This window comes from Pseudobutyrivibrio sp. MD2005, from assembly GCF_000621865.1.
In the GTDB taxonomy this organism is placed as follows: domain Bacteria; phylum Bacillota; class Clostridia; order Lachnospirales; family Lachnospiraceae; genus Pseudobutyrivibrio.
Map to the genome: position 1 here is coordinate 1 of NZ_JHXE01000020.1, position 57,671 is coordinate 57,671.

At 39.1% G+C, this 57,671-nt stretch carries 50 protein-coding genes and 1 tRNA gene (1 of these 51 running past the window's edge); 8 read left to right on the plus strand and 43 right to left on the minus strand.

Features of this window, described 5'->3' with window-relative positions:
* Window positions 1-607: 607 nt before the first annotated feature.
* The 3 genes from T498_RS0108050 to T498_RS0108060 form a co-directional block, all read right to left on the minus strand.
* Window positions 608-680, minus strand: a tRNA-Gly gene (locus tag T498_RS0108050).
* 182 nt (window positions 681-862) lie between these two features.
* Window positions 863-1,399, minus strand: coding sequence for a hypothetical protein (locus T498_RS0108055; RefSeq protein WP_028235467.1), 537 nt, complete (start codon window positions 1,397-1,399; stop codon window positions 863-865).
* A gap of 36 nt (window positions 1,400-1,435) precedes the next feature.
* Window positions 1,436-2,665, minus strand: coding sequence for a transglutaminase domain-containing protein (locus T498_RS0108060; RefSeq protein WP_028235468.1), 1,230 nt, complete (start codon window positions 2,663-2,665; stop codon window positions 1,436-1,438).
* A 217-nt stretch (window positions 2,666-2,882) separates the two neighbouring features.
* On the opposite strand from T498_RS0108060, the gene T498_RS0108065 reads away from it, so the two are divergent.
* The 3 genes from T498_RS0108065 to T498_RS0108075 all read left to right on the plus strand — a co-directional run bounded on the left by T498_RS0108065 (window position 2,883) and on the right by T498_RS0108075 (window position 5,519).
* On the plus strand, window positions 2,883-3,749 hold the full coding sequence (locus tag T498_RS0108065; protein WP_028235469.1) for a MetQ/NlpA family ABC transporter substrate-binding protein: 867 nt from the start codon (window positions 2,883-2,885) through the stop codon (window positions 3,747-3,749).
* 98 nt (window positions 3,750-3,847) lie between these two features.
* Entirely contained in the window at window positions 3,848-4,867 is a 1,020-nt protein-coding gene (locus T498_RS0108070) for a methionine ABC transporter ATP-binding protein (RefSeq protein WP_028235470.1), read from the plus strand.
* Entirely contained in the window at window positions 4,860-5,519 is a 660-nt protein-coding gene (locus T498_RS0108075; protein ID WP_028235471.1) for a methionine ABC transporter permease, read from the plus strand. The genes T498_RS0108070 and T498_RS0108075 overlap by 8 nt, the downstream gene beginning before the upstream one ends.
* Before the next feature lie 37 nt (window positions 5,520-5,556).
* Here T498_RS0108075 and T498_RS0108080 read toward each other — a convergent pair whose 3' ends face one another.
* The 14 genes from T498_RS0108080 to T498_RS0108145 all read right to left on the minus strand — a co-directional run bounded on the left by T498_RS0108080 (window position 5,557) and on the right by T498_RS0108145 (window position 19,971).
* Complete coding sequence (locus T498_RS0108080; protein WP_028235472.1) at window positions 5,557-6,240, minus strand: hypothetical protein; 684 nt, start codon at window positions 6,238-6,240, stop codon at window positions 5,557-5,559.
* Between the two features lie 745 nt (window positions 6,241-6,985).
* Window positions 6,986-7,348: a hypothetical protein gene (locus T498_RS0108085; protein ID WP_028235473.1), complete on the minus strand. Its 363-nt coding sequence runs from the start codon at window positions 7,346-7,348 to the stop codon at window positions 6,986-6,988.
* Between the two features lie 84 nt (window positions 7,349-7,432).
* Complete coding sequence (locus tag T498_RS0108090; RefSeq protein WP_197019938.1) at window positions 7,433-8,770, minus strand: MATE family efflux transporter; 1,338 nt, start codon at window positions 8,768-8,770, stop codon at window positions 7,433-7,435.
* Window positions 8,754-9,224: a J domain-containing protein gene (locus tag T498_RS15315; RefSeq protein WP_036978164.1), complete on the minus strand. Its 471-nt coding sequence runs from the start codon at window positions 9,222-9,224 to the stop codon at window positions 8,754-8,756. The genes T498_RS0108090 and T498_RS15315 overlap by 17 nt, the downstream gene beginning before the upstream one ends.
* Window positions 9,211-10,422: a bifunctional folylpolyglutamate synthase/dihydrofolate synthase gene (locus T498_RS0108100; protein ID WP_028235475.1), complete on the minus strand. Its 1,212-nt coding sequence runs from the start codon at window positions 10,420-10,422 to the stop codon at window positions 9,211-9,213. Before T498_RS0108100 ends, T498_RS15315 begins: the two co-directional genes overlap by 14 nt.
* A 4-nt stretch (window positions 10,423-10,426) precedes the next feature.
* The gene (locus T498_RS0108105; protein ID WP_028235476.1) at window positions 10,427-11,263 is read right to left on the minus strand and encodes a DegV family protein; all 837 of its coding nucleotides are present in this window, start codon (window positions 11,261-11,263) and stop codon (window positions 10,427-10,429) included.
* Window positions 11,264-11,381: 118 nt separating this feature from the next.
* Window positions 11,382-12,590: a transglutaminase domain-containing protein gene (locus T498_RS0108110; RefSeq protein ID WP_028235477.1), complete on the minus strand. Its 1,209-nt coding sequence runs from the start codon at window positions 12,588-12,590 to the stop codon at window positions 11,382-11,384.
* A gap of 132 nt (window positions 12,591-12,722) precedes the next feature.
* A complete protein-coding gene (locus T498_RS0108115) occupies window positions 12,723-12,926 on the minus strand; it encodes a cold-shock protein (RefSeq protein WP_028235478.1) in 204 nt (67 codons plus the stop codon).
* A gap of 170 nt (window positions 12,927-13,096) precedes the next feature.
* On the minus strand, window positions 13,097-14,605 hold the full coding sequence (gene clpX, locus T498_RS0108120) for an ATP-dependent Clp protease ATP-binding subunit ClpX (protein WP_028235479.1): 1,509 nt from the start codon (window positions 14,603-14,605) through the stop codon (window positions 13,097-13,099).
* Between the two features lie 9 nt (window positions 14,606-14,614).
* Window positions 14,615-15,589: an alpha/beta fold hydrolase gene (locus tag T498_RS0108125; protein ID WP_036978166.1), complete on the minus strand. Its 975-nt coding sequence runs from the start codon at window positions 15,587-15,589 to the stop codon at window positions 14,615-14,617.
* A 1-nt stretch (window position 15,590) separates the two neighbouring features.
* Window positions 15,591-16,427, minus strand: a complete 837-nt coding sequence (locus tag T498_RS0108130; protein ID WP_081779726.1) for a glycerophosphodiester phosphodiesterase — start codon at window positions 16,425-16,427, stop codon at window positions 15,591-15,593.
* Entirely contained in the window at window positions 16,424-17,701 is a 1,278-nt protein-coding gene (locus T498_RS0108135) for an SseB family protein (protein ID WP_028235482.1), read from the minus strand. The genes T498_RS0108130 and T498_RS0108135 overlap by 4 nt, the downstream gene beginning before the upstream one ends.
* A gap of 115 nt (window positions 17,702-17,816) precedes the next feature.
* Complete coding sequence (locus T498_RS0108140; RefSeq protein ID WP_028235483.1) at window positions 17,817-19,169, minus strand: zinc ribbon domain-containing protein; 1,353 nt, start codon at window positions 19,167-19,169, stop codon at window positions 17,817-17,819.
* A gap of 25 nt (window positions 19,170-19,194) precedes the next feature.
* The gene (locus T498_RS0108145; RefSeq protein WP_028235484.1) at window positions 19,195-19,971 is read right to left on the minus strand and encodes a hypothetical protein; all 777 of its coding nucleotides are present in this window, start codon (window positions 19,969-19,971) and stop codon (window positions 19,195-19,197) included.
* A 166-nt stretch (window positions 19,972-20,137) separates the two neighbouring features.
* On the opposite strand from T498_RS0108145, the gene mscL reads away from it, so the two are divergent.
* On the plus strand, window positions 20,138-20,581 hold the full coding sequence (mscL, locus tag T498_RS0108150) for a large conductance mechanosensitive channel protein MscL (RefSeq protein ID WP_028235485.1): 444 nt from the start codon (window positions 20,138-20,140) through the stop codon (window positions 20,579-20,581).
* Between the two features lie 920 nt (window positions 20,582-21,501).
* On the opposite strand, the gene T498_RS0108155 is transcribed toward mscL, so the two are convergent.
* The 7 genes from T498_RS0108155 to T498_RS0108185 all read right to left on the minus strand — a co-directional run bounded on the left by T498_RS0108155 (window position 21,502) and on the right by T498_RS0108185 (window position 29,894).
* Window positions 21,502-22,734: an AGE family epimerase/isomerase gene (locus tag T498_RS0108155; RefSeq protein WP_155951041.1), complete on the minus strand. Its 1,233-nt coding sequence runs from the start codon at window positions 22,732-22,734 to the stop codon at window positions 21,502-21,504.
* A 19-nt stretch (window positions 22,735-22,753) separates the two neighbouring features.
* Entirely contained in the window at window positions 22,754-23,554 is an 801-nt protein-coding gene (locus tag T498_RS0108160) for a Cof-type HAD-IIB family hydrolase (protein ID WP_028235487.1), read from the minus strand.
* 5 nt (window positions 23,555-23,559) lie between these two features.
* Window positions 23,560-24,540, minus strand: a complete 981-nt coding sequence (locus tag T498_RS0108165) for a carbohydrate kinase family protein (protein WP_028235488.1) — start codon at window positions 24,538-24,540, stop codon at window positions 23,560-23,562.
* 81 nt (window positions 24,541-24,621) lie between these two features.
* Window positions 24,622-25,767, minus strand: coding sequence for a substrate-binding domain-containing protein (locus T498_RS0108170; protein ID WP_028235489.1), 1,146 nt, complete (start codon window positions 25,765-25,767; stop codon window positions 24,622-24,624).
* 85 nt (window positions 25,768-25,852) lie between these two features.
* Window positions 25,853-27,076 (minus strand): sugar ABC transporter permease, encoded by a 1,224-nt coding sequence (locus T498_RS15320; protein ID WP_036978170.1) that lies wholly within the window; start codon window positions 27,074-27,076, stop codon window positions 25,853-25,855.
* A 29-nt stretch (window positions 27,077-27,105) separates the two neighbouring features.
* Window positions 27,106-28,641 carry a multiple monosaccharide ABC transporter ATP-binding protein gene (gene mmsA / locus T498_RS0108180; RefSeq protein WP_028235490.1) on the minus strand — a complete coding sequence of 512 codons (1,536 nt, stop codon included), beginning with the start codon at window positions 28,639-28,641 and terminating at the stop codon, window positions 27,106-27,108.
* Window positions 28,642-28,676: 35 nt separating this feature from the next.
* Window positions 28,677-29,894 carry an ROK family transcriptional regulator gene (locus T498_RS0108185; RefSeq protein ID WP_028235491.1) on the minus strand — a complete coding sequence of 406 codons (1,218 nt, stop codon included), beginning with the start codon at window positions 29,892-29,894 and terminating at the stop codon, window positions 28,677-28,679.
* 438 nt (window positions 29,895-30,332) lie between these two features.
* Between T498_RS0108185 and T498_RS0108190 the strand changes: the two genes are divergently transcribed.
* Both T498_RS0108190 and T498_RS0108195 read left to right on the plus strand, forming a co-directional pair.
* Entirely contained in the window at window positions 30,333-31,469 is a 1,137-nt protein-coding gene (locus T498_RS0108190; RefSeq protein WP_036978174.1) for an IS91 family transposase, read from the plus strand.
* 47 nt (window positions 31,470-31,516) lie between these two features.
* A complete protein-coding gene (locus tag T498_RS0108195) occupies window positions 31,517-31,711 on the plus strand; it encodes a hypothetical protein (protein WP_028235493.1) in 195 nt (64 codons plus the stop codon).
* Window positions 31,712-31,880: 169 nt separating this feature from the next.
* Here the strand turns inward: T498_RS0108195 and T498_RS0108200 are convergent, their stop codons facing one another.
* The gene (locus tag T498_RS0108200; RefSeq protein WP_028235494.1) at window positions 31,881-34,271 is read right to left on the minus strand and encodes a ribonucleoside triphosphate reductase; all 2,391 of its coding nucleotides are present in this window, start codon (window positions 34,269-34,271) and stop codon (window positions 31,881-31,883) included.
* A gap of 312 nt (window positions 34,272-34,583) precedes the next feature.
* Complete coding sequence (locus T498_RS15325) at window positions 34,584-35,537, minus strand: tetratricopeptide repeat protein (RefSeq protein ID WP_036978186.1); 954 nt, start codon at window positions 35,535-35,537, stop codon at window positions 34,584-34,586.
* A gap of 97 nt (window positions 35,538-35,634) precedes the next feature.
* On the opposite strand from T498_RS15325, the gene T498_RS0108210 reads away from it, so the two are divergent.
* Window positions 35,635-36,903, plus strand: coding sequence for an HlyC/CorC family transporter (locus T498_RS0108210; protein WP_028235495.1), 1,269 nt, complete (start codon window positions 35,635-35,637; stop codon window positions 36,901-36,903).
* Here the strand turns inward: T498_RS0108210 and T498_RS0108215 are convergent.
* The 16 genes from T498_RS0108215 to thyA all read right to left on the minus strand — a co-directional run bounded on the left by T498_RS0108215 (window position 36,872) and on the right by thyA (window position 54,705).
* Window positions 36,872-37,438 (minus strand): hypothetical protein, encoded by a 567-nt coding sequence (locus T498_RS0108215; protein WP_028235496.1) that lies wholly within the window; start codon window positions 37,436-37,438, stop codon window positions 36,872-36,874. The genes T498_RS0108210 and T498_RS0108215 overlap by 32 nt on opposite strands.
* A gap of 280 nt (window positions 37,439-37,718) precedes the next feature.
* Complete coding sequence (locus T498_RS0108220) at window positions 37,719-38,240, minus strand: peptidylprolyl isomerase (RefSeq protein WP_028235497.1); 522 nt, start codon at window positions 38,238-38,240, stop codon at window positions 37,719-37,721.
* Window positions 38,241-38,366: 126 nt separating this feature from the next.
* Window positions 38,367-39,230, minus strand: coding sequence for an Mrp/NBP35 family ATP-binding protein (locus T498_RS0108225; RefSeq protein ID WP_028235498.1), 864 nt, complete (start codon window positions 39,228-39,230; stop codon window positions 38,367-38,369).
* 366 nt (window positions 39,231-39,596) lie between these two features.
* Window positions 39,597-41,351, minus strand: coding sequence for a glycoside hydrolase family 2 protein (locus tag T498_RS15330; protein ID WP_081779727.1), 1,755 nt, complete (start codon window positions 41,349-41,351; stop codon window positions 39,597-39,599).
* A gap of 42 nt (window positions 41,352-41,393) precedes the next feature.
* A complete protein-coding gene (locus T498_RS0108235) occupies window positions 41,394-42,758 on the minus strand; it encodes an MATE family efflux transporter (RefSeq protein ID WP_028235499.1) in 1,365 nt (454 codons plus the stop codon).
* A gap of 235 nt (window positions 42,759-42,993) precedes the next feature.
* A complete protein-coding gene (locus T498_RS0108240; protein WP_028235500.1) occupies window positions 42,994-44,040 on the minus strand; it encodes an electron transfer flavoprotein subunit alpha/FixB family protein in 1,047 nt (348 codons plus the stop codon).
* 18 nt (window positions 44,041-44,058) lie between these two features.
* Window positions 44,059-44,841, minus strand: a complete 783-nt coding sequence (locus T498_RS0108245; protein ID WP_015548191.1) for an electron transfer flavoprotein subunit beta/FixA family protein — start codon at window positions 44,839-44,841, stop codon at window positions 44,059-44,061.
* A gap of 37 nt (window positions 44,842-44,878) precedes the next feature.
* On the minus strand, window positions 44,879-46,048 hold the full coding sequence (locus T498_RS0108250; RefSeq protein ID WP_028235501.1) for an acyl-CoA dehydrogenase: 1,170 nt from the start codon (window positions 46,046-46,048) through the stop codon (window positions 44,879-44,881).
* Window positions 46,049-46,257: 209 nt separating this feature from the next.
* Window positions 46,258-47,130: a 3-hydroxyacyl-CoA dehydrogenase family protein gene (locus T498_RS0108255; RefSeq protein ID WP_028235502.1), complete on the minus strand. Its 873-nt coding sequence runs from the start codon at window positions 47,128-47,130 to the stop codon at window positions 46,258-46,260.
* Window positions 47,131-47,365: 235 nt separating this feature from the next.
* Window positions 47,366-48,568: an acetyl-CoA C-acetyltransferase gene (locus tag T498_RS0108260; protein WP_028235503.1), complete on the minus strand. Its 1,203-nt coding sequence runs from the start codon at window positions 48,566-48,568 to the stop codon at window positions 47,366-47,368.
* 505 nt (window positions 48,569-49,073) lie between these two features.
* Entirely contained in the window at window positions 49,074-49,790 is a 717-nt protein-coding gene (gene deoD / locus T498_RS0108265; protein WP_028235504.1) for a purine-nucleoside phosphorylase, read from the minus strand.
* Window positions 49,791-49,806: 16 nt separating this feature from the next.
* Entirely contained in the window at window positions 49,807-51,033 is a 1,227-nt protein-coding gene (locus T498_RS16215) for a cell wall hydrolase (protein ID WP_028235505.1), read from the minus strand.
* Window positions 51,034-51,041: 8 nt separating this feature from the next.
* Window positions 51,042-51,551, minus strand: a complete 510-nt coding sequence (ilvN, locus tag T498_RS0108275) for an acetolactate synthase small subunit (protein ID WP_028235506.1) — start codon at window positions 51,549-51,551, stop codon at window positions 51,042-51,044.
* A 5-nt stretch (window positions 51,552-51,556) separates the two neighbouring features.
* Window positions 51,557-53,248 (minus strand): biosynthetic-type acetolactate synthase large subunit, encoded by a 1,692-nt coding sequence (gene ilvB / locus T498_RS0108280; RefSeq protein ID WP_028235507.1) that lies wholly within the window; start codon window positions 53,246-53,248, stop codon window positions 51,557-51,559.
* A 28-nt stretch (window positions 53,249-53,276) separates the two neighbouring features.
* Entirely contained in the window at window positions 53,277-53,768 is a 492-nt protein-coding gene (locus tag T498_RS0108285) for a dihydrofolate reductase (protein WP_028235508.1), read from the minus strand.
* Window positions 53,769-53,853: 85 nt separating this feature from the next.
* Entirely contained in the window at window positions 53,854-54,705 is an 852-nt protein-coding gene (thyA, locus tag T498_RS0108290; protein WP_028235509.1) for a thymidylate synthase, read from the minus strand.
* 250 nt (window positions 54,706-54,955) lie between these two features.
* On the opposite strand from thyA, the gene T498_RS0108295 reads away from it, so the two are divergent.
* The gene (locus T498_RS0108295) at window positions 54,956-55,204 is read left to right on the plus strand and encodes a hypothetical protein (protein WP_028235510.1); all 249 of its coding nucleotides are present in this window, start codon (window positions 54,956-54,958) and stop codon (window positions 55,202-55,204) included.
* Window positions 55,205-55,241: 37 nt separating this feature from the next.
* Here T498_RS0108295 and T498_RS0108300 read toward each other — a convergent pair whose 3' ends face one another.
* A protein-coding gene (locus T498_RS0108300) for an HD domain-containing protein (RefSeq protein WP_028235511.1) crosses the window boundary here: on the minus strand, window positions 55,242-57,671 show its 3' portion. Its footprint extends 234 nt past the window's final position; the window shows 2,430 of its 2,664 coding nt (coding positions 235-2,664); the start codon falls outside the window, past its right edge — the gene reads right to left on this strand; its stop codon occupies window positions 55,242-55,244.

A 57,671-nucleotide genomic window follows, 5' to 3' on the forward strand; every position in this document is an offset into this window, starting at 1 on the left:
TTTATTCTTCTGATTAGCCACTTTTCCTCTGACTTGACTAATCTATTTCTCATTTATTATTTTGATTAGCCACTTTTCCTCTGACTTGGCTAATCTAATTCTTGTTTATTCTTCTGATTAGCCAAATTAGAAAAAAGACTATAGAAATATGGCTTTTGACGACTTGATGAAAGAATTTAATTTAGAGCTCTTTGATGCAAACTGTGCGAGACGGGGTGCGGGTGTCCAGTGGACACCTCTGCGGAGCAGAAGCACCGACCGAGCCGGCAGGCGAGACCTCGAACCTTCGAGGCCCGTATGGGCTACGCGCTCGCCGGGATTAAGGAAACATCCAAAATTAATTACACTTTAGATCCAATCTGCGCGAGACGGGGTGCGGGTGTCCGGTGGACACCTCTGCGGAGCAGAAGCACCGACCGAGCCGGCAGGCGAGACCTCGAACCTTCGAGGCCCGTATGGGCTACGCGCTCGACGGGATTAAGGAAACATCACGATTTCTCATCGCAAGCTCGATAAATCGTGATAGGTCGTCCCGTCTCGATTGAAGTGCTCTTTAATGCAAAAATGAGGCCATCCAAATGGATGACCTCATTTTTTGCATTAAAAGAGCGCGAGACGGGACTCGAACCCGCGACCTCCACCTTGGCAAGGTGGCGCTCCACCAACTGAGCCACTCGCGCAATTTGCTGGCTTTTCGAGCTCCGCGAAGAAAAAACGGCAACTCGCTTTAACAGCTATATATCAATTTCAAATCGTCATTTCCTGACGACAATGGTTATTCTATATGAACTCAGCTCATAAGTCAAGGGATTTTTTTAAGTTGTAAGACTCAAAAAAATCCCTTTAATATTCTGAAAACTTTTTAGTTCAATGAGCTGTCATATTCGATAGAAATAAGGCTTTCTCCATCAAATAAGAATACTAGAGTCATGCCGTCCTTTTCATACTTCATCGAGCTAGTGCCTTCTTCTGTAGCCTGGCCGTATGCTTCTACTATGTCTTCTCTTGAGCTAGAAAGATCGATGCCTTCGGCTGTAGCTACATTATCTGTCTTAAACAATACATAAAGTACTCTATCTACATCACCATCTGGATATGTCTGAATCTCAAAATCACTGTATGTGTAAAGCTTACCAATACCTTCGGCTGCACAGCTTGGAGACTCGAAATATTCCTGTGGTTCACCCAACTTTTCAATAACAGGTGCCACATCTGAATCAACCGCAATATCCATTCCATCATAATTGAATACATATCCTGCTCCAGCAGCCTCGCTCTCGCCACTTGCATTTGAAGTATCTGTTGATTCAATTACCTTTGTGTCGTCTGAGCTGCCACATGCAACAACTGCAAATGACATAGCCATAATCATTCCTAATGCTATAATTCTTTTTTTCATTTTTTATCCTCTCTTTTCTATATAATAACTAGCATTTTACTGAATAGGTGGATACTTGCTAGGGTCATAGTTATGGGTATTCTTGTGACTATTTGAATATGCCCACAAGTCGGCATCATGCCAATAAAAGATTCTAGTGCCATCTAGCTGTAGGTTTGGATCGTAATGATACCAGCCCTCTCCAACATCAATGAGCAACCAGTAATGACCTCTGGTATCCCTAATCTTTTCAATCTCCATATTTTTAATGCCTAGACGATTAAGCATTACTTCTGCTGTCTTCTGCTTAACTGTGCAATCACCTATGCGATTGTACATACCTTTATAGGCTGCCGAATACAAATCATCAATACCAGCACTTTCCGAATATGTAATATTATCTACCACCCAGTTGTAAACCGCCCTAGCCTGTTCCAACTGCGACATGTCGTCCTTAATGATTTCTGCAAGGATTTCATCAGCCATGGCATTGACTGTCTCTTCTGTGGCCGCGCTTATCTTGGCAGATACTATTTTGATTGTGGTGGACTTTTCTGTTACGTTACCCGCAGAATCTGTGGCTATATATTTAACAGGATATACACCTCTTTTATCTGAATTTACTTCAGATGTGTCTACCTCAAGTGTAGGATTATCATCCTGATCATCTGTCACCACAATATTCTTCTTGTAGGAAATAGCATCACCCTGAGCAAATTGCAAAGGCTCAACACCTGCGATTTCTGGAGGTGTAACATCCTCTACCACTTCACAAGGAATAGACGCCTCTGATGAATTTCCAGCTTCATCAGTGACCACTACTGTGATGTCAAAGCTTCCTTTTTTTGAAAAATCGTATTCATCCTTGAAATCTATCACACAATTTGAGACATCGTTAACTGATTCAACCAAATCTGCTGCTGTAGGAGCCTCTGCTGTGGTGTACATTTCAATAGAATCTTCTGTAAGAGAAAACTCTGGAGCCACTGTATCCTGCACATGCAACGTTGTTTTAAAAGTCTTTTCGCCGAAAACCGGAACCTTGCAAGTGATTTTAAGCGGATAATCCCCCACCTTGTTCAAATCATAGGTTGAGTCTTTTGTAAAAGAAGCAGTCTTTTCTTCCTTCTTCAAAAAATCCTGCACTGAACATTCAGCACTACCTGCCTCGATATAAACTTCCGAATATACCAAATCAGTTTTCTCATTATAATAGTATAGACCACCTGCACAGAGCCCTGAGATTAGGCCTACAGCTAATAGTAGTATTATTATCTTCCTTTTCATATTTATATCCCTTTTCTCCGTCTCTAAATTATATCCTTTTTTATAAGAAAAACAAAGCATTAGTGCATGTTAGGATTTACAGCATCGAAGTTCGTTTTTTAGTTATCAATTTTATTGATAGCGGGTAATAAAATCTAGGTATAATTAGAACCATTGAATTAGCATTATATGTGTGATAAAGTCTCAATTAATAAAGATAAAGCACAGGAGGAGACATATGAAAAAGAACAATTTAACAAAGCTTTTAAGCTTATCACTAGCTTCTATAGTAACTGCAGGTGCATTAGTTGGATGCGGTAGCTCAGCAAACTCAGATAAGGCTGATAATGGCTCAGGGGCATCAGGAGATCTTGAGGTAATCAAAGTCGCAGCATCAGCTACACCACATGCCGAGATTCTTGAGCAGGCAAAGTCAGCCCTTGCTGAACAGGGATATGATTTACAGATTCAGATTTTTGATGACTATGTACAGCCAAATGAAGTTGTAGAATCTGGCGATTTTGATGCAAATTACTTCCAGCACGTTCCTTATCTTGATAGTTTTAACGAGGAGCACGGCACCCACCTTGTAGATGCAGGCGACATCCATTATGAGCCATTCGGTATTTACCCTGGCACAAAGTCATCCCTCGATAATTTAGCTGACGGCGATGTTATCGCTATCCCAAATGACACAACAAACGAAGCAAGAGCACTTCTTCTTCTTCAGGACAATGGCCTCCTTACATTAAAGGATGGCGTTGGCTTAGAGGCTACTGTAAATGATATTACTGATAACCCTCTTAATCTTGAGTTCCAGGAGCTTGAGGCTGCACAGGTTGCAAGAGTTGTAAACGAAGTTGCATTCGTTGTATTAAATGGTAACTACGCTCTTGAAGCTGGTTATTCAGTAGCTAAGGATTCTGTTGCATATGAATCTACTGATTCTGTTGCAGCTGAGACTTACGTTAACATCATCGCTGTTAAAGAAGGAAACGAAAATGACCCTAAGATTCAGGCTCTTGTTTCTGTTCTTAAGTCAGATGAAATCAAAAAATATATCGAAGACACATATGATGGTGCTGTAGTTTTCTACGATAAATAAGTCACACACTTGACCGAGAATTAAACAAATAGTAATCTTAATGAGTGTAGCTAGCAAGGCTGCACTCATTTCATTTAAACGATTATGTGGAGTAAAATATGAACGAAATTGTTGTAAAGAATCTTTCAAAAACATTCGATCAGAGTTCTGAAAAAGTTCATGCCCTAAAGGATATCAATCTCACTATCGAGACGGGTGATATTTACGGTATCATAGGTATGTCTGGAGCAGGTAAAAGTACTCTTGTCAGATGTTTTAATTTCCTTGAAAAGCCTACCAGCGGAGAAGTTTGGATTGGCAATAAAAATCTTGGTTCCTTAAGCGAACAGGAGCTTAGAGCTGAACGTAGCGATATTGCTATGATTTTCCAGAACTTCAACCTGCTTATGCAGAAAAATGTTTTAGATAATATCTGCTTCCCATTACGCCTACAAAAGGTCTCAAAAAGCGAAGCAAGAGCACGTGCAAAAGAACTACTAGAAGTCGTTGGGCTTTCAGACAAAGCAAAAGCTTATCCAGCTCAATTATCAGGTGGTCAGCGTCAGCGTGTTGCCATCGCAAGAGCACTAGCTAGCAATCCTAGAATCCTTCTATGTGACGAAGCTACTTCTGCCTTAGACCCACAGACTACCGCTTCTATCTTAGAGCTTCTAAAAGATATCAATCAAAAATTTGGCATTACAATCGTTGTTATCACACATCAGATGTCAGTAGTATCTGAGATTTGCAACAAGGTTGCCATCATTGAAAAAGGTCAGGTAGTTGAACATGGTTTAGTTGAAGATGTGTTTAATCATCCAAAATCTTCAGCTGCTAGAGAATTAATCTTGCGCGGCGACTCTACCAATAATGGCGGTATTGTTGAAACACTCAATGGCGAACGCAAAATTCGTATTGTTTTCTCTGAGAATTCATCATATGAGCCTGTAATTGCAAATATGGTTTTAAAATTCCAGACAGCGGTCAATATTCTTCGCGCTGACACCAAAAATGTTGGCGGCGTTGCAAAGGGTGAAATGATCCTAGGTCTTCCTGAAGACACAAACTTACAAGAAAACATTATCACTTTTCTCAAGGAGCGCGGTCTAGAAATCGAGGAGGTAACAGGCGATGTTTGATGAACAAGTTATTAATATGATTTTAGAAGGTATCAGGGATACCCTTTACATGACTTTAGGCTCTACAATAGCTGCTTATATTTTCGGATTGCCTCTTGGTATATGCCTTAAAATCACTAGTTCAGACGGTTTGACACCTAACAAAATAATCTATGGTATTTTAGATGTAATCTGCAATATTGTCAGATCAATACCATTCTTAATTCTACTTATATTGTTAATACCATTTACTCGACTTGTTGTTGGCAAAAGTTACGGTTCTACCGCTACTATCGTTCCACTAGTTTTCTGTGCAGCACCATACATTGCCAGAATGGTAGAATCTTCACTTAACGAAGTTGATCCTGGTGTTATTGAAGCAGCCAAATCTATGGGAGCAAGCAACTGGGATATCGTATTTAAGGTTATGCTTGTAGAAGCCCGTACATCTCTTATTGTGGGCGCTACTATCACAACAGGTAACATTCTAGGGTACTCTGCAATGTCAGGTACTGTAGGTGGTGGTGGATTAGGTGATATTGCTGTTCGCTATGGATACTACAGATGGCAGACTGATATTATGATTGTCACAGTTATTTTGTTGATTATTTTATTCCAAATCATACAAAACATTGGTATGAAAATTGCAAACAATCTAGACAAACGTAAGTAATATAAAAGCTGTAATTGATAAGTCCTTTGCTTATCAATTACAGCTTCTTTTTTATAAGTATGATATTTGAACAGACGCTACTAATAAGTGAGCCCTTTACATATTCCAGGTATTCATCATAATCTATATAATATAGTTTTCCCCAGGATGATATTTTCACCATGGTCTTATGCACATCACTCGCATCATGAATAACAGCTATCGCATTTACGTAATGACTATTAGTGTATGTAACAGGAATGTATTCCCTAGTAACTGATTTATAGGAATATAATGTTATCTTCTTTCCCATCCGATACAAAGACCAAATGACAGGTATATCGTTATCTAACATCTCTTCCATTTTTTCCAGCATATCATCATGTCCATATCGCCCATTGTAGCAAGCCTTATAGCTCCCCTTTAGGCACTGGTTAATGTATCTGCAAATCTGCCATGGGGTTAACCCTAACGCATATTTTCCAAAGAACTGATGCATATAAAGCTTAGATAAAGGATTGCATTTCAAAAAACTCTCAATACGTTTCCCATATTCATCCTTATCAACCCTATTATTACCTGAAATATGATAACAAGCATCCAATGCAGCAATTATACCGCACCCTTGCCCTTTCACATTGCACCATGGCTTATCTGAAAACCACTCTTGATTTGATCCATTACCAATTACTCTTCCCTGCTCATTAACTATCTGTATGTACTGCCCCTTTAAACCAGCCACAATTATCGCCCCCATATATCCAACTATTCTTTTTCTATTATACTAAATTTAAGGCAATATTCATTTCCTATAAAGAAAAAATCCGTTACCATTCACAGTCTGTTTTGTAGGTACGCCCTCAACAAAGGCTGTGGCCTCCAGTATACACATGGCGCATTGCAAGAATATTGCGTTTTTCTAATGGGCCATTTATGCATCTTTATTTACATGTGTCTTTTGCAGGCCTGTACAATTTTGAAAAAGGTTTTTAGATGGCGGACACAAAACATAATATAAAGTGTACTTCTCAGACTGAGGGGAACTTGGTTGATTTTGGAGCGAGCCTAGTAACATAAAAGCAGGTTTTGCAATATATAAGCATGCGCTGCCATGGACGGCAGCGCAAGTGGTCACTTAAAACACGATGTTGAATGTGCCACGGTGATTATATATGCAAAACCTGCTTTGTCATGTTACTTAGCAAGCGGAATATGAAACCAAGTCCCCTCAGTTTGAGAAGTACATATAAAACTTAAGTGTCCGCCACCTAAAAAACATTTTTCAAAATGGTTCATTCCGCAACAAGACACATGTACAATGCATAAATTTGGCCCATAAGAAAAACAGCAATATTCGCAAAATCACGCCATATGTATACTGGAGGCCACAGCAGGGGTGAGGGCGTCATAAATGAATGTCAACTGTGAATGGTAACAAAAATCCCAGTGGCTAGACTAATTCTAACCACTGGGACAATATTTCTTAATTACGAATATAACTTCTTTACGTTTCCCTCTGCAATATCAGCTTCTTTTATCTGAAAATCGCCATTGAGGAAAGCTTCAAGCTGACCATATGTATTAATAGCCTTACCATTTACAAGAATAATAAATGGCTTTTGGCCTTCTGCATTTAATGTCATTCTATAATCAACTCTATCAAGTGCGTACTCAATTCCCATCTCATAAGATGTAAAGTAGCTATGCGCATTTCCTAATGTATGATCTGATGTAATCCAATATTCCTCGACCAAATTAATATTTGGTTCTATTAAAGTCATCTTTACGAATTTTTCTTCACTTTCTTCACGTAATAATCTGTATTCTTTATTAAGTGTTGTAAGTTCCATTTTTCACCTCTTATAATAACTGAGACCATAAAACAATGAAACTTTATCACGCTTTGCGTTATATGTCAATATATTATTAAATTATTATTCTAATTTATAACTTTTCTTCCATAACATAGGAAGTGGTATTGTTAATAATATTGCTTTTAAAACATTATCTGCAATCATGCAGCACCATACATATATGAGCCCCTGGTTGAAAACACGAATACCGATATAAGTAGCCAGAATTCTTACAAGCCACATTCCTCCAAACTCAATAACAAATGGATATTTTGTCTTTCCAAGACCATAATAGATTCCCTCTGAAATAATGTACATACCAAAGAATGGCTCAGAAAAAGCTACCATCTTTAAAACCATAGCACCTAAAGCTATAACGCTCTCATCCGAGGTAAAAAATCCCATAAGTGGTTCTGCAAAAACAAATAATAATATGCCACTAAATGTCATTGCAAGCAGTGTACACACAATACTGCTTACGCAGACAGCATGATATTTATCGTGATTCTGCTCTCCATAGGAAATACCTACCATAGTATTAGCAGCTGATTTAAAACCGTAGCCACCAATATAAAACAATTCCTCTGCCCCTACAGCTATGCTATGGGCAGCAAAAATTATAGTGCCCATGTGAGAGACCAAACTTGCAAAAACAACATATCCAGATGTAGAGGCCACATTGATAAGAAGTACAGGCAATGATAGATTCCACATCTTTTTAGTAATGCTCTTATCGGTTTTGAATATGCTATCTTTAAACCTAAGATAAGGATTGCTAAAGAATACAATAAGAGTAAGTATTCCTCCTAACGCAGCCGAGATACAAGTAGCATAGGCTGCTCCATCAACACCCATTCCAAGCATGTAGATAAAAATATAATCTAGACATAAGTTTACAGCATTGATAACAATACTAATTATCATAGGAGTTGTTGTATCTTTTGTAGCTCTTATCGCTGATGACAAAATATAATGTACACTCTTTAGGATAACCGGTACTGAAATCCAGAAGAAATATCTGGTAGCCGCAGGTCTGATTGCTTCTTCAGCACCCATCCATGTAGCTACAAACGGTGCTACCGCAAAGCATATAACCTCTATAACTGCACCTACGCCTAATGCAAACAATAAACATTGTTTAGCCACTTGCTTAATCTGGTGCTCTTCTCCTGCACCAATAGCCTGTGCAATAAGTGTCATTGCCGCCACACCAAAAGCATATGGCATGCTTCCTATAAGCCAGGTGATTGTAGTGGATGTGGATACTGCCGCTGTTGCGTCTGCCCCAAGTCTACCTACCATCGCAGTATCTACATACTGCATCAAAACAGATAGGATTTGCTCTAGCATTGTAGGCACAGCCACTGTAACCACAGTCCAAAACACGTTATTATATTTAGAATTAACTTTCATCCTCATTATTATCTTTTTCCATTCCATTTGCCCAGACCATTGATTGGATTGCTCTAGCAACTCTTATAGCATCAATAGCCTCCATAGCTCGTTTATAATCAGCTTCCTGCTTTTCATATTGAGCTGTAAATTCCTTCTGCTTTTGTTCAAAAGCTTCTTTTCTTTTCTGCTTTTGCTTTTCAGCTTTTTTCTGAAAAGCAGTATAATCTGCATTGCTTGCTGTCGTACGTTTAGTAGTCTTTCCTAATACTTTACTATGGGTAAGAACCTTTCCAGCATTGTCCTTAATCAAAAAATTATATGCTTCCACAATACGATTATAGGCAGTTGTATCCATATCACCTGTAACATCAGGGTGACATTTCTTTACCAAATCCTTATAAGCAAGCTTAATCTGTGCTTCGCTTGCTGTAATTCCTAATCCAAGTGCCATCAAGGCTTCCTGTCTAGTTCTTATCATAACTCCCCAGTACTTCTCCTATAAAATACAATGAACCAAATACTACAATCCTGTTCTCCTGCTTCAAAGCCAATTCTAACGCTTCATCATATGAATTACATGATGTAGATTCCACCCCTGTGTTATTAATTGCCATTGCAAGCTCCTTTGCCTGCAACGCTCTATTAGAATCCACTGTAACCGTATAAAACCTTCTTGCAATAGGCGTAATAACCTTAATCATATCAAGGTAATCCTTGTCTGCCATTACAGCCATTATAAATGAAAATTTCTCCTTTGGAAATTCCATAGCTAAGCTATCGTATAAAGCCTCCACTCCAGATGGATTATGAGCTCCATCTACCATGATAAATGGATCATAAGAAATGATTTGCATCCTTCCTGGCCATACAGCTTTTGCAAGTCCTTCATCAATGGTCTGATTATTAACACCTATATCTAGACACTTTATTATATCCACTGCAACTTGTGCGTTTTTTCTCTGATATTTTCCAAATAATCCTATTATTTTATCTGCAGAAACCTCCCCAGAAATAACATAGTGACTATTAAGTTCTTTACAACGGTTAATAATGACATTAGTTGCACCTTCATCCATCTGACCTATTACAACAGGTACTCCGGATTTTATTATTCCAGCCTTCTCAGCCGCAATCTTTTCAATGGTATCTCCTAAATACTGAGTATGTTCGAGACCGATCGATGTTATTGCGCAAACCTCTGGCTTCCGCAGTAATCCATTGGTAGAATCCTTTGCACCACCAAGGCCTGTCTCCAAGACAATATATTTAACGCCCTGTTCTTTGAAATACAAAAGTGCCATGGCCAGCCAATAATCAAACATCGTAGGCTCTAATTCAAGCTTTAGCGACAATAAGTATTCTCCAAGCCTTGCGACATCATCTTTTGGTATCTGAACACCGTCAATCCGAATGCGCTCTGTATATTCTATTAAATGTGGAGATGTGAAAAGCCCCACTTTAAAAGGTTCAAAAGACGCAAAAGAAGCAGCCTGTAAGATGCTACTCACAAAAGCTGCTACTGAACCTTTTCCATTGGTTCCAGCTATGTGGATAATGCGCATTCCCATTTCTGGATGCTCTAAAACTTCTAAGAGCTCCCGGGTGACATCTCTTCCACATGCTTTACCAAATCTATGTTTATTGTCTATTGTATTTACTACTTCTTCGTATGTCATTCTTTTAGACTACCAAAATAACTCCACCATCATTTGCGTACATGGTGCTGACACCTCTCATGTCTACAATGAAGATTTCCTTAAATTTGGCTAACGACTCCATTTTTTTCTTTAATGATAGAGCACGCTCTGGACAATTACAATGAGAAATAGCAAGAACCTTTTCCTCGCAATTTGTAGTAACTTCCATTACACACTTTGTCATTTTATCAATTGCATGTGTCATGCCACGGCCCTTAGCAAGCTGCTGGATATATCCAGTATCTGTAGAACCCATGACAGGCTTAATATTAAGTGTCTCAGCAATTGCAGCCTTTAAGCCTGATAATCTACCAGACTTTCTGAATGTCTCAAGTGTCTCGAGAACAAAGAATGTGTGCTGCTGCTCAATGTATGATTCAACTGCTTCCACAACCTGCTCAAATGACATGCCAGCATTCTCGCATTCAGCTATCTTTAATCCAATAAGTGTCTCGCCGATTGAGGCAGATCTTGAATTAAATACGTAAACATTTTTTGATTCATTGTCTTCTTCAAAGATATTCTTTGCAAGACAAGCACTATTATATGAGCCAGAAAGCTCTGCAGATAATGTGACAATATAAATATTTTCTGCATCACATTCCATCTCTTTGATGTATGCATCAGGAGATGGGCATGCAGACTTAGGAGCATTTGGACTTTCAGCAACAGCTTTAATAAAGCTAGCCTGATCAAATGTCTCATCATCATAAATCTGCTTACCATCTATTTCAAGAATCAATGGTACACTAGCAAAATGACCATCCTTCTTCATATCCTCTGTAAGCTCTCCGCAGCTATCTATAATGATTTTATACATAATTTCCTCATTCCTCCATCCACGTTGGGATTAATTTCATATGTATTATATCATTCAAGCATTGCCACGTAAATAGTCTTTATTATTTCAACATGTAGTTTTAATAACCACATGCGTGCTAATTCCATTTTACAGTGATTACATTTGCATTTTCATCTAAAAGATAATATACAGATGTAAGCCCATCGCAGTAATCTGATATATGCTTCTCTCCGAAGAAATAATCCAAAACTCTATTATATAAATCAGAATTACTAAATTTAAGAGATATTTCCGCATCCCCTGCCGCATAGGATTCTCCCAGCTTTGCACCAATAGAATCCACACCGTACCAATCGTAATACAGCCCGTTATGCACAAAGTAATCATCTGCATTTGATAAGCACTCAGGCACTTCAAAGGTGCTTGTAATCACGTGATTTTGACTGATTTCCTCTGTAGTCATAGCAAGATATGCATAATTCACACGCTTGGTGGTATCGTTGTTGCTATCTAAATATTTGCTATTGCCCCATGTGACATCCATATAATAATATGCGCCATCAAGATGCACCAAATTCCATGCATGACTCTCATTATTAGCTGTACCTGTAATAATTGTGCTTGATATTCCAAGCTTATCAAGTAAATACCACGCTGCATCTGCATAACCCTGACAAACAGTAGACTGATATAAAAAGACACTGAGAATATTTTGATTTTCAAGACTATTGGTATCGTAGTCTACCTTTTCTATAAGAGTCTCGAAAACATAAAGTGCTTTATCAAAATCGCTGGCCGAGGGACTGATGCCCGAAAGCCATTCTGCAGCCACAGAATCTACTGTAGCCTGGTAGATATCCCTCTGATCCTCTGACATTGTATATTTAGGCTCAAACTCAAGACCAACTACATTATTATTGCTGGTGTATGTGTTGTACTGATATCCATTTATCCAGAATAATCCACCATAATCAGCTAAAACCGCCTCATAAGCATTGGCAAGCACGTCTTTATCCTTAGTAGATAGAGTAATTCTATCTGAATAATTCTCTATACAGGAATATATCTGATCATAAGCTGTCTGCTCTTCCTCCGTGAGCTGCTGATATGCATATCTATCGTAAGAAACGCTTTCTACCATGACAGCATCCTGCAACATGGAATTGCCCGATGAATTTTCGCCATACCAATTTGCCAATCCATTCAGCCCAGCACTGCGCATAATCTGCGTAGGATTAAAGCTTCCATTTTTAATGCTTAAAACAACGCATATTGCAATGAATATACCGGTAATTATTGTCAAAGTTCCTATTAAATTTAGTAGGAAATGTATTATCTTTTTCAAATATTCTCCTTAAAAAAATAAGGCAGCGTATTAACTACGCTGCCTCTCCCCTTAATCTTTTTTGTGTTGCCTATAGCTTGTTTTTCATAACATAACCAAAGGTATCCCGAAAAATAGATTAATGAAATTTGATTAACGTACTACTGTTACGTTAACAGCCTGTGGTCCCTTTGCCCCATCAGTTACTTCATACTCAACTGTAGCACCTTCTTCGAGAGTCTTAAAGCCCTCTGAATTGATACCGCTGAAGTGAACGAATACATCGTTTCCAGCTTCGTCTGAGATAAATCCGTAGCCCTTTGAATTGTTGAACCACTTAACTGTACCTTTGCTCATGCTAAAGTACCTCCAATATATTACTTGCCAAGTCTTCCTTGACTATATTTAGTTTAACAGAACACTTATTCAAAGTAAAGAAAATGTCCGAATATTTTGTACAAATTTTTGTTTTCGTTACTTAATAGCTGTAAAACTTAATCTATAAAGGAGGTTCGTAACACTTTTTTCTAGTTTGCAGCTGCTTTTTCAGGAAGGACTCCAGTTGTTCTGACAAGAATCTTCGGTCCGCCCTTCTTTTCAATATAATCTTCTGTAATAATTACCTGTCCAATATTATCATCCTTAGGAATCTCATACATAATATCAAGCATGAATTCCTCAATGATTGATCTGAGGCCTCGAGCCCCTAGCTTTTTATCAAGAGCTTTCTTTGCGATTGCATGTAAAGCACCGTCATCAAACTCAAGCTTAACCTCATCAAGCTCCAAAAGCTTTTGATATTGCTTAATGATAGCATTTTTTGGCTCTTTAAGGATTCGAACCAACATATCCTCATCCAGCATCTCTGTAGCAAATACAATAGGAAGACGGCCGATAAACTCTGGTATCATACCAAACTCTCTAAGATCCTCTACAGTAACCTTCTGAAGAATATTTTTATCATCATCATATTTATCCTTTAGATCAGCCATAAATCCCATAGATGAATGCTTATTTAAGCGAGACTTAATGATTTCATCCATAGCTGGGAATGCTCCGCCACAGATAAATAAAATATTTCTAGTGTTGATTGTGGTTGTTGGAACCATAGCATTTTTGCTTGAAGCACCAATTGGCACCTCCACATCAGCTCCCTCAAGAAGCTTCAGCATACCTTGCTGTACTGATTCGCCACTAACATCACGCTGATTTGCATTTTTCTTTTTAGCAAGCTTATCAATCTCATCAATAAAGATGATACCCTGCTGACATCTTTCTACATCATTGCCCGCTGCTGCAAGAAGCTTACTAACAACCGACTCAATATCATCACCTATATAACCTGCTTCAGTCAAAGATGTAGCATCTGTGATTGCAAGAGGTACATCAAGAAGTCTTGCTAATGTACGAACCAAATATGTCTTTCCAGAACCTGTAGGTCCAAGCATAAGCATATTTGACTTTTCGATTTCGATATCATCCATAGTTCCTGTAGCAACTCTCTTGTAATGATTGTAAACTGCTACAGACATAACTTTCTTTGCATAATCCTGACCAACGACATAATCATCAAGCTTCTCTTTGATTTTGTGAGGAGGAATGATGTTATTTATATCTATTGCTGGTGCTGGTCTGTCTTCTTTTTCCTTTGAGCCTGCTGCGCCATGTGCATTTTTAACCTTTGGTCCTTCGCCGAATAGACTACCTAGATTTAAAAAACTTATATTTGGCATTTTAGACATATCAACATTACTCTTTGAATTGTCTCCTCCGCCTAGGCCGAAGCTACCCATTGAATCAAATGTGTGCTGCATACAGTCTCGACATACACTCATTCCTGGAGCCAACTTTATAAGTGGACCAGTAATATTATCTGGCCTATGACAGATATAGCAAAACTCTGTTGGCTTTGATTCTTTCTTTTCTTCTGTATCTTTGTGGATTTCTTGTCCTGTAACTTCCTCTATAACCTCATCTGAAATATCCACTGTATTTTTCTCATCTGGGTCAAATTCTCTAAAATCCTGATCTGACATGCTTAACTCCTATCTATCAACTTCAAAAAACTTGAATACCTCTGCGTAATATTCCAAAATTATATCATCAGTAGCATTGAAAATTTCGTGCTTACTTCCCTCAAATCGAATGACTTTACAGTCTTTTGCAAGCTCTGCAAATTCGTTCTGTGCCTCTGGAACAACCAGCGTATCCATTGCCGCTTGCATTATTATAACAGGAATTTCTACCAAGCTGGCTTTTTTAAGAATTTTTTTAGAAACATTAACTGATTCCTTTGACCACCCATATGTAGCGCCATTTGTCTGATAGTGCTCATCCCTTTCTCGCTCGTTATACTGATATGTATATCTGGCTTTTGAAAGACAAGAGCATTTCGGATACTTAAAGGAATGATCATAATCATGATGTCCCAAAATGTATTTTTTTCTGAAGAATGGCAGTATCGTAAGGATTGATACCATTTTCACTACTGGCTTTGGTCTTCTACCAGTTTTAAGCTTTATCATTGGGGATGATAAGATAGCCCTTTCAAACACTCTTGGGTATTTTTCCAAATAAAGAGCTCCGATTGCTCCTCCCATAGAGTGAGCAAAAAGGAACAAACGCTCAGTAATACTTTCAGGAATAACCACTTTTTCAATAAACTCGTTAAAGTCTACTATATAGTCCTCAAATCTGTCTACGTGCACTTTGCACAATCCTTTGACCTGTCTGTCTGAAAGGCCATGGCCACGATGCTCTACTATGAATACTGAATACCCCATCTGATAGAAGTAATACAGTGTTTCAGTGTATTTACTAATGAACTCACAAAAGCCATGGCTCATTACTATTGCAGCTTTTTCCTCTGGATTTATAAGAGTTTGGTAGTGAAGCTTAAGGCCATCTCTTGTAGTTATGTACCCGTCTTTAATTTTCTCATTTAGAAAAGGAAGGACTTTGCCCTTCATAGAATCGGCAAAATCCTGCTCCTTAATAAAATAATTTTCTATTGTCTTCATGTTAATCCCATTTATAACTATTTACAATTTGAAGTGCAACATCTGGGTAATTAGTGATAATTCCATCCAATCCCATATCACAAGCCATATGTAAATTTTGTTTAGAATTCACAGTCCAGGTGTTAATCTTGATACCAAGCTCGTGACATCTCTCAACATAGTTAGGGTACTGCACATTATAAAGCGCAGGATGTAAAGCCTCTACACCATGCTCTTTTCCATATTCCGGCATATTAAGAGTGCCATCCATGTAAAGAAATCCTGTGCGGGCTTCTGGAAACAGCTCCTTTATTCGCATAATACTATAGTGATTAAAGGATGAATAGATTACTCTGTCTTCCATGCCAAATTCCTTTGTCATGGCAACTATATCCTCCTCGATACCTTCGTAGAAGATAACGCCTGTCTTAAGCTCGATATTAATGATAAGATCCGTTGGCTTAATCAGCTCAAAAACTTCTCGCATGGTAGGAATAGCAGCTTCCTTGCACTCCGGATGAGTGGCATTGTAATTGAATCTGCGAAGCTCTTCTAAGGTATAATCCTTAACACTACCCTTACCATTAGATGTTCTATCAATCTTTTCATCATGAATTACAACAAGCTGCCCATCTTTTGTCTTGTGAATATCTAGCTCTATACCATCAGCTCCCATCTCAACAGCTTTTTCAAAGGCTGGCATAGTATTTTCTGGCAAATATCCACTTGCGCCTCTATGGGCATATACTAAAGGTCTTTTCACTGATGTGCTACCTCTTTTCTTGATACCTTTAAGATTATAAAACTTAATCCTGATTTGTTTTAACAACAACCTGGTACGATAAAATCGTTGTTTCATTTTGAATATACCACCATCTGTAATGCATGCTGAGATACAACTTCATCAATCGCCTGAATACGTCCCTTAATAGCGTATTCAATCTGTGTAATCTCTTTCGCATGTGGACGAACCCTCTGATAAATAGCTTCCATATGAGGCTTCATATCTTCTGTTTTGTATCCTTCCTCAAATTCAAGAACTACAAGATGACGCATTGCCTTTGTATCTTCCTCTACCTTTGTAAGGAAGCTGATTGAAAGAATGTCATCATGCTCTTTACCATACTCTAAAAGCTCACTACGAATACCTGTTGTCTCTTCGGATTCCTTTGGAACACCAAGAAGAATTCTCTTGCCTGCAGGAATTTTCTCCTCACGGACATGATTTGTAAACTCATTCTCACCAAATTCGCTCTGATATCCTGGTGTATTTGTAATAGTGTCTAGATATGGAACAGGAAGCGTACATGGTACCTTGTTAAATGGGTTGATAGCGATACCTGAATATACATCACCCTTCTTTAACATAGCGTATACATCCTGGAATGATACAATTTGAGTATGAACCTTCTGTCCATCCTTACTGATTCCCTTCCACTTTCTAAGAGAATCCCAATCTGTAAACAAAGGTAATACCATGCTATCCTTACCCTCTGGTGTTCCAGTGAGCTTGATTTGTGATTTAAGCATATAAAAACCGATTTTAGTATCCTTCTTAATTACAGCTACGCCCTTTTCGTTAATTTCTGGCTCTGTATCCATCTTGATTGGTGTAATGAAATGACCATGGCTTGCCCAATATGCTAATGTACCGTGGAAACCATTATCCTTGCCATAAACAACCATCCCATTGATGATTCCAGCCAATGCAGGATTTTCGATTGATACTCTAGGATCAACCTTATCCTGTGGCTTAAGGTTGGAAATAACAGAATACTTCTTGAGTGAAACTTCATCAGGAAGATTGAGCTGTAAAGATACATGAGTATCTTCTGCCTCATCCACGATAGATGTCTTGTCCTCAATTTTAGCTTCTACAGCCTGAATCTCACAAGCTACAGCTTCTGCACCTGGCTGGTATACATAAACTGTATCGCCCTTCTTAAGATGACCAGCTAACTGACCTGAAACGATACTTCCATTTCCGTCAAGCATTGTTGTAATTCCATCTACTATCACAGAAAATCTTCTGCTTGTATCAATAGTATCTGTTATATCAGAATCTTCTAATCTGATATCTTCAGCTTTACTTTCTTCAACTTGTTCTTTTTTCTTTTTGTCAAATAAACCCATAACATGTTCTCCTACTAATATTACTTACATGTCTAACGACACAGATATCATTATACTAGAAAAACCCGTAAAAAAAAACCTTCCACACATAAAGTGTGAAAGGTTTAATTAATCATTATTTAACTGATGTACTCATTACATAATCGTATGACTCATACCATTCTTTTTCTTCATCCATGTCTGCCTTAACATCATCTAATGAAGCATAGCCATAGTAGTTGTATTTTGTTCCAGATTCAGATTCATACTCTGCTGAGTGATAATCTACACCATAGAAGTTAGAGTAATCACACTCTTTATCTTCATTAATGAATACGTCTGTAATTGAAACAACTGCGTAATATGTAAATGACTCTGAATCACCCTCTTCATCTTCAACATCAGCATTTACTTCAAATACTAAGTATACATAATTGCCGTCACCTTCTTTAGAGAAGAGATATGCGCCAAGATAATCAGCACTGTTAACTGTAGCATTGCCATCAAAGCCAGAATCATACTCAATCTCATCCTGTGCATATGTGATAACTTCAGCAAGGCTCTTTGCATTTAATTCTGAAACATCTGTTACATAATGTCCTAATCCCTCAACAGTATATTCCTTTTCTGTTGCAGAAGGAACTTTGCCGAATCTTTCAGCACAATTTTCTTTTAATTCTTTTTCGCTATATCCTGAAGCATATGTAACTGTAATCTTATCGCCTGTTGATAAGTCATAGTTCTTGCTTAATGAATATGAGTAAGCAGAATATACTTCATCATTGCCAGTTACTTCTACCTTAGCTGTTCCATTTCCGTCGAGACCAGAATATGTTACCTTGATTCCTTCAAATGGATCAAATGATTTTACTTTCTTAAGGCCTTCTACAGTGAACTTCTTGTCCTCAGCCTTGATAGTGACACCATACTTCTTCTTGATAGCGTCTGTCTTAACCTTGTATGAAACCTCAACTTCATCACCGTTTTTAAGCTTATTAGCTGGGTCAACTTCATATTTAATCTTACTATCTACAGCGTATCTCATCCACCAACCGATAAGCTCTTCGTCGCCTTCAAAATCTTCTTCTCTCTCGACTTTTTTCTTATCCTTGAAATCTGTCTTTTCATAGAGGTCTACCCAGAATTGTTCATCGATTTCGACTGTAGCTTTACCCATTGAATCGTATCCATCAAATTCAACTGTAACATAGTCATTAATATTGATTGTGTGCTTTCTAATGTTGAGGAAGATACCTCCAGCAATTAATGCAACGATTACTACAGCTGCAATAATCCAAACATATACTGGAACTTTCTTCATTTTTTCGCTAACTGGAACAGCTGGAGCTACATTTGTAGCTGCTGTGCTAGTAGCTGTTGGCTGTGGTGTAAAGCCAGGTGCCACCTCTGGAACAGACTGCTTAGCGCCACATTCTGTACAGAATGCTGCACCATCATCTATTTTTGCTCCACAATTCTCACAAAACATACTTCAATTCTCCCTAATATTATTTTTACCACATTGAATCAAATGCATCATAGATTGCATTTTGAGTCATCTCTGTAACTAAATCTACAGCCTTGTTGTAACCAATTGCTACAATGATAAATGTAATTACAACTGTAACAATGACAAATACATTGATTGCCTTTGTATTAGAGTTCTTAATAATTGTCTTAAATGCAAGGAATGAATAGATAGTATCTACTACTAACCAAATGATAGCAACTGCAATCTCTCCTACTGGGAATGCCATCTTTGCAAATAAGAAAATAACTAATACAAAAACAATACCAGGAATAGTTGTAACTGAAAATAATGATAATGCGTTAACAAATGTACCTTCAGTATCCTTTGTTAAGTATGCAAAAAGAGCATATACTACCTTAATAGCAACAAGTCCAGCTGTTACTCCCAAACCAATAAGGAATGGTGAATCAGCATACTCCATTAATAAGCTAATGAATAATAATGAAAATGCTGTAAAGATTCCTAAGATAACAAACTCTGCTATCTGTGATGTAGATGTGTAAACCTCTTCAAAAAGCTCTACAGGAGCTGTGAAGAATTTCTTGCATACATCAACAAGCTCTGTACCAACATTTGTTGCTACAGCCTTTGCTGCCTCTGCTGTCTGATTTGGAGCTACGTTTACTGGCTGAGCTGCCTGTGCCCCTTCTGTTGCCTGTGGCTGTGGATTAGCTGCTGCAGCTTGTGCTGCCTGTGCTCCCTCACAGCTACATGTCTGTCCATCTTCTAATTGCGAACCGCAATACTTACAAAATGCCATTTTAAATCCTCCCTTTGATTTATTATTATAGCTTTAAATATTTTCGCAAATCTTAGAAAAAAAAGCAACAAATTACATCAATATTTTTATCTATTGCGCAGAAATATTTAAATGTATAAAATTATTTTGGTAGTTAATCAATAATAATCACATATGGGAGGTTCATATGAGTAAAAAAGGTTTTATTGCAGAATTTAAAGAATTTATTTTACGCGGAAATGTAATGGATATGGCAGTCGGTGTTATCGTAGGTGGCGCTTTCACAGCCATCGTAACATCACTCAACGAAGATATCCTTACACCAATCTTAGGAATCTTTGGTGGCACCGACTTTTCAGAACTCAAGGTTAAGCTTGGCTCAGGCGAAGCAGCCCCTGTTCTTACATACGGCAATTTCATCACAGCCATCATCAACTTCCTCATTACAGCACTTGTAATCTTCTTAATTATCAAGGCTATAAACAGAGGTTCAGAAAGAGCAGCCGCATTATTAAAGCGCAACAAGGAAGAAGCCGAAGCTGCAGCTCCTACCGAAAAAGACTGCCCATATTGCTTCAGCAAAATCCACATCAAGGCAACTCGTTGCCCACACTGCACAGCCCAGCTATAAAAGCCCCAAATACTGTCCCCATTCACAGCTACTTTCGTACAGACGAGGCCCGCATCCACGCCGTAGCCGGCCTTATGCAGGGGCTTGCATTGCATGAATATTGCGTTTTTCTAATGGACCATTTATGCATCTTTATTTACATGTGTCTTTTGCAGGCCTGTACAATTTTGAAAAAAGTTTTTGGGTGGCGGACACACAGCATAATATTATTTGTACTTCTTAGACTGAGGGGAACTTGGTTGATTTTGAAGTGCGCTTAGTAACATAAAAGCAGGTTTTGCAATATATAAGCATGCGCTGCCACGGACGGCAGCGCAAGTGGTCACTTAAAACACGATGTTGAATGTGCCACGGTGATTATATATGCAAAACCTGCTTTGTTATGTTACTTAGCAAACGTAATATGAAACCAAGTGCCCTCAGCCTGAGAAGTACATAAAAAACTTCAGTGTCCGCCACCTGAAAAACATTTTTCAAAATGGTTCATTCCGCAACAAGACACATGTGCGATGCATAAATTTGGTCCATAAGAAAAACAGCAATATTCGCAAAATCGCAAGCCCCTGCATAAGGCCGGCTACGCCGTGGGTGCGGGCAGGCCACTACAATAAAACTGTGAATGGGGACAAAAAATAAAAGCCAGCTTGCGGTCTGCAAACTGGCTTTCTATAACTGATTCTTTGTGTGTTCTAGTTTTTTGATTTGCCTTCTAATTCGGTGATTTTCAAATAATGTCTTAAATAATTTAACTTTGAAGATTAATACTTTCATAACTACTACCTCTCATTCTCACTGATATGTTGCTTATTATGTGAACAATTAGTGAATTACAACTTAAATGTAGCATTATGTGGTCTTAATCTCAACTACTTGGCATAATCATCCATATTTTGGCAAGAAGTTAATTTCTTCACTTTCTGTTATTTTTGGTGAAGAGCTGTTGCTATGGATACTCCCACAAGTTCATTGTATGGGATAATCGTAGCCTGTAGGGCGTGATACAAATCTGACTTGCCTGGCCATACAGTTGTAAGAAGATTATTGTGTTCGTCTAATTGATGGAACCATGAACCATTTTTGTGGTCGAGAACCTTCTCATCTAAGTACTGCATAAAGGCAGCGTAGTCTTTTTTGTATTTCACGTTTCCTGTAACATTGTATAAAACAGCTGATGCATTAATGGCTTCAGCAAGTGTCCAATGCATTCTGTCGTGCACAACAGGCTTGCCAGACCAATCAGTGGTGTAGCATATTCCAGGTGCCCCATCTGCGTTCCAGCCATCTTCTACGGCTCTGTTGTATAGCTTTTCAGCTATCTTGATGTAGTCTTTGGCGTTTTCGTTGTCTGGGTCTTGGTATGTGGATACGGCCCACTGGGTGATAAGTCGTGACCATTCAATTCCATGCCCAGGTGTTGCACCATAAGGCTTAAATTGGTCGTCCGGACGATCCTTGTTGCATTCCAAATCTGGCTTCCAGTCACTTGTGAAATGCTCTGGAATTCTCCAATCATTATCTCTGGCCCATCCTACTATATGGGATATGATACGGCCAGCCCTTACACGGTAGTTTTCGTCGTCCATAGCATCTGCAGCTGCAAGAAAAGCCTCTACAGTGTGCATGTTGGCATTGATGCCTCTGTAATCATCAAGTACTTTAAAGTCTGTATCCCAAGTGTCTACTGAAAGACCGAGTTCATCATCCCAAAAGAACTTATCGTATATACGAAGTGCATCCTTTAGTAATTCTTTGGCGCCTGGGCGACCAGCAAGCATTGCAGATGATGCCGCAAGGATTACAAATGCATGTGCATAGCATTGTTTGCCAGGCAGTATGCCTCCATCTGCTGTGACACCTGCATACCATCCTCCATGTTCAGTGTCATGCAGCTCACCAGTAAGGCCCTTTAAAGCTGCATCAGCAAGCTCCTCGCTGCCCTCATGTCCAAGCATTGTTCCAAGACTGTACACATGGCACATTCGGCTTGTAATCCAGGTCTCACGAGGCCTATCTTTCCATGGTGTTCCATCATCCCCCAAATAATAAGAGCCTCCGCCAGGCGAAGGAAATCTGTGTCCAAAGGACAGCAGATTATTCCTAATCTCCCTAACAAAGGCTTTATTTTCTGCGGAATTCAATTCATATTTACCCATGCCATCCCCCTTTCGCATGTTAATCAATGATTCCTATTTTTTTCAACCCATAATATATTCCATCAGCTTCATTGCTAAAGGTTACGTTTTTAATTCGAGCCTTCAGCTCCTCTGGTGCATTCTCCATTAAAAAAGGGGTTCCCACAGTTTCAAGCATTTCCAAATCATTGTAGTGATCCCCAAATGCAACTGCATCTTTAATATTAATATCCCATTTATTACAAATAAATTCAATACTCTTTCCTTTAGAAATTCCTTTATTCATAATTTCTATGAGTATGTCTGACGAGCGCACTATTGAAAGACATGGGAATTTGTTTTTCAAAGCTTCTTCTATCTCATCAGTTTTGTCAGGATTGCACATGCACAGTAGCTTTCCAACATCTACTCCATCGGCAAGCATATCAACATTGCCCTCGGTGGCTTCAGCTTCCACAATGCTTTCCTCTAAAGCTACTCGTGCATCTGCCCTATTATTCACAATCCATGAATCCATAGAATAGATATTCCACGTGCAATCAAAATTTTCAGCTTCAAGGAATGTAATTATTGCTCTGGCTGTTTCCTTCGAAAATCCATTTGAATAGATAATTTGTCCATCACCATCAATCATCAGTGCCCCGCTATAACAAACGATAGGACAGACAAATTTATATCTTTCAAATATTGGATATACACCAGAAGGACCTCTTGCAGTCACAATTACAAAGGGAATATCCTTGCTCTGCAAACTCTTGATTGCTTCACGTGTACTATCAAGCATTCTATGTTTATTATTTAATAATGTACCATCTACATCACAAAATACGATTCGTTTCATCAACCTCACCTTGTAGATGCTAATGCCTTTACATCATCAAGCTGTGGCATCACTCTGAGAGCACCTTTAACTCTTGTAATAAGAGATGCGGCAGCATTAGCTGTTGTTAACATTTCTTTAAGTTTCGCTTCATCTAAATTATCAACACCGTACTGTAACAAATAGTGGATAACAGTACCGCAGAATGTGTCACCTGCGCCAGTTGTCTCGATTGTTTCATCTGAAAGGAATGGAGCAACTTCAACGATTACTTCGTCCTTGCCCTCTGGCTTGTAATAAGCACGACTTCCATCTTTGCCCATAGACACAGTAATAAGAGGAATATTGAACTTCTCACGAATCTTGTGTACGCCTGCTGTAAAGTCCTCTTCGCCTGTAAGCCACTGAATCTCATTATCAGAAATCTTAAGGTAATCACAATATTCCATTCCCTTGAGAATCTGCTCTTTTGCTTCATCAAGACTGTTCCATAATGGCTCTCTTAAGTTAGGGTCAAATGTGATAACAGCTCCATTCTTCTTAGCTTCCTCAAGTGCAAATAAAGTAGCCTCTCTTGGCATTTCGTGAGTCATTGAAAGTGTTCCAAAATGGAAAATCTTTGTATTTGCAATTGTCTTTGGATCGATTTCATCCTTGCGAAGCATCATATCTGCGCCTGGATTTCTGTAGAAAGAAAAATCTCTATCGCCATCTGGGAATGTCTCTACAAATGCTAATGTAGTGTGTACGTCCTTATCCATCTTAAGATTGTCTGTCATGATACCAACTTCCTCAAGTGTTCCCTTGAGCTTGCGGCCAAACATATCATCTCCAACCTTACCAATAAAACCAACGCTATGTCCAAATCTCTTTAACATAGCAAGTACATTACATGGGGCCCCACCTGGATTAGCCTCAAACATACTATTTCCCTGTGCTGAAACTCCATTGTTTGTCATGTCAATTAAGAGCTCGCCTAAAGCTACAACATCAATTGTTTTTTCCAAAATTAATATTCCTCCTTAATATATATAAAGGGCAGTGTTTTTGCCACTGCCCCCATTATAACAAAGATTATGAAGAAGAAGTTACTTTAATAGTTCCATTCTTGAAGGATCGTTTGCAAATACTTCCTTTGCATTGTCCTTTGTAACAACTACTGGTGGAAGCTCATAGATAGGTACATCAATTACACCATTGTTTGTTGTTACGTCTGTTGAAGGCATTCCGTTACCTGCCTGAAGTGAATCGATGATTTCGATTGTCTCAGCTACAAGGTCCTCTGTTGGCTTTGCAACTGTTGAGTACTGACGTCCCTGCCATACCCATTCAACTGACTCGTTCTCAGCATCAAGACCAGAAACAACTGGGATGTCCTGACCTGCGTTCTCGCATGCTGTGATACAAGCTCTAGCAATACCATCGTTAGGGCAAAGAACACCATCGATATCCTTATCTGAGTAGTTACCAGCAAGGAGTGAATCCATTCTCTGCTGAGCCTTAGCATTGTCCCAATCCTGTGTAGCGCACTGTGTGAAATCTGTCTGACCAGATACAACTACAAGTGTTCCGTCATCAATCTTTGGCTGAAGAACTGACATAGCACCCTTGAAGAAGTTAGGAGCGTTAGGATCAGCTGGGCCGCCGCCAAAGAGCTCGATGTTGTAAGGAGCCTCACCCTTCTGCTCCTCAAGACCCTGTAATAAAGCCTGTGCCTGAAGTTCACCAGTCTTTACAGAACCGAACTGAACTACACCATCAACACCTGATGTGTTCTCAAGAAGACGGTCATAACCGATTACGTATACGCCAGCTTCTTTAGCCTGCTCAAGTACAGAACCAAGCTGTGATCCATCAACAGGACCTACAACGATAACCTTAGCACCGTTCTCAATCATTGACTCAATCTGCTGTTGCTGCTGAGTTACCTTCTGGTCAGCTGCCTGTACGATTGGATTGTAGCCAGCATCTGTAAGCTGTGCTGTAAACATTTCCTCAGCCTCTTTCCAGTTCTGAGTTCCTAACCATGGAAGAGATACACCGATTGTTGCACCCTCCTCGAATCCTGGCATATCAGCAGTTGTAGCAGCACCATCAGTTGTCTGCTCTGTAGCTGTCTGATCGTCAGTTGTCGCTGTGTCAGTAGTTCCCTCTCTGCTGCCCCCGCAGCCTGCAAATGTAGTAGCCATCATTGTTGCTACCATTGCCATTGACAAAAGCGTTCTTTTTTTCATTTTCCTTCCTCCTTGTTTTTGCACTTACGTGCTTTTTAACTTTTTTATATAAGGCGCAGCGCACTGCGGCCATGCCTTCTAAAAATTAGTTTGCAGATTTTGCTTCTTTACCCCCAAATAATCTGCCAATGATTGAGCTCTTTCCGCTCTTCTTGTTGTATACATCAAATGCAACTGCTGCAAGAAGTACAAATCCTTTGATAACCTGTGTCTTATCAGCACCTACACCCATAAGCATAAGTCCGTTGTTAAGAACAGCCATTACAAGACCACCGACGATAGTTGCAAGAATTGTTCCAACACCACCTGATACTGCAGCACCACCAATGAATACTGATGCGATTGCGTCCATTTCCCAAGATGTACCATCAGCAGGACCTGCTGCTGTTGAACGACCTACGAAAAGGATACCTGCGATTGCTGCAAGTAATGACATGTTTACCATTGTAAGGAAATATGTCATTTTAACATTTACACCTGAAAGAGCTGCTGCTGCTTTGTTACCACCTACTGCATATACGTGACGTCCAAACTTTGTACGCTGTGTAATGATGTGATAGATGATTGTAAGTAAAAGTAAGATAAGTCCTGGTACTGGGAAGGATGTGCCTACACGTCCTGAACCAAATAACCATGTGAAATATCCAATTAAAACTGTCATAAGAGCGATTCTAACAACTACTGCCCAGAATGGATCTTTTGAGCCTGAGCCATTGTCTGAATGCTTGTATTTCTTAAGCTGTGCTACTACGTAACAAACAATACCGATAATACCAAGTAAAAGAGTTGAGTTGTTCATTCCTGTGAATGCTGGGCCCCATTCTGGTAAGTATCCAGAACCAAACCACTTAAGCTGCTCTGGTGCAGGAACTGAAATTGAATGTGAAATCCAAATAACACCACCTCTGAAGATCATCATACCACCAAGTGTTGTGATGAATCCTGGGATACCAAGCTGTGCCAAGAAAAATCCATGCCATGCACCAGCTAAGATACCAATTGCGATTGCGATAAGAACTGCTACCCACCATGGAACATTGTAGTTCTTAGCAACCAGTGCCATAACCATTCCTGAGAAACCGGCTACAGAACCAACTGACAAGTCGATCTGACCAATAACAATTACCATTAACATTCCGAGAGCTAATACAAGTACGTATGCGTTACCTGAAAGCAAGTTCTGGAAGTTTGATGATGTAAGCATTCTTCCACCAGAAATGATATTGAATATAATAATCAGCGCAGCTAACGCAACAACCATAGTGTATTGACGAAGGTCTCCGCCCAATACCTGTTTAATGTATTTCATAATTTATTCCATCCTTTCATATCCACGTATTAGTTTGAAGTGATTGTCATCTTCTTCATCAAGCCTTCCTGATTTGCTTCGCTTGCTGCGAGCTCACCAGTGATAGTACCTTCAAAAATTGTATAAATTCTATCAGCCATACCTAAAAGCTCTGGTAATTCAGATGATACTAAAATTACAGCTTTTCCATCATCAGCTAACTGATGAATGAGTTTGTAAATCTCATATTTTGCACCTACGTCAATTCCTCGAGTAGGCTCGTCAAGAATCAGAATATCAGGTTCTGTGAACATCCATTTTGATAAAACAACCTTCTGCTGATTACCACCTGAAAGAGTAGTAACACCAGCTTCGATATTTGCTGTCTTAATCTTTAATGATTTTCTGTATTCTTCAGCTGCTCTCTTTTCATCATTCAAATCTAAAAGACCATTTTTTGTAATCTTATCTAGATCTGCGGATACAACTGTTGTTCTAATGGAATCTAAAAGATTTAATCCTAAATTCTTTCTATCCTCAGGAACATATGCAATACCGTTTTTAATAGCCGCTTCAACGGATGTAAGCTTTACCTCGCGGCCCTTAATCTTTATCTGACCACTTCTGTAGATTCCATAGTTTCTACCGAAGATTGAACGCATAAGCTCTGTTCTTCCGGCACCCATAAGACCTGCGAATCCAACGATTTCTCCAGCTCTTACATTGAAGCTTGCATTCTTGCAAAGCATTCTGCCTTCAACATCAGGATCTTCAACGTTCCAATTTGATACCTCAAATATTACGTCACCAATCTTTGGCTGATGTTCTGGATAACGGTTTTCGATTGAACGACCAACCATGGCTTTGATGATTTTGTCCTCATCAACCTTTCCAGCTTCTACATCATAGCTCTCAACTGTGTGTCCATCTCTGATAACCGTAACAGCATCAGAAACAGCTGCGATTTCGTTAAGCTTATGAGAAATCATGATACATGTGATTCCCTTGTTCTTAAGCTCAACCATAAGGTTAAGAAGATTCTCTGAATCTGCCTCATTTAAAGCTGATGTTGGCTCATCAAGAATAAGAAGCTTAACATTCTTTGAAAGTGCCTTAGCAATTTCAACAAGCTGCTGTTGTCCAACACCAAGATGCTTTATAAGGATGTCTGGGTTAATTGAAAGACCAACCTTCTGAAGTATTTCATAGGTTCTTCTTTTTTCTTCACCCCAATCAATTAATCCTCTGTTTGCAATCTCGTTACCCATAAAGATGTTCTCTGTAATGGATAATTCAGGAATCATTGTCAACTCCTGGTGGATAATTGCGATTCCAGCACTTTCTGACTCCTTGATGTTTTTGAACTTCATCTCAGCGCCCTTGTAGATGATTTTTCCATCATAAGTGCCGTAAGGATATACTCCAGACAAAACCTTCATCAGTGTAGATTTACCTGCACCATTCTCACCGCATATAGCATGTATAGTGCCTTCCTTCACTGAGAGGTTGACATCATCTAGTGCCTTAACACCTGGAAATTCTTTTGTAATCCCTTGCATCTGTAGGATAAAAGAATTATTCTCCATATTTGTATTACCTCCCTTATATATATACCTGTGCTTTAGTTTGAAACTAAATATTCACTTGGTTTCCTAAGAACTCTATCAGTGGCAATTGCCGCTGCCCCATATAATGTAGGATCAATACTTAATGTTGATATCTCAATTTTGACCCTGTTATGTATCTCTGGTATTGTTCGCTCTTCAACAATCTTTTTGACTGTTGGAAGTATCAGCTCATCTCCCTTCGAAATACTATCTCCTATTACTATTATTTCTGGATCATATGCGTTGATTAATGTTACACAACCCAGCCCTATATAGAATGCTATTTCTTCAACTAGCTTTTTAGCTTTTTCATTACCTTCTCTGGCCGCTTCAAAAACACGGTCACAAGCCTCAACTCTGTTTTTGTATTTTTCATTGAAAAGTTCTGGTAATTCCTCACCGGCTCTTTTCAGAAATGCCATTGTGGAACAATAAAGCTCTAAGCACCCTTTATTACCACATTCACAAGGCAATCCATTGTAATCAATGCTGATATGACCAACCTCACTGGCAATTCCCTGATTTCCCATAAGCAAGCTGTCGTGATCAACAACTCCTGAACCAACGCCTTCGCCTACAAGGAAATATGTAAGTGATGATAATGGTCTGCCATGATTACCGAACCACCATTCTGCAAGTGCTCCTGCATTGGCATCCTGCTCAATAAACACTGGTTTATCAAATTCATTCTTTAATTCATCAATGAAGTTGATGTTATGCCAGCTTGGCATTCTTGTTACCATCGCAATTCGGCCTTCTTTTCTAAGATACGGCCCCGGAAGTGCTAAGCCTATAGCAACAACATTGGAATACTCATCTAAAAGCTTTTGAATCTGGTCTTTCATCTGGCTAAGTACCTTACCCGCATTCTCGTCAAGACCAAATTCTGTCTCGCTTTGTGTGTAAAGCTTTCCAGATATATCAAACACGCCTATTGCAAAAACATGTCTTGCAAACTTAACCCCTATAACAAGATTTTTTTCTGCATTAAGTCGTATTCCTATTGAACGTCTATTTCCACTCCCTTTTACAATACCAACCTCCGAAACAATACCCATATCTATTAGATAGCCTACAAGCTTTGTGATAGATGCTTGAGTAAGTCCCATCATCTTAGCAATCTCAGCTCTACTGCAAATTTCCTTTTGCTGAAGTATTCGAACTATTGCTGAACGATTCATCTCTGTTAAATCAGTAGTATTGTTTCCAGCAACCTCTGTTACTTTTTTCATTAAAGTCACCTCGTAATTGCTTTCAAGTGTTAATCACTTAACACTGTTAACACAATAATGCTAATTGTCTCTAGGGTCAATAGGATTTAGTACTATTTCACAATTTTTGTGAAACATATAAAAATAGGGTGTGCATTTTTTATAAAATCTCTACAATGACTGAATTTTCAGCGTTTTTCAGCATAAATAATCAATCAAATAGTCATTTCTCGCCCCAAAAATCGCTCAAATTCATTCATTTATATGGTTACTCTATGATTATTTCAATCAAAATAATCAAATCTCAATCATCAGAAATAGCATATTGCACAATTCAGCTAAAACGTAAATATGCATTTTTTAGATAATAAAAAATAGGCTACGCCTACTCAACTCCCCTGCCCCTCAATCATGAGGGGTGGGGTTTATCTCTTAGTTCTAGTCTTCTATAATTATCTTATGGGTAACATTCTTCAAGAAATATTCCTAGATAATTACGAAGAATTTATGATGACCACACATCCACGCCAGGCTGTCATTGATAATGTAAACAAGATGATTGAGTGTGGTAATCCTTCTTTTGGTGGTGCCATGTACGGATGTACAAAATGTGGCACTCTTAAATTTGTCCCTTTCAGATGTCACAGTAGATTCTGTCCCACCTGCGGAACCCAGTACTCCGCTAAACGAACTACTGCCATGTCTTTTAAACTTGTCAGAACCACTCATCGCCATTGCGTTTTCACTATCCCCGAAGAACTTAGACAATTCTTTCTTGATGACAGAGATTTGCTAAACTGTCTTTTCTCTTCTGTTCGTTCTGTAGTTTTAGAAATGTTTCATAAAGATAACAAATCTGAATGCTTTACTCCTGGTATGATTTGCGTATTACATACTTTTGGAAGAAGTCTTCAGTGGAACCCTCATATTCACTGCTTAGTAACTGAAGGTGGTGTTGGCAATAACACTGTATGGCGCCCCAAAAAGCACTTTAACTATACATATCTAAGAAATGCTTTTCGAACCGCTCTCTTGAATGAAATGGAAGGAAAAATCGGTCCTTCATTCAAGAAAACAAAAGCATATATCTACAAACACTGTGCTAATGGCTTTTATGTCTATGCAAAACCAAATCAATGTAATCCAAAACAGATTGCCAAATACATTGGCAGATATCTTGGCAGACCTGTTATCTCTACAAAACGAATAGACAGCTATAAAAATGGCATTGTTACCTATCACTATAATCGTCATGAGGATGATAAATTAATGGTAGTAAAACTTCCTGTCATTGATTTCATGAAACTCCTTGCTCAACACATACCAGAAAAGCACTTCAAACAAATCCGATACTATGGCATCTATGCCCGCAATAGGGAACAGGATCATAACATCTTAAAAGCCATACCTAAAGAAAAACATCGTTTTCTTTTGAATAAAACTAAATGGCGCAACTCCATTGCTGCAACATTTGGTTATGACCCAATTCAATGTCCTTGCTGTAAGGAAACAATGACTATACTTGAAATCAAGTATGCTCATCATTCATACACTCTACAGGAACTCTACGAAAGAGCTTGGGCTAAAGCTGGATAGGTTCCTATATCTTTCTCCAAGTGTTAAAATCATTAAAAAGCTTGGAGGTGATTCTTATTAGTAACAACAATCCTGTAGATGAAATAAGAACTAAATATATCCAAAATCCACCTGAAGGAATGACGGCATCTGACATCAAAGCTATGAGCGATGATGATTTATTAGATATGCACTATTTCCTTGAAGATGATGATTTTGATTCAGAAGATGAAGTAGGTGCAGAAGGTTTTTATATCTTCTAAGTAATACTTCTTGTTTTCATGCCCGCCTCCGCGCGGGCCTTTTTAGTTCAAGATTTCTCCGAAGGAGAAATTTCCTATAAAGTAAAAAAGAGTTTCGCTTTGCAAAACTCCAGCAGCTGGCTAAAAAAAAAAGTGCCTCGGATTACCCGAAGCACTTTTGATTAACTATTTAGTTCTCATCAACATATTTCTGAATGTTGCTTGCGTTAGCATAACGCTTAACATCATCACCATCAACAACAACTAATGTAGGAGCCTGCATAACTCCATATTTCTTTGTCATATCTACCTGCTCTTCAGCATCGATAAGGATGTAGTCCTCATCCTCAAGAATTTCCTTTGCTCTAGCACAGTTTGGACATGTCTTTGTTGTGAATAGATACTTAACACCTGTTGTAGGTTCCTCAGAGACTACCTGAAGATTAATCTGTGGCTGCTCTTTCTTTGCTGCTTCAGCCACATGCTTTTCTCCTGCACGGCGGCAAACAGAACCAGCAATATCGTAAAGCTTACGATTCTTGAACTCCTGAGTCTTGCCCTCGTTCCAGTTCTGAACTGGACGATAGTAGCCAGTGATACGGCTATAAACTTCTGCTGTCTTGCCACAGTGTGGACATGTGTAATGCTCACCTGCAATATAACCATGTTCCTTACATACAGAATATGTAGGAGACAATGTGTAATATGGAAGCTTGTAGTTTTCAGCGATCTTACGAACAAGATTTGCTGCAGATTCCCAAGTAGGAAGCTTCTCACCAATGAATGCATGGAATACAGTACCTGATGTATAGAGTGTCTGTAATTCATCCTGAACATCAAGTGCATCAAAGATATCTGATGTGTATTCTACAGGCATGTGTGAGCTGTTAGTGTAGAATGGTGTGTCACCTTCCTTACCAGCTGTGATGATATCAGGGAACTGCTCACGGTCATGCTTTGCAAAACGGTATGTTGTAGACTCTGCTGGTGTAGCCTCAAGGTTGTAAAGATCACCATACATCTCCTGATAATCAGAGAGACGCTCACGCATATGATTCAATACATCCTTTGCAAACTGCTGTGTCTTCTTGCTAGTCATATCTGCGCGAAGCCAATTTGCATTAAGACCTACTTCATTCATACCGATAAGACCGATTGTTGAGAAGTGGTTATTGAATGTTCCAAGGTATCTCTTTGTATAAGGATATAAGCCTTCATCAAGAAGCTTTGTGATAACACCACGTTTAATCTTAAGTGAACGTGCACTGATGTCCATAAGCTTATCAAGACGTGCATAGAAATCTGCCTCGTCAACAGCCTGGTAAGCAATACGTGGAAGGTTGATAGTTACAACACCTACTGAACCAGTGCTCTCACCTGAGCCAAAGAATCCACCTGACTTCTTGCGAAGCTCGCGAAGATCAAGACGAAGACGGCAGCACATAGAACGTACATCGCTTGGCTCCATATCTGAATTGATATAGTTGCTGAAATATGGTGTACCATACTTAGCTGTCATTTCGAATAATAATCTGTTGTTTTCTGTGTCAGACCAATCAAAATCACTTGTAATAGAATATGTAGGGATTGGATACTGGAATCCACGTCCGTTGGCATCACCCTCAATCATTATCTCAAGGAATGCCTTGTTAACCATATCCATTTCCTTCTTGCAGTCCTTGTATTTGAAGTCCTGCTCCTTGCCACCTACGATAGCTGGAAGTTCTGCAAGGTCGTTTGGTACAGTCCAATCCAAAGTAATATTTGAGAATGGAGCCTGTGTACCCCAACGTGAAGGTGTGTTAACACCATATATAAATGCCTCAAGGCACTTTTTAACTTCTTCGTATGAAAGATGATCAGCCTTAACAAATGGTGCAAGATATGTATCAAATGAAGAGAAAGCCTGAGCGCCTGCCCATTCATTCTGCATGATACCAAGGAAGTTTACCATCTGATTGCAAAGAACTGATAAATGCTTTGCAGGAGCTGATGTAATCTTTCCTGTAATTCCACCTAAGCCCTCTTGGATAAGCTGCTTAAGCGACCAACCTGCACAGTATCCTGTAAGCATTGAAAGATCATGAATGTGGATATCTGCATTACGGTGTGCCTGTGCAATCTCCTCATCATAAATCTCTGAAAGCCAGTAATTAGCTGTGATTGCGCCAGAGTTTGAAAGGATAAGTCCACCTACAGAATATGTAACAGTAGAATTTTCCTTTACACGCCAGTCTTCTACCTTAACATAGCTATCTACAACATTCTTGTAATCAAGAACTGTAGACTTCATGTTACGCATCTTTTCACGCTGTTTTCTATATAAAATGTATGCTTTTGCAACATCTGTATAGCCAGTCTGCTCTAAAACGTTTTCAACTGAATCCTGAATATCTTCAACTGAAATCTTTCCATCTTTAATCTTTGTCTGGAAATCTGCTGATACTCTAAGTGACAATAAGCCGATAATATCGTCATTGTATTCTTTCTTTGTAGCTTCAAAAGCCTTAGCAATGGCATCATTAATTTTACCTAAATTAAATTCAGCGATTTCTCCATCTCTTTTTACAACATCAAACAATTTTTCTCACCAATTTCCTTTCTCTAGTATCCTCAAATTGTGTCAAAAAAGGACTCCCCTTCACCTTTTTGTTGTCGCGACATTTTGTTCATCTAAGGTACTTTCGACTTGATTATATGTTATCAAAATGTAGGGTATTATTCAATGAACAAAAACTATATATAGTGTTTTTCGTCATTATTACCTAAATTTATATTTGTTATTTGAATATTTTCTAGGTAGATTTACGCTTCAACCTATACAATATTTTGTGTTTCCGCAGAAAATGGACACACTATATTTAGTGTGTCCATTTATTGTTAAATTCAGTATTTATCTGGTTTGCAGGAAGATAAGTTCCTTTGCCGCAGCCTCATCATTTGGATAATCCTCAACATATTGTGTCAAGAAATCCTTCGCTTCTGAGTACCTATCCAGCTTTTCAAGTGCTGCAACCTGTCCCTTCATAAGTTCAGCCATATTGTCTATTGAATCAAGACTCAACCCTGCTTGATAATACCCTAGAGCATTTTCATAATTGCCATTTGCCATCTCAATGTCACCAAGAGTAGCAAGTGCACCGCTAGTAACATCGTCAGATTTAGCATATTCCTCTAGCAATGCTTTAGCTGAATCATAATCTCCCTCATCCTGATAAAGCTTTGCAAGATATAACTTTGCTTCTACAATATCTTTATCCACTGCTTTTTGAAGATTTGTTTTGGCCTCTGAAGTCTTGCCAAGCATGTAGTAGATTCTTCCTTTATAATATGTGCCATTAGCACTCTTGTCTGAAATATCTAAGGCATTATTCAGATATACAAGCCCCTGATCAGTGTAACCTAGGGAATTAAGATTCTCATAAATCTGTATATATAATAGGTAGTTCTTTTTATCTACGGCAACGGCTGCATCGTAATCAGTGATAGCTTCACCAATTTCTCCCTCGCCGGCATAAATACTACCACGCAAGAAATAGGCCTCGTAATTATCCTCATCGTATCGAATTAAATAGGTGTATGTCTTAACAGCATCGTCAAAAAGACCTGCTGAATATTGTGCTGCCGCCTTGTAGTAATTGATATCTATCTCCAAGTCAGTAACTTTACCAATGGATTTGCCTAGAGCCTGATTAAATAAATCAATAGCCCCTTCATAATCTCCTGCTTCCATCGCAGCCACACCTTCGTCACGTAAGGCTACTTCTTTTTCATTATATTTACCACAACCAGCTAAACTGGATGCTATACATAAAGTTAACAGTAATGTGATTAATCGTTTTCTCATAGAAATTATTTTATCAAAGTAAGAAACCTTTGTGTAGATTAAATATTGAGTTATATTGTGTTATAATGTGACTCAAATAATAAAGGAGACTAACAATTTGGACACACACCTGTTAATTAGATTTATAGTTCTTATATTACTGTTGATTCTTTCAGCTTTCTTCTCATCAGCAGAGACAGCTCTTACCACAGTCAACAAAATCAAACTAAAAACAATGGAGGATGATGGCAACAAAAAAGCTGCCGGTGTACTAAAGGTTATCTCACGTCCTAAGAAAATGCTTTCTGCAATATTAATAGGAAACAATATCGTTAACCTATCAGCATCATCACTAGCAACAACACTTGCAATAGACATTTTTGGAAGTGTTGGGGCAGGTATTGCGACAGGTATTCTTACATTATTAATATTGATTTTTGGTGAGATTACTCCTAAATCTTTAGCCACTACCTACTCTACAAGCCTAAGTTTTGTCTTCGCACCTGTGATTGGCGGCTTGATGTGGATTCTTACTCCAGCGATTACAATCATCAACTTCCTATCAGGTCTTATCATCAGGCTGTTTGGAATTGATCCAGATTTTAAAGACGATTCTATCACTGAAGAAGAAATCAGAACCATGGTTGATGTTAGTCATAAAAATGGTGAAATTGAAGGTGACGAACGCACAATGATTCACAAAGTATTTGATTTTTCAGATGCCTGTGCGAAGGAAGTAATGATTCCACGTATTGATATGACCATGGTAGATGCTGATATTTCTTATCAGGATTTGATAACAGTCTTCAAGGAAGATATGTATACAAGAATTCCTGTATGCACTCCTGATACAGAAAGTGTTATTGGAATTGTCAACATGAAGGATTTCCTGGGACTTAATCCAGGGGATGATTTCAACATTAACAATTATATCCGCGAAGTGTATTTTACATACGAAATGAAAAACGTTTCAGATCTTTTTGATGAAATGCGCGAGGAATCTGCTACTGTTTCTATTGTTTTAGATGAATATGGCGATTTAGCCGGTATGATCACTATGGAAGATCTGCTTGAAGAAATCGTTGGTGAAATTCGAGATGAATATGACGAGGACGAAGAAGATCCTATAATCAAACTAAGTCCAAGAGAATATCAGGTCTTAGGCTCAATGAATCTTGAAGATTTGTGTGATATTATTCCTCTTGGCTTTACCAGTGAAGATTATGACACCATTGGCGGTTACATAGTAGGTGCTTTCGATCATTTTCCTAATGCAGGTGAGACTTATGTATCTGAAAACGGCGCCATAATCCGAGTGCTTTCCGTGGATAAAAAGCGTATCACAAAGCTTAGAATCAAACTACCTGCTCAAGATATTGAGCAGTAAATAAAGCAATATTTATAATTAGACCCATTGCCCCAGCGATTTGATATAGCTGCTTGCATCTAAATGCTGGTGCATGGGTTAATTTTTTTGTCTGTTTTTGCCATGCAAGATTTCCGTCACATCCAAATTCATTTACACGAGCTAATTCATGTTGCTGAAGAATGAACCATATTACACTTATTGTATTAACAACAATAAATATAACCAGACTTATTTCACTTTTCAGTTCATTATATAACGCAAGGTTAAGTCCACAGAATATTATCTTCTCAAAAAATACAATGAATCTGTTTCGAATAATAATCCCCTTCACCTCTTTAAGTGCATTTCCCCAGTTATCCACAGCGCTATTAAGCTGCTCTATTATTACATTCCTATCAAATTTCTTTATTATAGCTTCATGTGATATATAAATTGGATAGCAGCCTATCTTACTTTCTATGTATTCAAAACCTCTTGATAAATCACCATAAATCATGCCTTTGAACACAATCCGCTGCAAAGCCTTATGCTTTTTACTTCCAAGAAAGCTCATATATACATCTCTCAACAGCTTGTCTAAAGGGCTGCCCTTACGTAAAAAGTAATTAATTCGCTGTAAATAAAGCTTTCTCAGATAAAATAAGCGAGCCTCTTTAAACCATCTAAAAATAGATATGCACAACGAAATAAGCTCTGCAACAATCCACAAAGCAAAGCAATAAATAAGTGTATTAAGTTCCATAAATATTGGGAAATAGTAAAAAATAAAATAACGACACGAAAAAACGTGTCGTTATAATAGCATGATAATTAAAAAATATCAAGAATAGTAATTAGTGTGTCTGAGGTTCTGGATACTCAACACCGAAAGTCTCAACTGTAACTTTCTTCATCTTCTGCTCTGTTACTGGACGATCAGACCAATCTGTCTCTGTCTCAGCAATCTTGTTTACAACATCCATACCCTCGATAACTTTACCGAATGCAGCATAATCACCATCAAGATGTGGGCTAGTCTTGTGCATAATAAAGAACTGACTTCCAGCTGAGTTAGGCATCATTGTACGAGCCATAGATAACACGCCTGGCTCATGCTTTAAATCATTCTTGAAGCCATTGCTAGAAAACTCACCATCGATTGAATAACCAGGGCCGCCCATTCCTGTTCCATCTGGATCTCCACCCTGAAGCATAAAGCCATTGATTACTCTGTGGAAGATTACTCCATCGTAGAAATTGTGGTTAATAAGGCTGATAAAGTTGTTTACTGTGTTTGGAGCGATTTCAGGATAAAGCTCAGCTTTCATGATATCGCCATTCTCCATTTCGATTGTAACTATTGGATTCTGTGCCATTTTAATTCTCCTTTAATACTTTAATCCGCCTGTTACACTCTCAATCCTGAGATATTGCTCCGTCGAGCTGGAGAAAGCTCTCCTTGAGCAACACTCAGAGATTGATAGCTACAGGCTCATCTAAATTTATAATTTCTCTAATATCTCTTTCGCACTAACGAGGTACTCGTTTTCTACGTCAAAGATACGACCGCCATCGGCTGCTGTAGCAAATTTGCGATCCATTGGGAGCTTTCCGATAACTGGTACATTTAGCTCACCTGCAACTTCGTCTATGTGGCTCTCGCCAAAGATTTCGATCTTCTTTCCACAATCAGGGCAAGCAATGTATGAATAGTTTTCCACAAGGCCAAGTACTGGTATATGCATCATATCTGCCATATTGTATGCCTTTTTAACTATCATCTGTACAAGCTCCTGTGGACTTGTTACGATTACAATTCCATCCACTGGAAGTGACTGAAAGCATGTAAGTGGAACATCTCCTGTTCCAGGTGGCATATCAACAAATAAATAATCAATATCCCCCCACTGTACATCTGTCCAGAATTGCTTTACAACACCTGCAACAACAGGACCTCTCCAGATAACAGGCTGCTCTTCATCATCAAGAATAAGATTAACAGACATAATCTTTGTTCCATCCTCTGCAACCTCTGGAAGCATAACGCCTTCTGCATTTGCTGCAGCTGGACCATGTACACCAAACATCTTTGGAATTGATGGACCAGTAATATCAGCATCTAAAATACCTACTGAATAACCAGCTCTAGCCATAACGCCAGCAAGTGATGATGTAACAAGTGACTTACCAACACCACCCTTACCTGAAACGATTCCTATTACATGTTTTATATTTGAATTCTTATTTGGTTCTTCAATAAATGATGTGTTTCTTGTGCCATTTTGTGCTGAAGCATGTGATGGACATCCTTCGCAAGAACCTCTACTACATGAGCTTGCTGAAGCACATGATTCGTTTTCTGCCATTTTAAACCTCCTATTTTACAAATAATACCGGGAATTATTATATCATAAATCCTCTGTTTGTACCGTCTAATTATGAATCATATTGAAAAAAGCCTATAAATATAGGATTTTTACGCTTGTTGTTATACGATTCAACCTGCATCGCTACTTATCCACAATTTCCACAATGATATTTTTATAGTTGAGGATAACTTCTTTTTTCCACATAGATTATATGTTGATAAAAAATAACTCCAGTAAACAAACCGCGTATTTACTGGAGTTATCGGCATTTTTTATATTAGTGATTCGAATATCAACAACTTAAGTTTTCCCCAAAAGTTATCCACATATGTAAATAACTCGGAATATTTCCACAATTCACTCTTAATATATCTTTTGAACTTTCCTATCATAGGTAAGAAGTCCATTTAACTCATCTTCTATATCAGTAGCCTGTGTGAATACAGCTCCACTTAACCCTTCTGCCTCAAGAGAACTAATCTTTTCCATTAAGGCATCATATGCATCTTGCAAATCCTTAGGTTGATTGTATCGCTTATATCCATACATGGCCTCTCTTTTCACATGGTTACCAACCTTAAGAGAAAAACCACCATATTCAGATATTACATATGGACGCTCCCCTGGCTTTACCTTAAGCTCTTCAAAGTATTTATGCTCTGAGTATACATCCCCACAGCCTTCATGAAACCATCCTGAAGCTGAATCATAAGGTCTGGTATCATCTATCTTTTTTGCAAACTCAAGGCACGATTTTGCATCAAATTGGCCCCATCCCTCGTTAAACAAGCACCACTGACCAATGCTGGGAACGTTTTTAAGCTGCTTTATAATCTCCTCACATTCCTTGAACCATACCTCTTTGGAACGTGCAGTATTACGTCCCGTAAACTGAAGAAATAATCGGTTCTTATCCTTTGTATTTCCAAATGGCCTAACAACTGTTGGGATGTGGCAAATCATGTTCATATTGTACTTTGTGCCGCCATTAACAATATCCTGCCATACAATCATACCGATTCTGTCACAGTGAAAATACCACCTCATAGGCTCCAGCTTGCAATGCTTTCTTATCATATTAAAGCCCAAGCCCTTGATTGTCTCAATGTCATTTATCATTGCAGCATCAGATGGCGGTGTCATTAAGCTTTCTGGATAATATCCCTGATCCAACACCCCATTCATAAAATATGGCTTGTGATTTAAAGTGAGTCTAGGAATACCATTTTCATCCTTGCCAACACCAAAATGCCTCATGGCAAAATACGTGGAAAAATTATCTTTCCCATAACTAATATTTAAAAAATAGAGAATTGGACTATCTGGAGTCCACAGCTTATACTGGTTAAGATAAACACTAATATATATCTTATCTTCAAGGATTTTATCGACCTTAAACTCTTTTATTAAATCCTGATTAGATGAAATAACATCTACTTTTCCCTTTACTTCAGATACTTTTAAAATGATATCAACCTTATCAGCATCTATATCAGGTGTTATCCTCATATCAGTAACATATGCTTCCGGAACCCATTCCATCCACACTGTCTGCCAGATGCCACTTTGTGCTGTGTACCACATGCCGCTAGGCTCTATAGTTTGTTTTCCTCTGGCATAACCGACTTCATCTGTGTAGTCTCTAACCTTTACTTTTAGCTCGTTATTTCCCTCTACAACGTAGTCTGTTATATCAAATGAGAATGCAGTGTATCCACCCTCATGCATACCTATATTTACCCCATTCATAGAAACATGAGCCACTTGATCAACTGCTCCAAAATGAAGAATAAGGCGCTTGCTTTTCTTTAGCTTAGTCAGACAAAAAACCTTTGTATATTCTAATGTATCTTCAGGCTTGATAGGACTACAGCCCACACCAGATAGCTTTGTCTCAGGCGAAAACGGTACTTCTATTTTCCCAATAGACGATGCATGCCCCTTTTCATCTATGATTCTATAGTCCCATTTCCCATTTAAATTTATATATGAATTACGTTGAAGCTGTGGCCTTGGATATTCCTGCAAGCCCTCATATTTGTAGTCTGTGGAAATATCGTAAGTCGCTGCATTTTTATTTGGTTTTGCAAGAGCCCCAATCATTTCCTTCCAATACATATATGTCCTCCAATCAAGCTATTTTTTTCATTATATCCTGATTTAAATTCTTACTTCAGACGCTTTACGACGCACCCAGTCTCTATAAACAACCACAAGGCATATGCTATGTACTGAAAGTGTCAACAGCCAACTGCCTGGGTAAGAGAAAAACAAAACACCTTCTGTTTTATGGAACTGAAAATAGGTTGCTATCCAAATTAATCGTGTGACACAGGCTCCTAAAAGAGACACTATCATAGGAACTGTAGAACGTCCAAGACCACGCAATCCTCCTGTTAGTGTATCCATGATTCCACAAAGGAAATATGGGCAACAAACCCAGAAAAGACGCAGTGTTCCAGCCACAATAGCAGCTTTACTATCGGTATAGATTCCAAGAAGCGGTTCTGCGAAAATGTATGCCAAATTTCCTAGAACTACACCTAAAACAGTTACTATGCCAAGGCATTCGAATACTACTTTTCTAACTCTCTTTTCGTCACCAGCTCCAAAATTCTGGCCTACAAATGTAACACATGTCTGTGAGACAGAATTCATAGATACATATACAAAGCCCTCTATACTAGCTGCAGCCGATGAACCAGCGATTACCGCTGTTCCAAAGGAGTTAATTGCTGACTGGATTACTACATTTGATAATGAGAATACAGTGCCCTGTATTCCAGCAGGCAATCCAATTCTTATAATACGATTTAATATTTTCTTATCGATACCTACTTTATTTAATTCAAGCTTCAGCGCCTCTTCCTGCTTCATGAAAAAGGCAACAAGCATAGCGCAAGATATATAATTAGATGTAACAGTTGCTATCGCAACTCCTGCAACTCCCATCTTAAATATAATTACCAAAATAAGATTCAGAATAACGTTAACTATTCCTGCAACTGTCAAAAATGCAAGGGGATGTGTAGTATCTCCTGCTGCTCTTAGAATAGATGCCAGAAAATTGTATAACATAATTGCAGGCATTGCTAAAAAATATAGCCTTACATAGAGTGCTGCCAAGTCAATAACGTCCTCAGGAGAGCCCATAATCTCCAAAATAGGCCTTGCAAGGAATAATCCTATAAATATTAGCAGTACACCACAAATAAGGGAAAATGCAGTGCTTGTGTGGACTGTTCGCTTAACATCTTTGAATTGACCTGCGCCATAAAACTGCGCCGCACATACATTGGCACCTACAGACATACCTATGAATAAGTTAGTCATGAGATTGATAAGGGCTGATGTGGAACCGACTGCCGCCAGAGAAGCTTCACCAGCAAATCTTCCCACAACAATAACATCAGCTGCATTGAATAGTAGCTGTAAAACCCCCGATAAGATTATCGGAACTGTAAAAAATATGAGTTTACCCAAGAGTGGACCATGGGTCATATCGAGTTTCTTTGATTTATTCATATTCTGATTGTATCACTTTATTTATATATACACAAAAGATTGTTAAAAACTAAGGGCGAGCCCATTTGGACTCGCCCTTTAAAAAATTAAAGAAAGAAATTATAGGAAAAATCTAGTCATAAATGAATAGATATTGCCTCATTTTTAAGGAGACAATCCCATTTAAAGTTCACCTTCGGTGAAGGGATTGTCGAATTTCACGATTTTTCTTCGTAAACTCGATAAATCGTGAAATTTAATTCTGAGCTGCAAGCTCAGCCTTGATAGCCTCTGTAAGAGCTGGAACGATCTTGTTAAGATCTCCAACGATACCGTAATCAGCTACATCAAAGATAGGAGCTGTCTCATCCTTGTTGATAGCGATGATGATATCAGACTCTTCCATACCTGCTGTATGCTGGATAGCACCAGAGATACCGATTGCGAAATATACGTTAGGACGAACAGTCTTACCTGTCTGACCTACCTGAAGATCCTTTGGCTTCCAGCCTGAATCTACAACTGCACGTGAGCATGATACTGTACCACCAAGAACCTCTGCAAGATCCTCAAGCATCTTGAAGTTCTCTGCAGAACCAACACCACGACCACCAGAAACAAGAATCTTAGCATCCATGATATCTGCTGTTGTAGATACGTTCTTTACGATGTTAAGGATTTCTACGAATCTGTTGTTTACTGTAAGCTCAGGGTTGAAGTTGATAACTTCTGCCTTGCGGCCTGGCTGCTTCTCAAGCTTCTGCATAACACCTGGACGAACTGTAGCCATCTGTGGACGGTTGTCTGGGCATGCGATTGTAGCGATTGTGTTACCACCGAATGCTGGACGAGTCATAAGAAGCTGATTGTGCTTCTGTTCCTGACCTTCTCTAGCCTGAAGTGGGAAATCACCAATCTCAAGTGATGTACAGTCAGCTGTAAGACCTGTCTGAACTCTAGCTGAAACTGTAGGGCCAAGATCACGACCGATAGCTGTTGCACCAACGAGCATGATTTCTGGCTTGTACTCATTAATATAAGCTGTAAGAGCCTGAGCATATGGCTCTGTACGATATGTCTCAAGTTCCTTATTGTCGATAAGAACTACCTTATCAGCGCCGTACTCGCCAAGCTTATCAGCAAGAGCTGAGATATCGTGACCAAGTACTACTGCTGTTACGTCTGTTCCTAATTTTTCTGCAAGCTCATGTGCCTTGCCGATAAGTTCGAAGGCAATTGAGCTAAGTTTATTATCAACCTGCTGAGCGAATATTGCTACGCCCTTGTATTCTTCTAATGACATTATGTTTGCCTCCTCTTATTAAATTACATGCTTTTCTTTAAGCTTGCCAACGATATATTCTACTGATTCCTTAGGATCAAGAGCAACCTTCTCGCCTGCTCCCTTACGAACCTTATCAGAAGCCTTTGCGATCTTTGTTGGAGAACCAGCAAGACCGATGTTAGCATCATCAAGATCTGTGAGGTCATCACGGCCCCAAACTGTTACTTCCTTGTCATATGCATCAAAGATGCCGCCTGGAGTCATGTAACGTGGCTCATTTAACTCTGAAAGTGCAGTAATAAGGCAAGGCATCTGAGCCTTTACTTCATGATATCTGTCCTCATACTGACGCTTAACGATAACGCTGTTACCCTCTACCTTGATATCCTCAGCATAAGAGATAACTGGAAGTGCAAGATGCTCAGCAATCTGTGGACCAACCTGAGCTGTATCACCATCGATAGCCTGACGACCTGTGATAATAAGATCGTAATCAAGCTTCTTTACTGCAGCTGCAACTGTTGAAGATGTAGCCCATGTATCAGCACCACCAAGGCGTCTATCTGTAACAAGAACTGCCTCATCAGCACCCATAGCAAGTGCTTCACGGAGCATATCATCAGCCTTTGGAAGTCCCATTGTAAGAACTGTAACCTTTGCACCTGTCTCATCCTTGATTCTAAGAGCAGCCTCAAGACCTGCCTTATCATCTGGGTTCATAATTGCGAGCATTGATGCTCTATCAAGAGTTCCATCTGGGTTGAACTTTACGCCGCCCTTTGTGTCAGGAACCTGTTTAATACATACTACGATATTCATGTATTTAATCTCCTTTTTTCACACGATAATAAACTAACTATTTAAGCATAGCGCCAGAGATAACGAGTCTCTGAACCTCAGATGTACCTTCGTAGATTTCTGTGATCTTAGCATCACGCATCATACGCTCAACATCGTACTCTCTTGTGTAACCATAACCACCGTGAAGCTGTACAGCCTTTGTAGTAACAGCCATAGCTGCCTCAGCTGCGAAAAGCTTAGCCTCAGCTGCCTCAATAGAGTAGCTTGTCTTGTGATCTTCCATGTACTGATCCTTTGTGCAAGCAGCCTTGTAAACAAGGTACTTAGCAGCATCCATACGAGCCTTCATATCAGCAAGCTGGAATGCTGTGTTCTGGAATGCAGCGATTGGACGACCAAACTGCTTTCTTTCCTTTACGAAATCGATTGTTGCATCGATTGAGCCCTCGCCAATACCAAGAGCCTGAGCAGCGATACCAATACGTCCACCATCAAGTGTGTGCATAGCGATACCAAAGCCCTTTCCTCTAGGTCCAAGGATGTTCTCCTTTGGAATACGGCAATCCTGGAAGATAAGCTCGTATGTAGAAGAAGCACGGATACCCATCTTCTTCTCCTTTGTACCAAATGTAAATCCTGGTGTATCTTTCTCAACGATGAAAGCTGAGAACTTCTTAGACTTACGTCCTCTAGCATCCTCAACGATGTCTGTTACAGCGAAGATGATGTAGATATCAGCTTCCTTACCGTTTGTGATGAAGCACTTAGAACCGTTAAGTACCCAAGAATCTCCATCTTCCTCAGCTCTACACTGAGCGCCCTGTGCATCTGTACCAGCACCTGGCTCTGTAAGTGCGAAAGCACCAAGCTTCTTACCACTTGCAAGTGGAACTAAGAACTTCTGCTTCTGCTCTTCTGTACCGTATGTAAGAATAGGATCGCAGCAAAGTGATGTATGCGCTGAAACGATAACACCTGTTGTACCGCAAACCTTTGAAAGTTCCTCTACGCACATGATGTATGTAAGAATATCACATCCCTGTCCGCCGTACTCCTTTGGAATTGGAATACCCATGAAACCGTACTTCATCATCTTCTCAACGTTTTCACGTGGGAACTGCTCTGTCTCATCAATTTCCTGAGCCATTGGCTTAACTTCATTCAAAGCGAACTCTCTGAATAACTGTCTAGCCATCTCATGCTTCTTATCTAATGTAAAATCCATGATCTGAATCTCCTTAATTTTATTCGCAATCCATTGCACTATAGTTTTTCTCCCGTCTGTTACAGCTACAAGCCTAATGAATTCTCCGCTCGACAACATGTCTCGCGTAAGAATTATTAGAGCTTGTTGCTTACAGACTATTAAGACTCTATGAGCAATGGATTAATATAAACTGACTTTAGCCTTATCTGGCTTGGTTACGTAACGAATTACATTGCATCTACTGCTGTCTTTGTACGATCTGCGTTGTATACGTAGAATCCCTTACCAGACTTGCAACCAAGGTTACCACCACGAACCATCTTACGAAGAAGTGGGCAAGCACGATACTTGCTGTCACCTGTCTCGTTGTAAAGAACGTCCATGATAGCAAGGCAGATATCAAGACCGATGAAATCGCCGAGCTCAAGTGGTCCCATTGGGTGGTTAGCACCAAGCTTCATAGCAGCATCGATACCAGCGATATCAGAAACACCTTCCATCTTGATGAATGCAGCTTCGTTGATCATTGGGATAAGGATACGGTTTACTACGAAACCAGCAGCCTCGTTAACCTGTACTGGAGTCTTGTTGATTTCCTTAGAAATCTCAACGATTCTATCAACTGTCTCCTGTGGAGTGTTAACACCAGCGATAACCTCAACAAGCTTCATTCTATCAGCAGGGTTGAAGAAGTGCATACCGATCATTGGACGGTTAAGACCATTTCCAATCTCTGTGATTGAAAGTGAAGATGTGTTTGAAGCGAAGATGCACTCAGGCTTAGCGATCTCGTCAAGCTCCTTGAATGTTGTCTTCTTAACTTCCATGTTCTCGAAAGCAGCCTCAACGATAAGGTCACAATCCTTGCAAAGGTCTTCCTTGAGACCTGGAGTGATCTTAGCGAGGATAGCATCTACTGCTGCCTGCTCCATCTTTCCTTTTTCAACAAGTCTTGCATAACCCTTAGCAATCTTGTCCTTTCCGCCTTCAGCCCACTCCTGCTTAATATCGCAAAGAGCTACTTCATAACCATCAACCATAGCAAATGCCTTAGCAATGCCCTGGCCCATTGTACCTGCGCCAATTACGCCTACCTTCATTTTTAGTTCCTCCTAATATTTTTAGTCCGAGCCAGTTAATTAAGTCTTTCTCTCGCCTGTTACATTCACAAGCCTAATATTTCTCCGCTCAGCGTGGAATGCTTCGCTTGAGAAATATAAGAGCTTGAGAATTACAGGCTATTTGAACCTACATTTACTGCCTCTCGCTTAAATTTTAAAGTGTATCGAATAATTAAATATTCTAAATGGATGCTTATCGTCTTAACGATAACGATTAGCCTTCGTACTTCTCGATAATTGTAGCGCAACCCATACCGCCACCGATGCAAAGAGTAGCAAGACCCTTCTTGTACTCTGGGTTGTGAATCATATCGTAAATAAGTGTTACAAGGATACGAGCACCTGAAGCTCCTACTGGATGTCCAAGAGCGATAGCACCACCGTTTGGATTGAGCTTGTTAAGGTCGAAGCCAAGCTCCTTACCAACTGCTACAGACTGTGCTGCAAATGCCTCGTTAGCCTCATATACATCAAGATCATCAATTGTAAGACCAGCCTTAGCAAGAGCCTTCTTTGTTGCTGGAACAGGACCGATACCCATGATTTCTGGAGCACATCCGCCAAGAGCACCAGCTACGAATGTAACGAGTGGCTTAACACCAAGTTCCTTAGCCTTCTCCTCAGACATAACTACGAGTGCTGCAGCACCATCGTTGATACCTGAAGCATTACCAGCTGTAACAACTCCGTTTGGATATAAAGCCTTAAGCTTAGCAAGACCTTCCATTGTTGTACCAGGTCTTGGGCCTTCATCTGTATCGAAAAGAACTGTTTCCTTCTTCTTCTTGATTTCAACAGGAACGATCTCGTCCTTGAATGCACCAGATTCGATAGCTGCACAAGCTTTGTTCTGTGAGTTAACTGCGAACTCATCAAGCTCTTCTCTTGTAAGCTTCCACTGCTCAGCGATGTTATCAGCTGTCTTGATCATGTGGTAGTCATTGTATGCATCCCAAAGAGCATCCTTAACCATTGTATCTACTAAAGCACCCTGGCTGTTTGATGGCCAAGTCATTCTGTAACCAAAACGTCCATTTGGAAGTGCGAATGGTGCAAGTGACATATTCTCCATACCACCTGCTACTACTACATCAGCATCACCTGCGATAATCATCTGTGCTGCCTGGTTAACACAGTTAAGACCAGAACCACAAACAACGTTTGTTGTAACTGCTGTTGTCTCGTTTGGAAGACCAGCCTTGATAGCTGCCTGACGAGCAACGTTCTGTCCTAAACCAGCCTGGATAACGCATCCCATATATACGTGCTCTACGTCCTCTGGCTTGATTCCAGCTCTCTTAACTGCTTCCTTGATTACGATAGCACCTAAGTCTGCTGCTGGAGTGTTGCTAAGTGATCCGCCCATTGTACCAATGGCTGTTCTACATGCGCTAGCAATAACTACTTTTTTTCCCATGTTTTTCTTTCTCCTTTTAAGAAATACTTTTTTGTTTTGGCGTTATTTAGTCAGATTATTTTAACAAGAAACGATATCTACTAACCGTTTGTGCAATGTATATAAAAATGCATCTCTCAAACTGTTAATTTTTTAACGAACCTTGGTAAAAAAAATAAACCTCACTACGCCGCCGATGTGAAAATGGTACCATATCTAGTCAGTGATTTCAAATAAAATTTTTGTCAGAAAAGGGCTTGACTACGAACTTGTCAGAATATTCCCATCAGGTTTAGTCAATTCTCTAATACCGCTTGTTAAATAATTATCAAGAAACATTGATTTTTCGTCTCCACGGAAACTTTGGCATCTATTTTCAGTTTTCGAATTGTGTCTATTCCGGTGAAAATTCTAGTTAAATTCTTAACAAGCTTTTTTCTATATATTTCACAAAAGAAACAGCACTTGGAAAATGGTTATTTCCAAGTGCTGTTATAAGTCTTTTTATGGTCTTACTCTAATGGAATTACAATACAATTGCTGTCTCAAGAGCAAGCTTCATCATCTCTGTAAATGACTTCTGACGATCCTCTGCTGGAATCTCCTCTGAAGTAACAAATGAATCAGAAATTGTAAGCATACATGTGGCATTCTTGCCAAGCATATTTGCATTGTTGAAAAGAGCAAAGCTTTCCATTTCTACGCAGTCACATCCGCAACGCTCTTTAACTGCTTTCCAGCCGCCCATTTCAGGTGCTGTGTAGAACTGATCTGCAGAATGAACCTTTGCAAGCTTAGCATCAATGCCAAGCTCCTTAGCCTTTGCAATTGCAATGTCATTAATCTTCTTGCTTGGGTAAAGAGTCTTATCCTCTACTCCATTTGTATACTTTGCAAAAGTGCTGTCTGAATAAGCACTTTCAGAAATAACTACGTCTAAAACATTTAATTTATCTGTGTAGCTTCCAGCTGAACCAATACGAATGATGTTTTCAACATCATAGAACTCATAAAGCTCGTATGAGTAAATACCAATTGAAGGCATTCCCATACCACTAGCCATAACTGAAACTGGAACTCCCTTGTATGTGCCTGTAAAACCTAAACAGTTACGAACTGTATTAACACATTTTACATCCTCCAAAAAATTCTCAGCTACGAATTTTGCACGTAATGGATCGCCAGGCATAAGGACTGTCTTTGCGAAATCACCCTTCTTGGCTTCATTATGTGGTGTTGCCATAGTTTTTCCTCCTTTATTAATTATTATAGTTATAGAAATAATGGGCATTTAATACAGTGCCCGATGTTCTATCAAGAAATCCTGACTGACCTGCATCTACCTGTGATTGATGCAATGCCTGCGCATAAGTATAAGTACAGAAGAACAACGCGTCAGTGTTGGTATTGCCGGCAATAGCCTGCGATGCGGCATATTGGCACGCACTATTTGGTCCCTCAGCTAAAATGATTGCCACTCGACCAGATGTAACAGGTGCAAACTGCCCAGAAGAATAGATTACTCCTGATACAGTGTTAGGGAATCTTGAGCTAGCAACTCTGTTCATAACAACTGAACCTACTGCTAATCTACCAGCATCTCCCTGATTGGCTGCCTCAGCCTGAATCAATGCTGCAAGCAAAAGTGTCTCTTCATCTGTTGTGCTGTAGCCACCAGAGTATCCACCTCGCTCACCAGCAAGCTTTTCAGCTAAAGCCACCTGCGCATCCTGATACTGTTTTTGAATTCTTTTCTCGTATGATTTTGCCTCTTCCAGCTGTTTCTCCAATTCCTCTATTGCAGCTTGTGTATCTGCGATTTGAGAATTAGTAGTGTTTAACGCTGTAGAAGTATTATTTACTAATGTTCCAAGCTGATTTTTCTTTGACTTCAGGTTGCTTTGATATGCGCTAAGCTCATCGCTCTTCTCCTCAATAGCAGCTTTTGTCTCTTCCAGCTTTGCCTCTGTCTCTTCAAACTTTTTTACAGCCGCTTGATCATAAGCTGTAATTTGAGACATATATTCTAAACGCTGCAAAAACTCTGAAATGGAACCACATTCCAGATAATTTACAAGTGTGTTTGTCGATTTATTCTCATACATATACTGGATGCGAAGCTTCATTGATTCTTTTTGCTCATCGAGGCTCGCTTGTGTTTTTTTGAGCTCCTCATTCAATAAATCAATGTCAGCCTCTACTTCAGCTATGTCCTCCTCTGTGGATGATATTTCGCCAACTACAGAGGTTATTTGATTATTAAGATTTGAAATTTGCCCCGAAAGACTATCCGCCTGCTCCTCAAGTTGTCCCTTGGCGTCTTCTACCTGCTTCTTAGTATCGTTAATTTCATTAACCGCATTAGACGCTTTTTCAGACTCTTCCTTAAGCCTATCAACTTCAGACTGTGATGCCTGTGCAGATGTGCTATAGATACACACCGCCGCCAGAATCAGCATAGCAAGGCAGCCCCTTATTTTTTTCATAAATTCTCCTATCGGCAAGAGCTGCTGATTGATTCTACCGCAACAGCACCGCCACGAGTCACCTCTATTTTCTTAAATCTAGATTTTAAAAGCGTGATTAACTCATTATTTTTTCTCTCTGTAAGTGTACATTGAAACAAAACTGAATCAACCCCAATATCTACGATTTTAACATTTCCACCCTGGTCAAAAACTTCAGCTATCTGAAAAGCTTCAGTCTTACCTTCATTGTTAAGGTTAAATACCTTAGCAAAAAGGATTTCTTTCATATGTATTGGCATGGTAGTAAGGTCGATAACCTTGATTACTTCAACCATAGCATTTAGCTGCTTTTTAATCTGTTCAAAGGTTGTATCATCGGCCTTAACTGATATTGTCATTCTAGAGACATCTTCCCTTTCTGTTGTACCAACTGTAAGCGTCTGCAAATTATATGATTTAGCAGAAAAAAGGCCTGATACCTTAGCCAAAACACCGACCTGATTTTCAACGTATAAAGCAATCCATCTATTTTTCATCTTTTCTACCTCAAAATCATTTCACTAAGTGGAGTACCGCTCTTTACCATAGGAAGCACTAAATCGTCTGGAGAAACAGCAAAGTCCAGTACTGTTGGCCCCTCTGTATTTGCCTTTGCATCCTCAAGGGCTGCTACTACTCCTTCGGAATCCATCACTCTAATAGCCTTACAATTGTAGCTGTATGCCCATTTCAAGAAATCAGGATAGTAGTTTCCATCCTCAGCAGATAAATCTGTGATTTCGTATCGCTTACCATAAAACAGCTGCTGCATTTGGCGAACCATGCCCAGATTGGCATTGTTAAATATGCATATAACTATTGGTGTTTTAACAGACATAGCCGTTGCCATCTCCTGCATATTCATTTGGAAACCTCCATCGCCTGTAATTAAAACAACAGGCTTCTTAGGATTTCCGATTGCAGCGCCAATAGCTGCCGGGAATCCAAATCCCATAGTTCCCAATCCGCCAGATGTAATAAACTCCTGATCTTTGTTAAGCTTAATAAACTGGGATGCCCACATCTGATGTTGACCTACATCAGTAACTATATTCGCATCAGGGAACACCCTATTAATTCCTTCACAGATTTCCTGAGGTGAGATGCCTATTTTTGAATTAGGCATACTTAATGGGTGTTCTTCTTCCCATTCGTTTATCTTAGCCAACCATTTTTCTGTATTGATTTTTTCTGCATACTCCACCAAACGTTCCAAAGCTATGCCTGCATCCGCAGTAACTGGAACGTCAACTGAAACGTTTCGAGATATTGATGCTGATGCAATATCAACATGGACGATTTTGGCCTTTGGCGCAAATTCATCCAACTCACCAGTAATTCTATCATTAAATCGTGTTCCAATTGAGAACAAAACATCACATTCTGTTACTGCCTTATTTGCAGCAAACCTACCGTGCATTCCACAGTTTCCAACAAACAATGGATGATTCTCAGGCATAACGCCCTTACCCATAACAGTAGTTGTCACAGGCACATTCATCTTCTCTGCAAATTCTAAGAGCCTATCCTGAGCACCTGAAATTCTAACGCCACCGCCTGCTAAAATAAGTGGACGTTTTGCATTCTTCAGAAGACGATATGCTTTTTTGAGCTGACCAATGTGAACAGTCTCATTCGGATGATATCCTCGAATATCTACATGATTTGGATATTCTGGATTTCCAGTCATAACCTGTATATCCTTAGGAATATCAATAAGTACAGGACCTGGCTTTCCTGTAGATGCAATTTGAAAGCCCATTTTGATTATCTTGCCCATATCATCACGCTCGCGAACTGTAACACCGTATTTGGTGATAGAGCGTGTCATTCCTACGATATCAACTTCTTGGAACGCATCATTACCTATAAGGTGAAGTGGCACCTGTCCTGTAAAAATGACCATAGGAATGCTGTCGTAATAAGCATCTGCTATTCCGGTAATAGTGTTAGTAGCGCCAGGGCCTGAAGTAACCAGTACCACCGCAGTCTTGCCCGTAGCTCGAGCGTATCCTTCTGCCTCGTGCACAAGCGCTTGCTCGTGACGACCTAAGACCACCTTTATATCCTCGGTCTTGTATAGCTCGTCCACAATATCTGTAATCATACCGCCAGGATATGCAAATATTGTATCTACGCCTTCTTCCTTTAATGCTTTAACAAACAGTTTCCTTCCAGTAATATTAAGTGCCATTCTACGTACCTCAAAGTTGTTTAATTAACTAACGTGCCTGTGTATATGTCCTAAAATAAAACTCTATGTCATAATATGTCTGCTCCTCAGATTCCTCTGCAAGCTTCCATTTTGAATTGTCATCCAAATTTGGAAAATAGGTATCTGCATCATATGCGTAATCAACATATGTAACAAATGCTCTATCACATTCATCCAGCATCATTCTATAAATGCTTTCGCCACCAATGATAAAAATATCATCGTTATTATATTTTGTTAATTCTGCATTTAATTCCTCTTTTGAATGAACAACTATCGCATCCTTAACCTGATAATTATTATCTCTTGTAAGAACGATGTTAACTCTATTTTTCAGAGGCTTACCATTTGGAAAGCTCTCTAATGTCTTTCGGCCCATTACAACGACTTTGCCTGATGTGGTCTCCCTGAAAAACTTCATATCATCTGGGATGCTCACCAGCAATTTATTATCTTTGCCTATAGCCCAATTTCTATCTACTGCAACAATTAAATTCATCTAAACTCCTCTCATCGGCCCTCCAAGAATCTCAAGCTCCCGTAGGGCACCCTCCCAGTAAACTGGGTCCCTCCTTATATGCATATTAAACAGCGATAGGTATGTTACGGATTTGTTCGCCGGCTTCGTATCCCTCTACGATAAGATCATCAGTTGTAAAATCGTAGAAGTTTTTGACGTCAGGATTGAGACGAACCTTTGGAGCCGGAAGCTCTGGACGACTCAACAACTCCTTAATTGCATCAACATGTCTATCATAGATATGTGCGTCAGCAATAACGTGTACCAACTGACCTGGTATCATATCATTTACCTGAGCAACCATCATAAGGAGAATTGCATACTGGCAAACATTCCAGTTGTTAGCCGCAAGGATATCCTGCGAACGCTGATTTAGCACCATGTTAAGTACCAGCTTATCTGAATTTTTATCCTTAGTGACATTATAAGTAGCTGAATAACAGCATGGATCCAAATGTCCTGTAGCAAGATCATGGAACTGATATAGATTGGTCATGATTCTACGAGAGTAAGGAGTCTCTTTTAGCTGCTTAAGAACATAATCCATCTGATCAATCATTTCGCCCTTAAACTGGAATTTTTCTCCTACTACGTATCCATAGGCAGTTCCAATTGAACCATTCTCATCAGCCCACTCATCCCAGATATGTGGCTTTAAATCTTTGATGTTGTTTGATTTACGCTGATATATCCATAGGATTTCATCCATAGCTGATTTGAGAGCCGTTTTTCTAAGAGTAAGTGCTGGAAACTCCTCTCTCAAATCATATTTATTAACAACACCAAACTGCTTAATTGTATAGGCTTTTTCGCCTGTATCCTGCCAGATTGGACGGACAATTTCGTCCTTTGTATCTGTGCCATTCTCTAAGATATCACGGCACATATTCTTAAAAATTATGTCGGCTTTACTCATAAAACCTCTCCTTCGTAAAACTTGATTATATTGTAAACTTCTATATATCTACACTTAATCTATGTTATATTCCTTATAAATTTTACCACAACATATTGTGGGATTGAATAGTAAATTTACTATTTTTAGATTACCAGGAACTAAAAGGCTTTATTCTTGAAAAAAGAGTCTGATTGAGTTACTATATCTTGTAGTTATGATAATTAGGCTGCTCCAACGGAAATATATCAGCCTAGTTTTAGGAGAAGAAATGAGTCAACAAAAAGTCGATCAGAAGAAATATGATAGAGTTCATCGTAAGTCTTTAGTTAGAAAGAAAAAGATAGAAGAGACAATGAGCATCATCTGTGTTGCAGTAATCGGTCTTTTTATAGTAGGTTGGATTGGTTTTTCAATTTACACAAAGATTCAGGCTGCCGCTGCAGAAAATGTAACATACGAGTATTACGATATCGATACCACAGCTATTGAGGATTATTTCTCAACATTAAATAATTAAAGCAAAGGAACCAAGCATTTCGCTGGTTCCTTTTTCTTTACGGCCTATCAAGCTTATGTAAAACTATCTTCTTTTGAGTTATTTCAAAACTGGTTCGGCTGCCAACCACCTCTCTGCAGTAATCCAAAGTTTTTTGCATTTTATTAGCCATTTCATGTATAGCCTCATCAATCGAATCATCGTTGGTATAATAGTACAAATTAAAATCGTTCTTTGTCATTCGCATTGATTTCACGGCATTTAACTTTTTATTCTCGAATATTTCCACCTCATCAGTCAGTGTATCTATATCGTATAATACAAGTGGATTTCTACTTGCTACAACGTCTACCTCATCTGCCAATCTGACCAGTGCTGCCAAATAAGGCATATGTACAATATTTCCATTAGGTAATTTCAGCTCTGCAGGATACTCTTTTTCACTGTATAAATCAGTCTTTCTATGACCTCGCACCGTCTGCTTTATGGCAAATAAATGCTCTTTTGAAGGTATATCAAACAAATCATGATACTTCTCTATAAACAATGCGCTAAACTCATTATGTTTTTTCCTAATAAAATCAGCTTTTGTTGCATCTGGATTCTTACCAAAGAAATCATCTGTATCCAGAATTTTCTTAAACTCCTCATAATCGCTTTCACTTACGCCCATGCCTACATCATGCAAGAAGCAGGAAACCAAAAGTATATAGATTTCATCTGCGTTGAGTTTATTAATCTGGGACTCGCCTATCGCTCTGTTGCAGGAATCTATAACATTAAGAGTATGAAACTCTGAATGATCCGTATACTCAGGGAATATCAGCTTATATTTTGAAAGGATATTTTGAGTCGAAAAAACTGTATCTCTATAAATATTATGAAGGTTCTTATCCCGTTCTTTCAATGTCCTTTCAAGAAGATAATCCAATCTCTTTTTTTCAATAAGATTCTCATCTTTTATTGTTATTGTAAGAACATTCAAGCCCAACATGTTCTGATAAGCAACATCATCCGCAATGTTATAAACCATTCTTATGCCGATATTATCTGCATCACTATCTGCCGCAATCATTTCTGCCATTTCAGACGGGTTAAATGGTTTACAATCATCTTTTATTCGAAGAACAACTTCTCCAGGCTTAAAAATCACCATGCTGTTTAGCAAATGATTTTTCTTATCTAATCCAAAACCATGTTCCACTACATTGGCACACATCTCCTCCAAACAAAGTGCAGCATAGTAAGATGTTTTCTTATCTAATTCATTATCCTCGCAAAACTTCTGAGTTTTAGCTGATGACAGAGAAACATCTTCCAGATTGTGTATTGCCACATCCAATCTATGATCATCTTGAATACCAAAATCCGGCTTAAGCAACATGCACTCATCGATAGTTTTAGGAAATCTGCGCCAGAAAATAATGCAATATATTACAGCTGTCAATATCGTAGCTACGACACCTATAACGTTAGACAGCCATACGCCCAATGCCCCCATAATCGGCGCAAGTATTGCAGATGGAATAACCATTGAGAAAAATCCATCAAAAACAGAGACAAAGTTAACGTAAATCTTATGATCCAGGGCCTGCAAATAATTAGTGATAAGCTGGCACAATAATACAAGAGGAACAATCATCGCATAAATCATTATCAACTGATGAGTGTACTGATATACGATAGAGTTCTTGTCTGCAAAAAATATCGATGTGATATAAGATGACAACGACAGAACAACCGCCGCAAATGCTACTGAGGCTATCATTCCCTTAGTCAAAACAATTCTTATTGTTGCTCGCATTGAGAGCTTATCTTCTTCTCCAATAAATACGCTAGTAAGCATTCTAACAACAGAGCCATTTCCTAAGCAAAAGGCTATCATGAAGCCGTTTATCATGCTATAGGCAGACATTGCAGATAGACCATCATTTCCAACATAAACAAGAAGAATCCTGTTAATAACTACACCTCGAACTGCCAAGCAGAAAACAAGAAGTGCCCCTGGAAATCCTATTTTTATCATATCCCATAAATCCGACCATACAATATCGTTTATACGATATTTAAACTGTGCCTGGGATGTGAAATAATATGGAGCCAAAATCAGGAAATAAACCCAGTTACTCAAAGATGTAGCCAAAGCCAATCCCCAAATGCCCCAATTGAATACTGCAACAAAGGCAATATCAAATGCAACATTTGATATGATCATTCCTGCGACGCCAATATATCCAAGAGTATTTTTTCTCTCTAATTGCAAAAATGCCGCAAGCTGTTGTGAAAGAAGCATTGGCAACAGGCCAATTGCATATCCAACAATATAATTAATCAATCCTGCCTCAAGCTGATCACTTGCTCCTAAAATATGGGCAAGCATTTTCGGAACTGTCAGCCATACAATAGTTGCAACTGCACCAATTGTGAATGTTGTTGAAATATTGAGTGTGAACACTCCGCCTGTTCTTTTCACATCACCCTTACCAAT

Bases quoted from the DNA above. Each gene is read 5' to 3' on its own strand.
- T498_RS0108055 (WP_028235467.1), bottom strand. From the start codon at position 1,399: ATGAAAAAAAGAATTATAGCATTAGGAATGATTATGGCTATGTCATTT.
- T498_RS0108060 (WP_028235468.1), bottom strand. From the start codon at position 2,665: ATGAAAAGGAAGATAATAATACTACTATTAGCTGTAGGCCTAATCTCA.
- T498_RS0108065 (WP_028235469.1), top strand. From the start codon at position 2,883: ATGAAAAAGAACAATTTAACAAAGCTTTTAAGCTTATCACTAGCTTCT.
- T498_RS0108070 (WP_028235470.1), top strand. From the start codon at position 3,848: ATGAACGAAATTGTTGTAAAGAATCTTTCAAAAACATTCGATCAGAGT.
- T498_RS0108075 (WP_028235471.1), top strand. From the start codon at position 4,860: ATGTTTGATGAACAAGTTATTAATATGATTTTAGAAGGTATCAGGGAT.
- T498_RS0108085 (WP_028235473.1), bottom strand. From the start codon at position 7,348: ATGGAACTTACAACACTTAATAAAGAATACAGATTATTACGTGAAGAA.
- T498_RS0108090 (WP_197019938.1), bottom strand. From the start codon at position 8,770: ATGAGGATGAAAGTTAATTCTAAATATAATAACGTGTTTTGGACTGTG.
- T498_RS15315 (WP_036978164.1), bottom strand. From the start codon at position 9,224: ATGATAAGAACTAGACAGGAAGCCTTGATGGCACTTGGATTAGGAATT.
- T498_RS0108100 (WP_028235475.1), bottom strand. From the start codon at position 10,422: ATGACATACGAAGAAGTAGTAAATACAATAGACAATAAACATAGATTT.
- T498_RS0108105 (WP_028235476.1), bottom strand. From the start codon at position 11,263: ATGTATAAAATCATTATAGATAGCTGCGGAGAGCTTACAGAGGATATG.
- T498_RS0108115 (WP_028235478.1), bottom strand. From the start codon at position 12,926: ATGAGCAAAGGTACAGTTAAGTGGTTCAACAATTCAAAGGGCTACGGA.
- clpX (WP_028235479.1), bottom strand. From the start codon at position 14,605: ATGTCAGATCAGGATTTTAGAGAATTTGACCCAGATGAGAAAAATACA.
- T498_RS0108125 (WP_036978166.1), bottom strand. From the start codon at position 15,589: ATGAAGACAATAGAAAATTATTTTATTAAGGAGCAGGATTTTGCCGAT.
- T498_RS0108130 (WP_081779726.1), bottom strand. From the start codon at position 16,427: ATGAAACAACGATTTTATCGTACCAGGTTGTTGTTAAAACAAATCAGG.
- T498_RS0108135 (WP_028235482.1), bottom strand. From the start codon at position 17,701: ATGGGTTTATTTGACAAAAAGAAAAAAGAACAAGTTGAAGAAAGTAAA.
- T498_RS0108140 (WP_028235483.1), bottom strand. From the start codon at position 19,169: ATGTTTTGTGAGAATTGTGGAGCAAAAATAGATGATGGTGCAGCATTC.
- T498_RS0108145 (WP_028235484.1), bottom strand. From the start codon at position 19,971: ATGGCATTTTGTAAGTATTGCGGTTCGCAATTAGAAGATGGACAGACA.
- mscL (WP_028235485.1), top strand. From the start codon at position 20,138: ATGAGTAAAAAAGGTTTTATTGCAGAATTTAAAGAATTTATTTTACGC.
- T498_RS0108155 (WP_155951041.1), bottom strand. From the start codon at position 22,734: ATGGGTAAATATGAATTGAATTCCGCAGAAAATAAAGCCTTTGTTAGG.
- T498_RS0108160 (WP_028235487.1), bottom strand. From the start codon at position 23,554: ATGAAACGAATCGTATTTTGTGATGTAGATGGTACATTATTAAATAAT.
- T498_RS0108170 (WP_028235489.1), bottom strand. From the start codon at position 25,767: ATGAAAAAAAGAACGCTTTTGTCAATGGCAATGGTAGCAACAATGATG.
- T498_RS15320 (WP_036978170.1), bottom strand. From the start codon at position 27,076: ATGAAATACATTAAACAGGTATTGGGCGGAGACCTTCGTCAATACACT.
- mmsA (WP_028235490.1), bottom strand. From the start codon at position 28,641: ATGGAGAATAATTCTTTTATCCTACAGATGCAAGGGATTACAAAAGAA.
- T498_RS0108185 (WP_028235491.1), bottom strand. From the start codon at position 29,894: ATGAAAAAAGTAACAGAGGTTGCTGGAAACAATACTACTGATTTAACA.
- T498_RS0108190 (WP_036978174.1), top strand. From the start codon at position 30,333: ATGGGTAACATTCTTCAAGAAATATTCCTAGATAATTACGAAGAATTT.
- T498_RS15325 (WP_036978186.1), bottom strand. From the start codon at position 35,537: ATGAGAAAACGATTAATCACATTACTGTTAACTTTATGTATAGCATCC.
- T498_RS0108215 (WP_028235496.1), bottom strand. From the start codon at position 37,438: ATGAGCTTTCTTGGAAGTAAAAAGCATAAGGCTTTGCAGCGGATTGTG.
- T498_RS0108220 (WP_028235497.1), bottom strand. From the start codon at position 38,240: ATGGCACAGAATCCAATAGTTACAATCGAAATGGAGAATGGCGATATC.
- T498_RS0108225 (WP_028235498.1), bottom strand. From the start codon at position 39,230: ATGGCAGAAAACGAATCATGTGCTTCAGCAAGCTCATGTAGTAGAGGT.
- T498_RS15330 (WP_081779727.1), bottom strand. From the start codon at position 41,351: ATGTATTGGAAGGAAATGATTGGGGCTCTTGCAAAACCAAATAAAAAT.
- T498_RS0108235 (WP_028235499.1), bottom strand. From the start codon at position 42,758: ATGAATAAATCAAAGAAACTCGATATGACCCATGGTCCACTCTTGGGT.
- T498_RS0108240 (WP_028235500.1), bottom strand. From the start codon at position 44,040: ATGTCATTAGAAGAATACAAGGGCGTAGCAATATTCGCTCAGCAGGTT.
- T498_RS0108245 (WP_015548191.1), bottom strand. From the start codon at position 44,841: ATGAATATCGTAGTATGTATTAAACAGGTTCCTGACACAAAGGGCGGC.
- T498_RS0108250 (WP_028235501.1), bottom strand. From the start codon at position 46,048: ATGGATTTTACATTAGATAAGAAGCATGAGATGGCTAGACAGTTATTC.
- T498_RS0108255 (WP_028235502.1), bottom strand. From the start codon at position 47,130: ATGAAGGTAGGCGTAATTGGCGCAGGTACAATGGGCCAGGGCATTGCT.
- T498_RS0108260 (WP_028235503.1), bottom strand. From the start codon at position 48,568: ATGGGAAAAAAAGTAGTTATTGCTAGCGCATGTAGAACAGCCATTGGT.
- deoD (WP_028235504.1), bottom strand. From the start codon at position 49,790: ATGGCAACACCACATAATGAAGCCAAGAAGGGTGATTTCGCAAAGACA.
- T498_RS16215 (WP_028235505.1), bottom strand. From the start codon at position 51,033: ATGAAAAAAATAAGGGGCTGCCTTGCTATGCTGATTCTGGCGGCGGTG.
- ilvN (WP_028235506.1), bottom strand. From the start codon at position 51,551: ATGAAAAATAGATGGATTGCTTTATACGTTGAAAATCAGGTCGGTGTT.
- ilvB (WP_028235507.1), bottom strand. From the start codon at position 53,248: ATGGCACTTAATATTACTGGAAGGAAACTGTTTGTTAAAGCATTAAAG.
- T498_RS0108285 (WP_028235508.1), bottom strand. From the start codon at position 53,768: ATGAATTTAATTGTTGCAGTAGATAGAAATTGGGCTATAGGCAAAGAT.
- thyA (WP_028235509.1), bottom strand. From the start codon at position 54,705: ATGAGTAAAGCCGACATAATTTTTAAGAATATGTGCCGTGATATCTTA.
- T498_RS0108295 (WP_028235510.1), top strand. From the start codon at position 54,956: ATGAGTCAACAAAAAGTCGATCAGAAGAAATATGATAGAGTTCATCGT.